We start from the raw sequence: 40,854 nt of genomic DNA on the forward strand, positions 1-40,854 counted from the left end.
CGCAGTTACATAAAATTACACAAAGGCTTTCTAGTTTACAATCACAGGGATAGAAATATTTGATACAAACGACTCTGTTGCTTTTACAGCTATGACCTAGCTTGGTCGTTCATAGAAACGGTTAATCGCTGCTGATTGATGCTTGTGAGCGCATTACCAAAAACTTTTACCGAAAGCATACAGCAATCAATACTGTGCTTCTTGTCACCAGAATAAGGGACATAAAGACTGTTGTGCAATCAAATATTCTTTGATGAGGGTGTCAAATCTTTCGTTTTTACTATGATGACTACAGTGCTTAAGTAGGTTGGTGGGGAAAAACTAAACCATATAAAGGTCTATAAACTAGCAAATAACCTTAATTCAAACGCTTCTCATAAACTTTACAAAACTCAATATAGTTAAGTTTAATAACGCTGACTTCATTAATTATCCGATTGCAGAGGTGCTTATTTGCGATGCTTACTATAATCAACACCTATTTGCAATGGAAAATCTTTTGATAAAAATGTTAATTCTTTTGCTTTTATCGTGATTGTGACATTTCCAACTTAGTCATTTTGAAAACTGCGTAGGCGTAGCCCGCCATAGGCATCGCTGCAAATACACATTATCAAATGTACAATAGAAAATTTTTTGATTTAGTTGTCAATTCTTTCGCTTTTAGATTTCCCCTACCCTACACGACTTTCTCCAAGCGAAATAACCTTAAAAGTCATGTTTTGAAAGGGTTTTGGGCGTTTTTTGTGAGTAATTCCTAGTTTTGGAGCCTCACCCCGAAGCTGTCAACAGTCCAGAAAAAAGCTTGATTATTCACTCTTCAACTCGCCGTTACAAACTATCCGAGTTAAAGCATGAGCTTAACTACAACAGTTTGGCGAACCTTTATATTGCCACTAACAACTTATTGATGCAATTCTTTGTAACGAGAAATACATAATTATTTAACTGTTATCTTTCTTTTGAGAGATGGCTAGATACTAAATAGGTGAGCTATTGATAAAAATGATGATTTATGATGTATGATATTATCCTAAAATACGTACACTATCAATGCATTTGTTTTATGTATAACTAAAAACTACAAACAATACGCAAAAAACCGCGATCTCTCTAATACAAATGTATTCCTGAGGACGGATGACTAAAGATATCGATTTGTAGTTAAATCCCTGAGAGAGTAGGTTAAGATAATTTAAGAAAATAAGTTGATCAATAAAATTTGTTCATTTAAGCCAAGCCCAGCAGTGCAAATCTCTTTATGTTGAAAATTAAACGACTCGACACCAATAGTTCGTCAAAACGCATGATTGGTGAACGATAAAGTTAATTTGGCTCTGGTGCAGGACTAGTTTAAATGTAAAATATTTATTTTTTCTACTTATATACATTAGGAGTTTTGAATTCTTATGTAATAAAGTTTATTGGCTAATCTTGATTTGATTCGTCTATATTTTGCGTTGCTATAAAAATCTGCTTGGGACAGGAATAAATTTTAAATATTTAGTTTTTTTTAACCGAAGATTGGTTTAATAATTCGCTTTTTATTGGTATAATAAGTTTTGTTAACAGGATTAGTAATATTTTTTAATTTACTAACTAATCTTATTCTTGAACAACCTAACGGTGCGCCAAAGATTTTAGTAAATTATGACTATTAACTCATTAATGGCTATGGTACTGATTGATTACCAGGAGGAAGTAGGAATATGAATTCTGGCGATTCTACATTAGCTAGAGCAAATAATCAATGGGTGCTACAACCAGAAGTAGAGATGAAGTTTGCTCACTTTTTAATAAATCACGCTGTAGATGCTGCCTTCTGTTTAGGAGAAAACGCACAGTTTCTCTACGTCAACGATGCCGCTTGTCGGATGACTGAGTATTCTCGTGAAGAATTACTTTCCATGAGGCTGCATGATATAGATGTGGATTTTGCTCTACACAATTGGTCAGATATTAGCTCACAAAATTCCCTTACCTTTAAATCTCGTTACCGAACAAAAAGAGGTCGGATATTCCTGGTAGAAATATCTATTAGCCATGTCAAACAACAAGATATGGAATTTGGCTGTGCTTTTGCTCGTGAGATAAGTGATGAAATAGTAGAACTGAGCGTGCAAAAGTGGACTGATGAATTAAGGGATGCCAAAGACAATTTGCAACAGGAATTTTCTCAACTCAAGGCAAAAGAAGTAGAACTAGAAACATCTCTGTCTTTGCTTCGTTCTACTCTCGAATCTACTGCCATTGGTATTGTTGCAGTTAACTTTGAGGGAGATATTCTGAGCTTGAATCAGAAATTTGTGGATATGTGGCAGATCCCGGAGTCCCTAATATTATCTAAGAAATGCCCTCGATGCAAAGCCTTTTTTGAAAACCAACTTAAAGATCCCCAAGCCTTTAGTCGGCTGATTTGGGAAGTGTCTAGCCAATCTGATTTCGAGAGCTACGACATTCTGGAGTTGAATGATGGAAGAGTTTTTGCACACTACTCTAAGCCTCAGTGGCTCGATAACAAAATTATTGGTAGAGTCTGGAGTATTTGGGATATTAGTGAATCGAAACAGACTGAAGAAGCATTACGGTTGAATGCAGCTAGATTTCGGACTTTAGCAGAAACAACAGATGTTAGCACTTTTCTGATTCAAGGCACGCGACTTTGCTACATAAATCCGGCAGTAGAGCAACTCACTGGCTACACAAAAGAGGAACTGCTAACCGGCTTTGATATTCGCAGACTGATTAAAAGCAAAAAAGGCAGGCAGATACGTAAGCAGGGTGAAGCAACTAACTTTGAATATCAGGAGATGAGTATTCTGACAAAAAACGGTACGGAGCGCTGGCTAGCTTGCGCGGTTGCAATGCTAGATGGAGGGCTGGATTTTGGTGGAAAACCAGTAGAAATGGTTGCAGGCATCGATATTACCGATTACAAATATGCAGAATTAAGTCTTAACCAAGCTTTAGAACAAGCCAAACAACTTAGCGAACTGAGAGCGCGTTTTCTTTCTATGGTTTGCCATCAATTCCGTACACCACTAAATATTGTTTCATTTTCTAATAGCTTACTAAAGGAAGAAGTAGACAAACGTACACAAAAGAAAATACAACCATTACTAGATCACATTCAAAAAGCTACCGAACAACTCAGCCAGATGATGGATGATATTTTGTTCTTCTCTAAAGCAGAAGCAGCAAAAATAAACTGTGAACCCAAACCACTTGAGTTAGTTGAGTTTTGTAAAGATTTAGTTGCCCAAATGCAGATGAGTGTTAGCCAAATTCCGATTAATTTTGTCAGTCAAGATAACTCTTTAACAGCTTGCATAGATAAAAAACTGTTAGAGCCGATTTTGAAGAATTTACTCGACAATGCAATAAAGTATTCTACCTCGAACATTGCAATCGATTTGAAACTTTCTTGCAAAAATGAGAAAGTAATTTTTCAGGTCAAAGATAGGGGGATCGGTATTTCAGTAGCAGATCAACAACGAATATTTGAGCCATTTTACCGTGGGACTAATATTGATCATATACCTGGTACTGGATTAGGGTTATCAATTCTTAAAACCCTTGTAGATTTACATCACGGTCAAGTCTTTGTCGAAAGTCAAGTGGATGTGGGTACTACGTTTACTGTGATGTTGCCATTAATCAAATCAGAGTTTAGCAGTTCCGAGTTGTGAATGTTGAAATTAAGATAATTCTTAATTAACAGCTTAACAATCATAACTCTCGGAACGAAATAATTAATCTCACGCCTATTTACATACTCACTAAAGAGTATAGTAAGCAGCTTCTGTTAACAGTTATGGTAATACAAAGCTATGCAAGAATCACCAAAGAAAATTCTCGTTATTGAAGATGATAACGTTACCCGCAATCTTTATTTAATGGGTCTTGAGGCTAAAGGTTTTGATACGATAGGTGCTGACAACGGCCTTGCTGGTATCCAACAAGCACAAGAGCATATACCCGACTTAGTAATTTGCGATATCACAATGCCTGATATGGATGGTTATAGCGTTTTAAATACGCTACGCCAAGATCCTGTTACAGCAATTATTCCTTTCATTTTTCTGACTGGTAGTAGTACCAAAGCAGATGTTCGCAAAGCTATGGAATTGGGAGCAGACGACTATCTTACCAAACCCTCTACACTAGACGAATTACTAAGAGCGATCGCTATTCGCCTGCAAAAACAAGCCACTCTCCAATACTGGTGGGCTATGAAATTAGAAAAAGCTCCACAATCAATATTTGCAGATAATACCACAGCGATCGCTGAAGGTGTCGGCAATAGCGAAGCGGTAGCGACATTAGGAGCGTCAGCCTCTGGTAGAGAAGCCCCTGATACAGAAGTCATGATCCCTCCCAAGTCAATTTTTCCCTACATTCCTCAATTAAAAGAAGTTTTTGACTTTATCGAAGCTAATTATCATCTAGGAATTACTTTGTGTGATGTGGCTGTTGCTGTTGGTTACTCACCTGCTTATTTAACTAACAGAGTAGCAAAGCAAACAGGCGAGACTGTAAACTGTTGGATTGTCAAACGCCGGATGGCGGGAGCACGTTTTCTACTTCAAAATAACGATCAGACAGTCGAGAAGATAGCGAAAGCATTGGGCTATCAGGATGTGTCTCATTTCTCCCGCCAGTTTCGCCAGCATCACGGTTTACCTCCCCAAGCTTGGCGCAAAGAGCATCAACTCGTATCCCAAAAACAGGTAAAACTTTGGCAAAACTGCTGAAACTTCAAATTCAAATAAATAGTTGCGTAAACTCATATATTAAATCTACCCTGCCCTTACGTAACATGGCTGGGTCTAATCTTTCAGTAGTGTTACAAGTCATCAACACAACTAAGCGTTGCTGCATCTGAATACCAGACTCATCAATTACACTCTGATATAAAGTGCCATCTAGCAAACTCAGAATGTGTTCGGTTTTGTTATTGTACTGCGCTACCTCAGAAGCACGATTTTGCGCTAGATTATCAGCTTCGTTAATAACAATACATATACGCTCTATGTAAGTCGGTGGCACAAAGTTAGCGATCGCATCATGATCTAAAATAAAAATTACATATCCCAAAGGTACAAGAATTTCTTTTGCTACTGCTTGTGTCCAGACTGTTTTACCAGTACCTGGTTGCCCATGTACAACGACTGCTAACTGGTTTTGATTCAGAATCGCTTGTTGTACAGAATCAGTAAAGTTTTGGATATCTGCTGGAAATGTGCGAATGTTAAATTGACTGTGAACCTTGCCTACACGACTTTGATATCCACTCAGCATCACTGCTAAGTCGTAAGTTGCTTTGTTAATTAATGGCGCAAGATTTTTCGCCATTAAACTATATTGTCGTCGCCCGCGATCGTAGGGATCAATTTGTAACCAAACGTCATACTTCGACCAGTAAGCATAAACAGTATTGATAACGTCTAAGCGTTCCCAGCTAACAAATTTATCAACAGGAAAATAAAAATCTCTTTCTGAGTAATATTGGGTAATAATGTCAGGATTACCTAACACTCCTAAAACTCGTAATACAGTAATTTCTTGTAGTCGATTAAGAACATAATCAATGGGAATGCTACTACGACTAACGAATTGAACGATAGGCGTTTCCGTACTCAAAACATCTTTATATCGATGATCTGGTGATTGAGGATCTGGCGTGATGTAATTCCAAAACTTTTCGACTTCGTAGCGAGTATTTTCAGATACAACATTTAATAAGTTAGCCCACCAAGCATAATTATTTCGTCCCAAAACATCAGCAACATTACTCACTAAATTCAAACTTTTTTGAGTTAATTCGCGGGAGTCACTATACAACAGTTGCCACAAAAACTCCCAGTCTAATTCTCGGTTAAACGGTCGCCAACCACTAGCAAGCAAGCTTTGTCGGGTATTATTTGTCGGAGTGCCTTCATTACTTCTAAAATAGTCAAAATCCATATTTATTAGTTATGTAGCGTTAATCGAGTTATTTAAGGTTAAGTATGAGATTTTGAAAAATTTTTCTCGTAATATTAACTAATTGAGTACAAATGGTAATTTTATTTTTACCGCCCTGTACTGGCTAGGAAACCTTTTTAATCTAACTCATTCTTTATGTAATATACTATAATACATAACGACTACTTGTGTCAACTTTTTTGACAAAGCAATTAGTTCTTAATGTACTTGCGCCATTTATCCATCTTTAGATGAGGACTAATGCCATCACCCTAGAATTGCATGAGATAAGGCACATAAGCGCATTTTGACTGATGCCATTTCTCTCATTGCTGGCTGGGCTACCCACACAAGTAGGAAAACCTCATCCAGGCTTGAATTTGTTAGGATGCGTTAGGGCTAATGTCCATAATGCACCGAAAATATAGGATGGTGCGTTACTTACGGCATAAGACACCCTACAAAACTGCTGGCGTGCTGGATTCCGATTAACCGTAGTATCAACCTATGTGAAGACGCAAAATTTCGCGTCTTTTCTAGTTAATCAAGTTGAATATTTGCCATTAATTTCTATATAGCCCTCAGAAAGATCGCAACCCCATACAGTTGCAGAGGCGTCACCAATATTGAGGCTAACATGAATTTTTACGTTATTTTGGGACATTATTTGCCGCAACTGTTCCAGATTTTCATCAGTTAAGCTATTAGGATAAACTTTCACGTTATCAAAACTAATAACAACTCGTTCTGGATTTATTTGCTGTTCATTTTCACATTTGCCTATAGCCATAGCAACTCGTCCCCAATTCGGATCTGCTCCATAAACGGCGGTTTTGACTAATGGTGAATTCACAATTGCTTTAGCTACTGTTTTGGCTTGTGCATAATTAATCGCTGAATCTACAGTTACCTCAATAATTTTGGTAGCGCCTTCTGCATCTCTGGCAATTTTCAGCACCAATTCTTGTGCAACTTCTTGCAATGCACTGGCAAAATCTGCTTCTGAAACTTCACCGGCTATTCCATTAGCTAAAATCACAGCAGAGTCACTAGTAGAAGTGTCAGTGTCTACACTCAAGCAGTTAAAGGTTTTATCTATAGTAGAGCGAAAAATAGAACGAAGGCTATTTGCAGAAATTGCCGCGTCAGTAAAAAAGAAAGTTAAGAGGGTAGCCATATTAGGCTCAATCATACCAACACCTTTGGCAATTCCTACCAGCTTGGCATTGCCTATTTGCCGTGTTGCTAATTTTGGTACTGTATCGGTGGTCATAATACCACGGGCTGCGGCATCAAAATCAGCATTAGTCAGTTTTTTGCCCAATCCTAATAAACCTGCCCGGATTTTTTCAATTGGGTAACGTCTGCCAATTACACCTGTAGAAGCTATCACAATATTATGTGTAGCAATTCCAGTTTCAGTTGCAACTAATTGCAGAACCTCTTGGGCATCAGCGATGCCAACAGAACCATTAGCGACATTTGCATTCTTAGATATAACAACAATTCCTTGTGCTTGTGAATCTTTTAAATTATTACGGCTAATAGTCACGCTTGGCCCAGCAAAAAGACTTTGAGTAAAGACTCCATCAGCAACACAAGGAACTGATGATTTAATAAATACAAAATCATCAGTTAAATCTCGTATTCCTAAATTAGTAATAAATGCACTAAACCCTTGAGGTGTGGAAGATATATCTAATGACATTTTTCTGAATTTAATAATTTGGATTAATTATCTCATACTATCTACTAGAATTTTTATGACACATAAATGGTTTTATAGACGTATAGACGTATAGATGTATGCTTTTAGCTATATATTGTAAAAATTTTAATAGAAGCTAAAAACCTATAAATCAGTTAATGTCACAGTAAATGTTGTCCATCCATTATTGCTTTCTAGTTGAATGTTTCCTTGCAGTTGTTCGACTAATTTCTGTACTATAGCTAAACCTAATCCCGATCCACCTTGATTCCAGATGTCTGCATTGGGAGTGCGATAAAATTTTTCAAAGATTCGTGGTAACTCTGTTACAGAAATTTCTACTGAATTACTGATAGTAATAATAGTTTTTGCAGGCACTTCCAAGGAATTGTGACGTACACTTAGGACAATTTCACCACCCGCAGGGGTATATTTACAAGCATTATTAACCAATTCTACTAAAATTCGTTCCAAGCTAATGCCATCTGAGAACAATGGTGGGAGATTTGAAGGGAGATTTATCTGTAGAGTTTGCTGATGTTCTTGAACACGGATTTTAAATGGCTCAATAACCCAAGGTAATAACTGTTGTAAGATCAAGGAATCAGGTGTCATCACCGTATAGGATGAGCTTTCTAGCCTTTGTAAGTCTAGTAGATCGTTAATTAATCCTAGCTCGCGATCGCACTCACCTTCCATTAGTTCTAGATAGTGTTGGGCTTCTTCAGTAACAGGAGATAATTGGATCATTTGAATCATTAACTTTATATTACTCAGAGGCGATCGCAGTTCATGGGAAACTAAATTCAAAAACTCATTTTTGAGTCGATTTATCTCTTCCCATTGCACCAGAAGTTGCTCTTGCTCAATTTGTTTTTTACGCGCTTCAATTGCTCGTTTGCGCTCAGTAACATCTCGAAAAACTAATACTGCACCTGTAATATTATCTCGATCATCTTTTATTGGTGCAGCACTGTCATCAATCGGTATTTGTCTACCGTCTTTAGTAATCAGAATAGTTTCTGCTGGGATACTGATGATAGTACCATTTTGAAGGACTTTTCCAATCGGACTTTCAATATAGTCATGAGTTTCTGCATTAGCAATATTAAATATCTCTGATGAATTTCTACCACAAGCTTCTTCCTGTTTCCATCCGGTTAGATTTTCAGCAACCGGATTCATAAAAGTTACCAATTCTTGCATGTCGCTAGCAATTACACCATCACTGATACTTTTTAAAAGTGCATCTAGCCATTTTTTATTTACCTTTAATTGCTTTTCCAAACCATGTTTAGTCAGAGTAATTTCAATATTTATTTGTAGTTCTCTCTCTTTAAAAGGTTTGATTAGGTAAGCAAAAGGCTCAGTTATTTTAGCTCGGCTTAATGTGTTTTCATCTGCATAAGCAGTCAAATAAATTACTGGAATATCCAAACGTTTATAGATTTCTTCGGCAGCTTCTATTCCGTCCATCGATCCTTTTAGTTTAATATCCATTAGTACTAAATCAGGGGATATTTCCACTGCTTTATTAATAGCTTCTTCTCCTGAAGAAGCTATAGCAGGAACCGTGTAACCGAATTTTATCAGTCGATGTTGCAAATCTTTAGCAACAATAGCTTCATCTTCTACAACTAAAATTTTTGCTTTTGTCATTAGTCATTTTATATTGTAAATTTCACTTGGCACTCTACCCCGTTAGCACCTTGGATATCGATATTACCTGCAATTTGATTGGCTAAAGCATCTACTAACTGCCAGCCTAAAGATGCCATATTTTTAAAATTGAAATTTGATGGTAAACCAATTCCATCATCACTAACGATAAGTGTAATCTCATGCTCAGTATTTTCGCTCATTCCAATATAAATCGTACCATTTCTACCTGCTGGAAATGCATATTTTAAAGAATTAGATACAAGTTCATGGATAATCAAACTACAAGGAATTGCTGTATCTAAGCCGAGAAATACTTGCTCATCGATATTTACTCTCAGAGCGATCGCATCTCCATTGACTTCATAAGCACTAAATAAACTTGCTACTAAATCTTGAATATATTCACCAAAATTAATTTTTGCCAAGTCTTGAGACTGATATAATTTTTCGTGAACTAAAGCCATTGATGCAATTCGCTGTTGGCTTTGTTTAAATATTACTAAATCGTCTGGATGTTTGATATAAGCAGATTGCAAGCTTAACAGACTAGAAATAACCTGTAAATTATTTTTGACCCGATGGTAAATTTCTTTTAATAACACCTCTTTTTCTAAGAGTGAAGCTTGAATTTGCTCCTCCCACTGCTGGCGATCGCGCAGTGCGGCTTGCCGTTCGCTAATATCTTCGACCACAGAAATAAAATACTTTGGCTCCCCACTAGGTTCGCGCATTAAAGATACAGTGAGATTAACCCAAACAATGGAGCTATCTTTGCGGAAATAGCGCTTTTCTATGGCATAAGTTTGAATATTATCTGCTAAAATCTGATCAACATATTTCAGGTCGGCATCAAGATCATCTGGATGAGTAATATCTTGGAAAGTTAGCAACTGTAGTTCTTCAGATGTATAACCGAGAATATTGCAAAGCTTCTGATTAACTAACAACCACCTTCCATCTATTGCTACATGGGCGATGCCAACAGCAGCTTGATGGAATGTAGCACGAAATCGCTGTTCGCTTTCTCGTAATGCTTGTTCTATTCGCTGGCGCTCAGTAATTTCTGCCTGTAGTGATTGGTTGATTATTGTTAACTCTGTTGTCCGTTCCTCAACCTTGATTTCTAGTTCCTCCAACAGGTTACTTAGTGTCTCCTCTGCTTGTTTACGCTCAGTAATATCTTTTTGTGTACCTGTCATCCGCACTACGTTACCATCTTTATCCCAGAGTGCTTGACCTCGATCTAAAATCCATTTGTAAGTACCGTTTTTACATAAAACTCGATACTCGGTAGCGTAAAAGGGCGTTTTCTGAGCAAAATGGTCTTGAACTGCTTGTGTTACCAAGTCAAGATCGTCTGGATGCACTCGTGTCACCCTTTCATCTAAATGGTTAGAAATTTCCTCGTTTTCGTAACCGAGCATTTCCTTCCAACGAGGTGAAAAGAAAACTTCGTTGGTTTTAACATTCCAGTCCCAAATTCCATCATTATTGCCGCGCAAAGCTAATTGCCAACGTTGTTCGCTTTCCTTTAATACCTCCTCAGTCCGTATGCGTTCAGTAATTTCCCTTGCTAGTTGGTAGTTTGTAGCCTCTAGTTGGACAGGACTCGGTAGAGCCAATGCCTGGGGTATTAATGGCAGAAGTTCTATGGCTGTCAATACTGAGATAAAAGCGGTGATAGCTTTAATTAACCCTGATAGCCAATAGGTAGGATACCAAAGTGTCCACACATCCATTAAATGGGTTGTGCCACAAGCAACGATAAATATGCCAAACATCAAGAACATCCAGCCGAAAGGCACATCTCGCCGTTTACGGACAAAATAAACCAACATTACTGGAATTGAATAATAAGCAAGTCCAGTTAACACATCTGAAACGAGATGCAACCATACCAATCCTGGTTTCCAGAGGTAGCAATGTCCGTGGGGAATAAACTGGCTAGTAGAAAAAAAATTATTTAAAAATTCCATCATAAAAACTTATACACTGCACAAGTCTTCACCAAAGCCCAAAGTGCACCAAAGTGCGAAACGAAAAAAGAGGTTTTGAGGCTAAGACCCCTGTAGACGCGCAGAGGCTTAGAAAGTAGTTTTTGATACTCTAAAGAAAAAAATGTTCAGCGTTTGTCAGAGGTTTAGTGTACTAGCGTTGGGCTAGTACAGAATAGGAGTTACGGCTTCTACATCCTCTATCTGTCATCCTTTCTGAGTTTTTTAAGCTGAGGATGTAAGGTTTATTAAAATAAAAGTACCGCGATCGCTTTAGTTTTTGTTACCGTAAATTCTCTGAAATGAATTCTTTATATATATAGATGCCTTCACGAAATCACAGTAATATTTCGCTTGTATAAAATAACTGGTACTGAATTTTTAAGTATATTATCGGTTGAATATAACTAAAATTAATATTTTAGTACTACGTAAAAATTATAAAAGTTCGATTCCCTCTGATTTACCCGATACGGTGATACTTGCTTTTGACTTAGTGGCATGCTGACGAATTGCTTCTCTTGAGAGCCACTACCACCAATCACCAAATAAACCTCAGGAATTTTGGCAACGATGTTCAAATATGCATCTAAGTAAGTTGGAGTCCAAAAACCAGCCATTTAGAGATAAATACGCCGGGTTACTGAAGATATGGGCGCTTATCTAAGGATACTTTTAGTTATTGGCACAAATTTACGCTAACACTTTTTATTTGCCCAAAGTTTAATAATGGTCACTCACGACAGCAAAATTTCAGATATTGCAGTTCGCATGAGCTATTTTGAAGATAGTTGATGGTTCTTTTATCAAAGAAGTTTCGTAATATACAAAATGGGTAATAACTAAACGCTAGTCCATCCTGTATATATCTTTGGGAATACTATTTTAGTTAAATGTTCGTACAGCTAGTAGCGAAGCAGAGGGAAAATAATTTCTTTCAGTCGTTAAGTTAAATGAGATGGCAAACTAACTGACAATAGAAATATTCCTTAAGTTTAATGTAAGACACACCTGGAGTATGAAGTTATAAGTTATCAGGTGAAATAAGATTGTAGAACATTGTTAATCTAGTCTCAACTGTTGTCAGTTAGTTTATTTCTACAAAAAAATTAATGTAAATAAAATTATTATATTGATTACGGTCAAAATCCTGTTTAACTTAGCGATCGCTTGTAGTTCTTAAGTAAACCGATGTGAATAATTAAAAGGTTTTTAGTTTACTTTGTGTGGGATGCAAGCTATAGGTTATGTCTTCTATATGTGGCTTTAGCCCTTAGTTAAAGCATCTAAAAAAGTAACTAAAAAATCGTTGTATTTATTATGATTGGTACGGAATGTTATGGTTAAAGATTTGGTTTTTTGTATACAAGAAGCAGCTTTACACATTATCTCCAAAAAATCTCAAACACATAAAGATTATTCTGAATGTTTTGTGAACCCTCCCTGTGGATGTACCAATCCAGGGCAAAATCTCCAGTGTGAAGATTGTACTTATCTTGAAACCTGCTTATCTAATTGCAAACTCCAAAAAGCTTCATTAACTTCGTGTTCATAAATTAAACTTTAATTCCAAATTAATTCCTACGATAGAATGGACTTTAATCTTATGGTAGAAGCACAGCAAAAAAACAGCAGCTATCTTGAATAAGAATAACAAAATAATTCACAATAAGTAATTAAAAATTATGATGCAAATGAATATAATTTTATGAAAAATAAATATTATTCCTTGCTTGGCGTTGTGAATAAACGATTTGGTTACTGAGTTCACAATCCTATCATAAATTAGTAATTACTGATTATGAATTCGTTTGAATATTACGAATAGTGAAGTTGTTGTGTGGGGGAGCTTAAAATGCTTTCAACTTTCCAAAAGAAACTAGGTTAAAGACTCCTCAATCTGTATTGTGAAAAATTCCTTAATTTAGCAGTGGATTGAGTAGACAATATCGGTTTTGAAAATCAATCAACCACAGAAATCTAGAACATAAAAGGAACCATAACTATGAAAGCGTTTGATTTATCTAAAGCTGTTTTGGCTACTGTCTTTGCTATCAGTTTCACTTCTTTGTCCTTACCTCCTTCTGTTTCTGCCCAAAGCGGAGGCTCTGGTAGCGGAGGCTCTGGTAGCTCCTCCAGTGCTGGCAGTAGCTCAGGCAGCACTGGTACAACTGGTACAAGTGGTAGTGGTACAGGCAGTACTGGTACAAGTGGCACAGGCGGTAGTGGTATAGGTGGTACAGGCAGTACTGGTACAAGTGGCACAGGCAGCACTGGTACAAGCGGTACAGGCGGTAGCGGTACAGGCGGTAGTGGTATAGGTGGCACAGGCAGCACTGGTACAAGCGGTACAGGCGGTAGTGGTATAGGTGGCACAGGCAGCACTGGTACAAGCGGTACAGGCGGCAGTGGTATAGGTGGCACAGGCAGCACTGGTACAAGTGGTACAGGCGGTAGTGGTATAGGCGGCACAGGCAGCACTGGTACAAGCGGTACAGACGGTAGTGGTATAGGCGGCACAGGCAGTACTGGTACAAGTGGTACAGGCGGTAGTGGTATGGGCGGCACAGGCAGTACTGGTACAAGTGGTACAGGCGGTAGTGGTATGGGCGGCACAGGCAGTGGCACCACAGGCAGTGGAGCTACAGGCAGTGGTACAACAGGCACTGACACCACAGGCAGTGGAGCTACAGGCAGTGGCACTACAGGCAGTGGAGCTACAGGTAGTGGCACTACAGGCACTGACACTACAGGCACTGACACTACAGGCAGTGGTACAACAGGCACTGACACTACAGGTACTAATAGGAATGCAGGCGTCGCAGCTTCTGAAAGAACTAACGATCGCGGTTTCGATTGGGGTTGGCTAGGTTTACTTGGTCTAGTCGGTTTAGTAGGTCTAGCTCGTAATCGTGAAAAAGTGCGGGCTTACAACGATCCTAATGAAGTAACAGGTACTCGTTCTAGATAGTATTCACCAACACTGTAATAGCTACAGAACTGTTGTTTGTTTCAACTTCAGGCTATTACAGTGCTTAAACCAGATGTATGTGTAGGGGCGCAATATCAATAATATTGTGCCCCTATAATGAGATACCACTCGCTCAAGTAGAGCTATTGTTTTGCCCAATGAAGATTACATTTGCTAAAACTTGTATTTTTGTTAACTCACGCACAAGGCGTTGAGCTTGATGTTTATAAAGTGGTATTGGCAAAACCCCAGGCAAATTATTCATCCATTGCCTAGCACTAGCCGAACTACATCCTGTAATCAAAACTATTTCTTGGGCGCCATACATAATAGCATTTGTAGTCAGAGCTTTTTCAATCTGCACGCTCCATTGGCGAGGCAGCATTTCACCCCATTCAATTCGCTGCAAACTACTGCTTGTGGCTAAAACAATCAAGCGATCGCCAGCGTAAAGCTTAACATCATACCAGGGCATTAAGGAGTAATTGTCTCGCTGATATTTCTGGTAAAGAATCGGCACAACACCATACCCATAAGCTATTTCAGATAAAAGCAGCCCATTGAGAGTATCGCCATCTTCAATTTTGTATTCCGTCACCATGACTATTTGCTCGCTCAAATGAAACAAGCTCAGAACATTTTCTCCAAAGGCAGCACAAGCAAAGACTTCTGCCGATAAAGCCGCGCCACACAGAACTTGAGCATAGGGAAATAGAGGAGCAATATTATCGCTAAAATGACGATCTTGAGAACGGATAATCAAGCTAGTGGCGGGGTTTATTGCATGAGCCATCAAACCAATTTCCAGATTTTCCATATTATCGTCCCCAACTAAAACGATGCTTTTAGCACGAGAGAGATTCACCTTAGTTAGTGCTTCGGTAGCATTGTCAACAATAAGGGGCATATCTGGTAAAGTGTTTTGGTCGAGAGTGGTACTATGAATTCCTACTAAGGGCTGGTTGAGTTCTTGCAAAAGAGCAGCCACTCTCTGTCCCAAGCGATTTAAGCCAATAATCACCACATGGTTGTTTTGTGGTATGGGAGGGCGAGAATTAAAAAAATGGAATCTTGAAGTGACAAGAGCATCAGTCAGCAGTGCGTATAATACTCCTACGAAAGCTTGACCTATTAACGTTAGTCCCAAGCTAAACAACCGCAACCACCAAGGCATCTGTTCTGAAGGTTCTGATTGCGATGAAAACTCAACACCGCCAAATAAATCTCCGTATCCTCCCAAGAGCAAAACTCCTGTCGCATAAAAAGCTTCTTGCAAAGTAATATGAGGATAATACAAGCGGTAAAGAACTATTCCAGCCAACCACAGGATGAGTACAGTAATCGCATAGATTGTCGCAATTCGTCGGATTTGATTTTGGCTTTGGTAATGAGATTGCCAAAATTGCGCTATTTTATCCTTGAGATTTTTCGCTGTGATGCCTTGGATAAACTGTTGCCACTGCCACCTTTGGTTATGAGATTTCCGATGTTGCTCAGATAAAGCCAAATCGTATGCAATATCAATGTAAACCAGCGTGTCTCCTACCTGCACTTCCGCCTCTGGGTTCCAGCCAAACAATTCTTTGAGTGGATTAGATGAAGCAGGTATGTGACTCAAAATGCGGCGAGTTGTCAGATTCAGTCTATGTACTGGTTTACCATTACACCAGCTATCCTTCGCTTGTACCTGGTGCTTTATCACTTGCAATAGTTGCCCTTCTAAGGTAAAATAACCAATAGCTTCAGAGCCGAGGGCTGTTAAAGCGAAAGCATAAGCTGAGAGATGGGTAGGCTCAAAGGCAACAAAATTGCCAAGATTTTCCCACAAGAGTTTGTTAAAATTTTGTTTGTCAGAACGGACAATCAAGCGAACGTGTGGATTGAGTCGCCGTGCTGCAAAGGCGGCTTCTATGTTTATCCGCTCATTTCTGGTAACTAAAAGTATTGACCGACACTGCCTTATATCTGCTTGCTCTAAAACACTTGGCTGGCGGCAGTCTCCTATAATTAACTTTTCTAGTAAGCTAGGTACTTCTGGGACTTCCCAATGTTCGGACTGTACATCATCAATGGCGCTAACTTTAACATCGTATTCCTTTAGGACTGCAACACAATGTTGTCCTAAACTTTGGAGTCCGCATACTAAGAAAAGGTCTTGGGGCTTTTTTTGATTGCTGCTAGGAGGGGAATGCACTTTCTGTTGATAGCAGCATTCAATACTGCTAACAGTATGTGTTTGCTAGGATTATACAGCAGTTTTGATTTTTCACGACAGTAAACTAGCAGAATTTACATCTAAAAATAACGTCGCTTGGGATTGTTGACGGAGAATAGAAGCAGGACAGTCTGTACTTATAGCTCCTTGCAACATTTGTTTTACCACATTCGCTTTACGTGTTTCTGGAGCCAGACAGATAATTTTTTTAGCTGAACAAATTGTTGGGATCGTGACAGTAAAAGCATATTGGGGAACAGTTTCTAGATTTGGAAACTGACCTGTGCTTACTTGTTGCTGACGGTTCACTGTATCTAGTTTCGCAAGTTTTACGCTGTAAGGATCTTGGAAATTTGCTACCGCCGGATCATTAAAAGCCAAATGTCCATTTTCGCCAACACCAAGACAGCATAAATCAATTGGTTGTGCAAGGAGTAGTTTTGTGTAGCGATCGCACTCTGCCACTGGTTGCAATGTATCCCCCTCTATATAGTGAAATACTTTAGGAACAACCCGCTTCTCTACACGTTCTCGCATATAGCGCCGGAAACTTGCAGAATGGTCAGCAGTAATTCCCAAATATTCATCTAGATGGAACAGAATAATCCGTGACCAATCTACGCCACCCAATGTAATCAAGGCATCAAGAAATTTAAGTTGGGAGTTACCTGTTGCTAACAATACAGCAGCTGTCTCCTGAAGATTAAGAACTTGCTGTAAATGCTTTTGCGCGATTTCGGCAACATCTTGAGCCATTTCGACTTCAGAGTTGTAAATCTGCACTAGTAAATCATCAACGCGAAAAAAGTTTGGATCGGCTAGCATTTGCTTACATTGAAGGTTATCAATTATACGGTAGTTTGTTGAGAGGCCCTACCTATCTGCCTTGACATGGCTTATCCACTATAAGATTTTAGGATTTAGCAGATTAATTTATAGCTTTTTGCGCTGTATAAAAGCAAAAAAACAATGTAAACTATTTAAATTAAGTTAACAATTATTTACATTTTACCCAAAAATTATGCTGGCTGCAATTCTCTTTGACCTAGACGGCACTATTGTCAACACTGACCCGATACACTACCGTGCTTGGCGGGAAATGCTGTTAAATTACAGCATAGAAATTGATGAAACATTTTACAAATCTCGAATTAGTGGGCGGCTAAATCCAGAAATTGTTAAGGATATTCTGCCACAATTATCAACAGCAGAAGGGCAAAAATTTGCAGATGAAAAAGAGGCGCTTTTTCGCAAACTCGCCCCTGATCTAAAACCATTGAGTGGATTTTCTGAACTACTAGCATGGACAGAGACACATCAGTTAAAGCGGGCATTAGTAACTAATGCCCCTAGATTAAATGCAGAATTTATGCTAGAAGTTTTGGGAATAAAAGAAGCTTTTGACTCAATTGTTTTAGCTGATGATTGTATTGCAGGTAAACCTGACCCTGCCCCCTACCAAGTCGCCCTGGGTAACTTGGGGATTACAGCAGAGGAAGCGATTGCTTTAGAAGACTCTCCCTCTGGTATTCGTTCGGCGGTGAGCGCAGATATCCGTACTATTGGCATCGCCTCCACCCACGATCCCCAATTTTTACAGGAAGTTGGCGCATTTATGGCAATTCCCGATTTTACTGATTTGCAGTTGTGGACATTGCTCAACTCACTCATTGAACCAGATTTGAGTGCGATCGCTTCTAACTCATAAGCGCAAAATCTGAGAACATCAAGAGTAGAAACGCGATGTTGACTCGTTTCTACTTATTTTTCTGCAAGAATCGCGTAAATTTCCCGTTTAACTTGCTCTAGAAGCTCACGCACCCGATTTATCCGCTCCATATTGCCACTACGAGCAACCTGCACCACAACCGCAGCTAATTCTGTTGCAGCATTCCGCAACTCAATAAACTCTTGGGGCTTACCTTTGACGAAACTTTTGACGGTATCCCAAGGAGAATCTGAAGTCTCTTGTTGAGAACGTTCTGCCAATAATTGTCTACCCTCATCGGTAATCGTGTAAATCCGCTTGCCACCTTCTTGTGCGCTCTTGAGATAACCCCCCTCCTCCAGCAATTGGAGTGTTGGATATACAGAGCCAGGACTGAGGCGACGGAAACCACCATAACGAGTCTCCATTTCTTTAATCAGGTCGTAACCATGACTAGGATGCTCGGATAACAATTCCAGCAGGATGAACTTGATATCACCCCGACGAGTCCGATGTTCATCTCCCCAACCACGACCAAACATTTCATTCCCAAAGTGTTTCTCATGTCTACCATGATGCTTGCCATGCCCAAACCATGACCTGACAAACAATAAATCGTCTTCGTTAACTCCTGCCCATGCAGGTGTATCAAAACGTGACCGAAAGTGTCTAAACATAAATAAATCTCAAATCAACTTTCTCTAATATACGATATATCGGAATATATCGCGATATATCGGAATTGAATTTTGATGAAGATTTTTGAAGTAAACAACTATACCAACATCACTAGCAATGCCTGTGGCGAGCTACGCCAACGCAAAGCTGATGAAAACCTCGGACAGTCTTCGCTCACAGACTTCCAGAAAATAAATTATCCAATTTACTCAAATAATATTTTTCTTTCTCTCCCTGCTCCCTGCCCCCTGCCCCCTGCCTAACACCGTGATAGGATATTTTTTTAATTAGAAGTCCCTTAAGCTGTGCGTAAACGTTCAATATCCCTGATCGGCGGCGCACCGAACATGCGGGAATATTCGCGGCTAAATTGTGATTGGCTCTCGTAACCCACCTGATAGGCAGCATTTGCCGCATCGAAGTTTTCGGCAAGCATCAGGCGACGTGCTTCTAATAGTCTTAATTGCTTTTGATATTGAAGCGGACTCATTGATGTGACTAACTTGAAATGGTGATGGAAAGATGAAGGAGACATACTTGCTTGCCCAGCTAGCTCCTCAACTCGCATTGGCTTTGTAAAATCAGCCTTAATGAGTTTTATTACCTCGGCGATGCGCTGCATATTACTGCCAGATGTCGCAATCTGGCGAACAGCTTCGCCCTGTTCACCTATTAAAAGGCGATAATAGATTTCGCGGATAATCAGTGGTGCAAGAATCGGAATATGCTGTGGCGTATCCAAAAGTTGTGTCAGTCTCATAGCGCAATCGAGCAATGGTGCATCGGTGTTGCTGACGAATAAGCCCCTAACAGAGTTTTCTTTTCTACTCGTGCCTGGCGTGGTTTGGGCAATAATATCACAGAGTTGAACTGGGTCTAAATTCAGCTTGAATCCTAAATATGGCTTGTCTGGTGTGGCCTCTGTAACAAATGCACTTAGCGGCAAATGAACCGAGACAACAAGATATTGAGCTGCTCCATAACAATAAGTTTCCTCACCCAACAATGCTTCTTTTTTGCCCTGAACAACTAGGGCGAAAACAGGTTCATAAACACTGCATATTGACGTGGAAGCGGAAGATTCCCGCATAAACTCTAGCTGATTTATATCTGTTTTATGGATACCGTTTCCCTTACTGTGAGTGTAACGAGTTAGTAATGCCGCCAGTTCTTTACACTCATTAACGGCCGCGCCGTGCTTTAGTATTTCAACCGTCATGCTGGCTTCCTGATTGATTTAACTATTTTTATTTGCTCATTATAAAGAATACTTATCTATTTACAAAACATGATTTCGGAGTATTAGGCAATAATGTGCGAGTTTTGTGTATTTAAAACTCAGCTTTTCAACCATATTATGAGCATATCAAAGGAAATAGCGAAAGAATAAGGCAATGACAAAAATTGCATTGGTAACTGGATCGAGCAGAGGGCTTGGCAAAAATACGGCTTTGGCTCTTGCCAAAAAAGGGGTTGGTGTCATCGTGACGTATCATAGCAACGATGAAGAAGCCAAAAGCGTTGTATCTTCTATCGAAGAGATTGGCGCTCAAGCTGTTGCACTGCAACTGGACACTTCAAACACTAAAACCTTTGACGGTTTCGTGGAGCAAGTCAAGCAGTCACTCCAAGACAAATGGCAAACAGAACATTTTGATTTCCTCGTCAATAATGCAGGTATTGGTGTTTATGCGTCTTTTGCAGATACGACCGAAGACGATTTTGATCGCTTGATGAATATTCATGTGAAGGGTGTTTTCTTCCTGACACAGAAACTTCTCCCTTTGATAAATGATGGGGGACGTATCATCAATATTTCGTCTGGTCTTGCTCGTTTTGCCCTGCCAGGTTATGCAGCTTATGCAACCATGAAAGGGGCTATAGAGGTTTTGACCCGATACATGGCTAAAGAATTGGGGCAAAGACATATTACTGTGAATGTAATAGCCCCCGGCGCAATTGAAACGGATTTCGCCGCCGGTGTGGTGCGTGACAATCCTGAGATTAATAAATTCATTGCTTCGCAAACAGCTTTGGGGCGCGTCGGTCTTCCTGATGATATTGGAGGTGCGATCGCTTCTTTGCTTTCCGAAGAGAACAGATGGGTTAATGCACAGAGAATTGAAGTCTCTGGTGGCGTATTTATTTAATAGGACTTACGCACACTCTACGAATTCTTGGCGTTCTTGGCGTCTTGGCAGTTCGATAAATTAAGCTTTTCGGCAATTTTTGCGTAAGTCCTGTTTAATTCAAACCAACCTAAATAAAAAGGAAAATAACCATGTTAAACGTAGAAAACAAAGTTATTGTCATTACTGGAGCCAGTAGCGGTATCGGTGAAGCCACCGCTAAGTTACTCGCCAAAAACGGTGCAAATGTCGTTTTAGGGGCACGACGCACAGAAAAGCTAGAAAAAATTGTTGAAGATATCCACAATGAAGGCGGCACAGCAGAGTTCAAAGCCGTAGATGTCGCCAATCGTGAGGAGATGAAAGCATTCATTCACTTCGCTAAAGACAAATTTGGTCGTGTCGATGTCATCTTTAACAATGCAGGCGTGATGCCCTTATCGCCGATGAATGCCCTGAAAGTTGAGGAGTGGGACAACATGATTAACGTGAACATCCACGGCGTGTTGAATGGTATAGCTGCTGGTCTACCCATTATGGAAGCACAAGGCGGTGGTCAGTTTATCAATACCGCGTCCATCGGCGCACATGTGGTCGTGCCTACTGGCGCGGTGTACTGCGCGACAAAATATGCTGTCTGGGCTATATCCGAAGGATTGCGTCAGGAATCAAAGAATATCCGCGTGACAACAATATCCCCCGGTGTGGTTGAGACTGAACTCGGCTCTGATATCACAGAGGAGTCGGCAAAAGGTGCTTTGAAAGAATTCCGCAAAATCGCACTGACCCCAGATGCGATCGCTAGAGCCGTTTTGTATGCTGTGTCCCAACCGGATGATGTCGATGTCAATGAAATAATTGTCCGCCCAACAGCCAGCGCATTTTAACGCTGGAGAATATCAATCATAAATAGACAGATCGCACATTGAAGCAGAAATGGGTACTGTCAATTAGGCATTGAAAAGAGGCAGAGGGGCACGGTGCTGCTCTTGCTGAGGGGAAAACTCTTCTCCTTTGTTTCCTGCCCTTTTCTTTTGGTAATAGCGATCGCTGCAATTATCCCACTCCAGAGTAGCAGTTAGAAAAATACTTGTATTATTAATTGCATTTTATTGACTCTCACACCTTAAGTTTTTAATAAATATAAAGTGTCTATAGGAATCGGATTTAATTTTTGAATCACTTCTAGAGGTAAAGGATTGGGAACTGGGAAGAAGGAATAAGGGTGTGCTGAGTTTTGTTCAAAAATCAAATATGAGTTTTATATATTAACAATATATTTACTTAGTATAAGGCTTTAGCATTTTCCAATCTAGATTTCAAGCATTTTTAAAAAATTTCTCCTAAAAATCAATTATCCAGTAAAAATACGTATGCATATTTAAGGCTTCTGACTATATGAATAGTAGAATTAGCCCATACAGGAGAAGACAGTGACACTCTTAAATCAAGCTCAAGTAGAGCAGCTAAAGGAAGTAACTACACACTTGCGACAAGTAAGACAACAAAAATCTATATGCATAGAAGAAATAGCTGCAAGAACACTTATTAGAGCAGGTGTTTTGCAAGCTTTAGAAGAAGAACGATTTGAAGAATTACCTGAACCTATTTTTGTTCAAGGATTCATCCGTCGCTATGGAGATGCTTTAGGACTGGATGGAAATGCTTTATCACATACTCTTATAAGCAATGTAGTCTGCCAAGACTCCAAGAAGAATCAGAATAATTCAGGCAACAAATCAAATACGTATATACCTCTTGTTGTTACCTATATTCTCTTATTAGTAGCTGCATCTGTTGGTCTTTTACATACACTTAATCCATCAGAAATTACATCAGAATCCCTGACTCCAAAAGTCAATAGTCAACAGTCAATGGTCAGTAATCAGTGAATGGGGAGTGGGGAGTGGGGAACAGGGAGCAGGGGGAGATGAGGGAGATGAGGAAGCAGAGGGGAAAAGGGGACAAGGGGACAAGGTGACAAAAGTTTAGAACTTCCAACAAGTCTTTTCCCTTGTCCCCAATTCTCAAGAGTCCCCAATTCCTCTTTCCCATGCCCAATGCCCAATGCTTATTTTCAAGATATTTGCGGTTTACGCAGATGCCAAGTAGTGGATTGCTCATAAGCGTAAGCTACTTGAAACAGTAGGTCTTCTCGCAGGACATTGCCAATTAGCTGTAATCCTATAGGTAGCCCCTGATCGTCAAAACCACATGGCAAACTTAAACTAGGTAAACCAGCAAGATTCACAGGAATAGTCATCAAGTCATTTAAATACATGCTCAAGGGGTCGGTAGTTTTTTCCCCTGCTTTGAATGCTGTAGTGGGAGATGTGGGACAAACTAACACATCAACTAAGCCAAAAGCCTTTTCAAAATCTCGCTTAATCAGGGTGCGGACTTTTTGCGCTTTCAGGTAGTAAGCATCATAATAACCAGCCGAAAGTGCGTAAGTGCCAATCATAATTCGGCGTTTAACTTCTGTACCAAAACCTGTGGCACGGGTACGAGTGTACATCGATAGCAAATTATCTGCATCAGGGGCGCGATAACCATATTTAACACCATCGTAACGAGCTAGGTTTGCTGACGCTTCTGATGGGGCAATGATGTAGTAGGTGGGTAAGCCATAGCGAAAGGTGGGACAGGAAATTATATGAATTTCTGCTCCCAAACTTTGTAGTTGATCTACTGCTTTGGTAACAGCTTGTTCCACTACAGAGTCTAAACCTTCACCAAAAGTTTCTTTGATGATCCCAATTCTTAGCTGACCTCTAGGTTTAAAGTCTGGTTTTAAGCTGGCGGCGTAGTTGGGAATGGCTACTTTGAGGCTGGTAGAGTCTTTGGGATCATAACCTGCGATCGCACTTAATAATATTGCCGCATCTTCTACTGTGTTTCCAAATGGCCCAATTTGATCCAAAGACGAAGCGTAAGCCACCAAACCATAACGAGAAACCAAACCATAAGTGGGTTTCATCCCCACCACACCGCAAAAAGATGCAGGTTGCCGAATCGAACCGCCAGTATCAGAACCGAGAGCAACCACACATTCTTGAGCCGCCACCGCCGCCGCAGAACCCCCCGAAGAACCACCAGGAACTCGTGACAAATCCCAAGGATTAGCCGTGACTTGGTAGGCAGAGTTTTCTGTGGAACTACCCATTGCAAACTCATCCAAGTTGGTTTTGCCTACCATTACCGCGCCAACATCTGCCAGTTTTTGCGTCGCTGTTGATTCATAAGGCGGCACAAAATTTTCCAAAATCCGGGAGGCACAGGTAGTAGCAATTCCCTTGGTACACATATTGTCTTTAATCCCAACAGGAATGCCTGCTAGCAGCCCAATTTCTTCTCCCGCAGCAATTTTCGCATCCACAGCACCTGCCTGCTCTAATGCCCGTTCTGCGGTAACACATAAAAAGCTGTGTAATTTCGGCTCTAACGCTTGAATGCGCTCTAAAGCTTCTTGGGTAATTTCAACGGCACAACGTTCTTTCTTAACCAGCTGTTGGTGCAACTCGCGGATGGATGCCATGATTGCTCTCTTTGTGACTCAAGTCATTGATTTTAGTACATATTGGTCGATATTGGGTATTGGGCATTGGTCATTAATCAATAATTCTTCTCCCCCTGCCTCCCCTGCTCCCCCTGCTCCCTCATCCCCACTTCCCACTCACTTTACTTCCAGTACACTCTTCCCTAAAGATTGGCAAATAACATCATTTTGCGGTGTATGGATACGGCTACACAGAACGTCTCGGTAGTGTCGCTCTAAAGGATTCTTTTTTAACAGACCAGGATTACCAGTCAGTTCTAAGGCAATCTCTACAGCACGAATCGAGTTAGTTGTGGTGAGATATTTAACAGCTTGTGTCTGTAATCCTACGTTAGGCTCATACTCGCCCCGCTCAATATCTTGAGCCAAGCTATAAATCAATCTATTGTTAGCAAACAGCAGTGCTTCTATCTCACCCACAGCAGTTTGGAAGCGTGGCAGAGTTGCCAGTGGCTCTTTGAGATTAGAAGGCGATCGCTCCCAAAGATATTTTACCAGCCAGTCTCGCGCACTACTAGCAACACCTAGATATAAAGCACTTATTGTCAAACTGCCCCAAGTGGAAATTAGAGGATCAAAGGATGGCGCGGTTGATATGGGGTTAATATTCAAAGCATACTCTCTGGGGATTAATACATTCTCCAAAATGAGATCGTGGCTGCCTGTAGCTCTCATCCCCAAGTGATCCCAGGTTTCGATAATTTGCAAACCAGGCAGACCGCGCGGAACCAAAAAATTTCCAACTCGTGGTTCATCCTCAGTTGTCCGTGCCCAAACAACAAAGTAACTGAGGATAGGACTACCCGTAGTGTATTGCTTGTGGCCTGTTAAACGCCAACCCTCTGTTGTTGGCTCGGCAATTGTAGCAGGCAATCCACCTCTAGCTGGCGTTCCTAACTCAGGTTCAACACGGGCAGCATTGAGCAAGGCAATACCTTCAATTGATTCACGGCACAGCCGTTTATATACTTCTGGATGCCAGCGACGGCTACGGGCTGCATGGGCATGTTGGAGATAGTGCATTGTTAGTACTAGCGCCGTGGAAGCATCGCCACGCGCTATCCCTTCAATCACTCGGCAGATAGTTGCTAACCCCAAATCTTGACCACCTAATTCGCGGGGAATGGTGAGGCTAAGTAATCCTGCTTCATGCAAAGCTGTAAAATTCTCGAAAGGAAAGGAACCCTCTTTGTCATGTGCCCCTGCACGGGTGGCAAAGTCTTTCGCTAGAGCCTCTACCTGGTCAAATATATTATTTGGGAGAGTTTCTAAGCTTTTGGCTACAAAGGTGTCTGGCACTGCTTGCTCCAACTGTGACATAAATATTCCTTTAAAACTCACTTTACTACTGAATCCCATACTGCGAAAAACTGATGTTCCTGCAAACTTGAGATGCTTTCATCGGAGTTAAGCGATCGCAACTACTTGTAGCCTAAACCCTACTTTCTTTTCTGCTTCAGCATCTGACCTCAAACTCAGGTCTTTTGGTGATTTTTGGAATACTACTTAAAGTCGCTCGAATTTAAGTAATTAGTAATTATTACACAAACAGCTTTCTTAGAGCAAGCCAAGCATCCGAATTTACGTTTGATTTTGACTTGGCTTGATTGGATCTATGCGTTGTTGATGTTTTGACAATTGTTCAAACATTTGTATTAAGGCTAACTGCATTTCTGGCGTAAATTCCAATGTGCCAGAACGTAGATGTAAATCTAACTGAGGGAAAGGGATTTCAATTTGTCTTTGCTGTAAAGATTCGTAGATATTGTAGTATAAATCACTTTTGAGCAAGAATTGTTTATTAGGTTCCGCAGTCCATACTAATAACTCAAAATTTAAGCTGTTGTTGCCAAACTCTTTAAACAAAACTACAGGAGAAGGAGCTTGTAATACATTAGGATGCTTAGAGGCTGCTTCTAACAGAGCAGCTTGCACAACTTTGGGCTCTGAACTATAAGCAACGCCAAGGGGAAGATGAAGGCGAGAAATCGGGTTGCGGTGGCTCCAGTTGATTACTTCTTTTTCCAAGAAACGAGAGTTGGGTACAATGATTGAAACGTGGTCAAGAGTACGAATCTCGGTACTTCTTCCACCTATTCGCTCGACAGTACCTGTATATTCCCCAACTTCCACAAAATCTCCCACCTGAATCGGACGCTCAAATACTAGTACTAAACCACTGCCAAAATTCTTAGCAATATCCTGTAAACCAAAGCCAATTCCAACGCTTAAAGCACTTGCTAAGATTGTCAAAGAGCTAATGTCAAGTCCCCAAATTTGTAGCAATACCAGTGTGCCAATAAAAATTAGACCATATTTGAAAAGTATTACTATTGCTTCTTGAGCGCCACGATTTATTCCAGTAAAAGATAGAACGCGAGAGCGTAAAAAATTGGTCAAAGTTCCAGCAAAGATCACTAAGCCGAACAACAAACCAATCAAAATTATTAATTCAGTAAGAGAGTAAGGATTCTTGCCTAATGTCAGAATAGGTGAGGTGAAACTGGTGATCAGGATATTTGAAATTTGGTAGCTCCATTGACGAGTGAAAGGAAAGAGATTAGTGATATAAAGAATGGCGCTTATCCAAAGTGCGATACGCATACTCGCCAACACTAATTTGAAAAATAATTCTAATAATTTTAGTGGTTCTGAATTCGGTATCTCATTGTTAAGAGTAGTTAAGCGTTGTGAAGCTGCTCGGAAAAAGCGATGCTTAATCCATCCTAATAGCCAAGTGAATCCGGCAGTGATAAGTAAAATTACTACTGCTAGAAAAGTTGTTTGTTGGAGATAGGTTTTAGTTCGCTCTAAGCGAGCTTCTTGTAACGCTTCTTCAATTTGCCGCCCCCAGATGCTTGCCTGCTCATCAACTGTGCTACCCGGAACAGTATCTTGTTCTGTAACTGTTAATAGATAGCGATTATTTAGCAAAATAGTAGGTAGCTGGTTACGTTTTTCAATTTTGACTTGAATAGATTCAGAAGATTTAATCGCATCTTTTAGTTGTGAGTTGATTAAATTTGTCCGTTCTTGAGCGCTATACCGGCCAGAATCGCTGATTTTAAAAAGCTGTTGCCCATCCAAAATCACCGGAGCTTTATTTAATGCTTGAGCAACTACAGGAGTGAACCAGATAAACAAAACAAAAGTTAGTACTGCAATGAAAATATTGAAATATTTTGATGGCAGTCGCAAACGGTGATAATAACGCATTAGGATTTTAACAAGATAATTTTAGTCTAGCTAATTAATATTAGCTAGATTTTGTCACAATCAATTTTTTACCATAAAATAAAACCAATATAGCAGCAATCTACTTTGAGTTTTTAAATTACTCGCTTGCTGTGCCTTGGTGTTCGCGTTAGCGTTTTTGAAAGATAAGCCTCTCTGCAAAGAGAAGCTTCTCGCATAAAAGTGTAGCGCAAGTGCGATAAATAGAGAGTGGGGAATGGAGAAGAAGCTTTCTCAGAGGATACTTATTTTTTACAAAAATCAAATACGGCTTTTATAAAAATAACTTGATTTAGAGTTATATAACTGTTAACTTGCGGTAAGCCAAGGAAGGATTTATGTATTATTGCAGTGCCACAAAGAAGCGATGCTCTTGATTCATTTGTAATTGTTGCGATCGCTTTGTTCTAGAGGCAAGCCATCCAAATTCCGGTTCCTTAACGATGCCTGCGCCTACGCTATTCTCCGGCAGCAAGGGATTAGAGAGAAAATATCAAAGGTATAATTCTTATGCATCTTCCGAGAGAAGCCATTTAGCTGAAATATTTGTCATAATTCCCAGTAATTGCGGTTACATAGTTTTATTCATGTAATTTTAACACCCTAATTGAATATGACAACTTGATATTAAAGGAGAGTTTTTTATGTCAGTCCAAAACTTAGAAGATTTTTTTCACACACAATTAGTTAAACACGGTGTGAACTACAACTTGGCTGCACAAGCAGCTAAAATATTGGCTTCTGGCAAACCTGATGAGCTATTAACAGCAGAAGAGAAGTATTTGGCTACAGAAGTTTGTCAGCAGTGGTTCAAACAGCGTCAACGTCTAGAGCGACTCAATTCTATTTTATAGAAGTGACTAGGAAGATTTAGTAAAAATTGTGACTTTAGTTATATACCTTAAGGAGAAATTAGCCTTGAATATTTATCTCTAAAGAAGAATGAATAGAGTAGATTTGCAGAGTTAATTTAGAGCAGTAAAACAACAATGATTGAGCTTCCGCTCAATTTTGCAAAGTCCTTTGAGCATAGCTGCGCTTACCGCCTCCTTTAGAGAAGGCGATCGCAATTAATATAATGATGCCAGTTAATTAAGTGGACAAAACAGGTAAAGAACACGTCTTTGACAAAACTTGCAATTAGGCATTACACAATCAGCACCCTCTGATTATACAACGTTATTTAGTTTCAACATTCTTGCAACTTTGTTTAAATGCGATCGCTCCTATCATTTCAGATATTTCTAAAGGTTATAAATTACCCTATTCTCAGCTAACCATTGCTTCCGCTCAAGATAATCTGGTATAATATATGCCACCCTATGCCAAAATGCGGTGCTGTAATGCGGTTTAATGATTAAGCCCGAATACTTAAGATTTAAGATATAAATAAAAAAGTCCGTGCTACATATATTGCAAAGCACAGGGTAATTTTCCTAAGCAGAGTATTAAGTTTGCAGTAGTAGTTTTCAACCATAAAGTTGCCGTTGCGACAAAGTTATGGGTAAAATCACACAGCGACATTAAATTTGTGAATGTATAAAAATGGACGTAACTGGATTCGAACCAGTGACCTCTACGATGTCAACGTAGCGCTCTAACCAACTGAGCTATACGTCCTTAACCACACAATTATCAACAGTAACACATACTTTCTTGATTAAGCAAGATAAAGGTGTAAATCCATCTTATAAGCGAAGTCCCATTCGAGTAGGGTGTATGATCGATAAGGCTATTCGGTTCTGGTAGGGAGCAGCTACCAGAGGTAACGGGGAAAGTTCGGTGCAAATCCGGCGCTGTCCCGCAACTGTAAACCCATTTGAGATGTAATCTAACATCCCAAATAGAGTAAGTCAGGATGCCCGCCGAAATAGATTTATCAGTTCCACATATCTGCGAGTTACAGATGACTACTACTGTAAATATTTCTCCGACTAGTCCCTTGGGTGTTGCTGATCATACTTTATTTGTTTGCAAAACTTGTGCTAGCGTTTGGCAAGATGGAAAACGCTTAGGTGAAAGTGGCGGTGAAAAACTTCTATCTCAACTTCAGCAACTTGCACAAGATTGGGACTTACGAGATCAATTCCCAATTCAGGAAGTTGAATGCATGAGTGCTTGTAATCGTTCTTGTGTAGTTGCCTTTGCTGCTAAAGGCAAATTAACATATTTATTTGGTGATTTAGCTGTTGATGGTAGTGCATCTGCGGTACTAGAATGTGCTAGTCAATACTATACCAAAGCAAATGGTTTACTACCTTGGTCAGAGCGTCCAGAAGCGCTGAAAAAGGGCATTTTGGCAAAAATTCCACCTTTATCTTAATGATGCGTGTTTTGATTCTGGGTGGTACAGGAGATGCCGCAGAAGTAGCTGCCAAAGTCTCGACTATCCAAGGGTTAGAGGCAATCACGTCTTTAGCTGGGCGCACCCGGGAACCATCAGTACCGTTAGGCGATTTACGGATTGGAGGTTTCGGTGGTGTGCCTGGATTGGCTAGCTATTTGCGAGTCATGCAAATCGACTTATTAATTGATGCAACTCATCCTTTTGCTACTCAGATTTCTTTTAATGCGGCGGATGCTGCAACTGAAGTCGGAGTACCCCGTCTGATGTTAATACGCCCACCTTGGGAAAAAGCAAGTGGCGATCGCTGGATTGAAGTTAATAGTGTTGAAGCCGCCGCAGCATCTCTAGCAAACCAGGCACAGCGAGTATTTTTAACAGTTGGCAGGCAAGAACTCGCCGCCTTTGCTCACTGCGAGAAAATTTGGTTTCTGATGCGGATGATTGATCCTCCTACCAATGATGCTTTAGTGCCACCGGGAGTAATATTGTGCGATCGCGGGCCCTTTACCCTCAATAATGAAAGACAAATCCTGATTCATAACAAGATTGATACCATAGTAAGTAAAAATAGCGGTGGCGATGCAACAAAGCCCAAGATTATTGCAGCGCGAGAACTGGGCGTGAAGATTATTATGATAAATCGTCCAGCCATACCGCCAGGGGAGCAAGTTACTCATGTTGATGGTGTTTTGGCATGGCTATTTGACAAGTTGCACGACTAGTGTAATGAAGAAAAAGCCACCGATCAGAATCAAAGCCACTTCTTTCTATCCAGCATCTCAAATTTAAAAAAGAAATCCTAGTATTGCGTGTAGCGTCTCGCAGAGAAGGAGCGTCAGCGGCTTGCCGCAGGCTACCGCAAAGGCACAGAGAACACAGAGAGAAAGAGAGAAAATTCTAAAACTTGGTTTACTCAGCAAAATTGGGTTGGTCGAGTGTTTAGCAGTGCTAAGATTTCCCTTTAGGAATTGACCCTTCAATTCCTTCAACATACCAATCCATCGCCAGTTGTCTTTGATCATCCAAAACCTTACCTTTTGGCACTCGCACCACCCCTTTTTGATCTTTTACCGGGCCATCAAAAGGATGTGCAGTACCCTGAATAAACTCATCGCGCTTCACATTCACCAGTTGTTGCACATCCCCTGGAATTTCCTGATTCATTGGGGAAATATCCACCATTCCTTGACCAATTCCATCCCAAACCTCTTGAGATTTCCAAGTATTACTCATTACAGCCAAGGCTTTATCTGTATAGAATTTGCCCCATTTGTTAATAGCTGATGTTAGGTGGGCATTTTGACCAAACTTACTCATATCAGTGTTGTAGCCAAAAGCATAAATGCCTTTCTCCTGTGCCAATTGGACAACAGCACCAGAATCGGTATGCTGCGCCAGTACATCCGCACCTAAATTAACCAAAGCTTGAGCCGCTTCTCTTTCTTTATCTGGATCGTACCAACTTTGTACCCAAAGTACCTTAACTCTTGCTTGGGGATTTGTTAGCCTTACTCCTTGAGTGAATGCACTGATTCCCCGAATTACTTCTGGAATTGGGTATGCGCCAATAAAACCTACTATATTTGATTTTGTCATCTTGCCAGCAATCATGCCGGTTAAGTAACGCGGTTCTTCAACGCGTCCCAAATAAGTGCCAACATTGGCAGCACGTTTGTATCCTCTACAGTGTTCAAAGACAACATCACTAAAGTCTTTGGCAACTTTGATTGTTGGGTTCATGTACCCAAAGGAAGTTGTAAAAATCAACTTATTACCATCTAATGCGAGTTGCCGAATCACTTTTTGGGCATCAGCACCTTCGTTGACATTTTCCACAAAGGTAGTTTTTACCTTATCTTGAAGATTGGCTTCCATGTCTCTGCGACCTAAATCATGGGCATAAGTCCAGCCGAAATCACCCACAGGGCCGGCATAAACAAATCCCACCTTCAGAGGTTCATTTACCGCCACAGGTGATGCTGAAGGAGATACCTCACCCTGCAATTTGGAATTTTTGCCTTGAATGCAACTAGTTAAGGTAAAGCTAGATCCTGCTAAAGTGACATACATTAGAAAATTCCGACGATCCATATTTTATTAATAGGTTTACCTGTTAAAAAGATTTTTATGATTGCTGGTAATGGCAGACACGGTTTAGGTTAGCTATTTACTTAATTTTAACTGTATCTGCGGCTGGCGCAAGTTCATAAACGCGTGCAAATTACCTGTGCTGGGTAACTGAAACCAATCACCGATCACGTAAGAGAATACAAAGGCAGAGCTTCAGAAAGAGTTTTGCCACTAATAAAATTGTGAATTTCTATCTCTTAAAATTAGGCAGTAACATTTTAAACGCCGTTTTCTCTTGAAGATGCCTATTCGTTACATACATTAATTACATAGCGTAAGAAGCGTACTGCTTCAACAGCCCGGCTCACTTTGCTGCGATAAGAGGAACCATGCCGAATTTCACGGAGGTTAATTGCCTCTTGAATAAGTTGATGCCACTTTGGTGGAAGATGCACCAATGCATATCGACCAGCCTCAGTTTTGGAGAGGATTTCATGCTCTCTCAACGCGTAAAACAGACGCAGAATGCCAAGCACAGCCCACTGAATACCAGTATCTGTTAATAAATATGCTACTTTACTTGGCGATCGCGTCCAACTCACCCAATAGCTGTTGAGATTTTCCTTCATTTTTCTTTGCAGCAGATTCCAATCGACTGTAAATGCAAGGTTTTCTGGTGGAAGTCCAATCAGACAAATGCCTCGATGTTTCAACACCCACCAAGTGACTTGGTTTATGTCATGATATCCAGCAGAGTGCAGAGTGCTGTCATGATAGTAGGGATAAGGAGCAATTTCTTGTTGCTCACACCCTAAATCTTCCCTTAGCAAATAACTTCCTTCTAGTTTCCACTGTGGGTAGCTCAGTTCTAGTTTTTTATGGACTGCTTTTAGTATTTTTACCTCGGATGTTGTAGCCCGTCGTATGAGAATAGTAATAAAATCAATGTCACTCAAGTATGGGTTAAAGGCATTAAGCGCAATAGATCCATGAATATAGCAGCCTTCTATCAGACCCGGAAGTTCGATTTCTAATGACAACAAATAATCATTTAATACTGGACGAATACATTCTGGGATACGAGTATCCATATTCCACCTCGTAGCTTTTTATTATTCCAACTGAATATAGTCAAGGGCAAAGGAGCAGGGGAATGAAGAGACAAATTTAGTATTTTTTACGACCGTTATAGCTCTAAATACACTTATTTCTTTGTCTTTTCCTGCTTCCCCACTTACAAAATCGCATTGCTCCCAAGCAAAGTTATACCAATTCTCAATTCGCTTTTTCGCCCATTCGCAATTAAAAATTTTAGATGCAGCAAGACTTTCGTGATTTACATCTGTTGCTTCATTTTGGAGAATTGGTATTATTTAATTCCCTCAAAAGCTCAAAAAAGACTTGTGTTCTGCACGAAAGTATTTGTGTACACCGTAGCTTTTAAAACTAGAGAGACTTTAAAAAATTTTCTCCCTTCCCCTACGCGAACGTAGGGAAGGGGGTTAGGTCAATTGTTAGCTTTTCTACATAACATGAAAAGTCAAGTATTAACCAGGTACAGATTGTGGATGATTTTTATTACGTGGCATATAGTGATCTGAAGTTAAATCGAACAACAATAAAAAGATAGAGGGATAACAATGTTTAGTTATTCTAGCCCCGCGATCGCCACATATCTTAATATTGCATCTCCAATAGCAGCTTGTGTAAACGGTAGCAAAGTTGCGGTCATTAATACTGAGGGTATATGGGAAGTAGAAGCTGATGGCAGGAAAAAACTAATTCCAAACTCTTATCAGGATGCTCGTGACTGTGCAGCTATTGACGGTAAGACTTATGTTCTCGCTGTTCCAACAGGATTAGTCAAAATAAAAACTGATGGAACTACCCAAAAAATAGTTAACAGTCCTGTATCATCAAGAACAAGAGTTAAGTTTTTAGATGGCTTGGTTATTCACCAGTCTGTAAATACTCTATCGATATATGATACCGGCCTCAACTTTAAAGCTAAACGTAGCTTTGAAGTAACAGAGGTAATGGATTTTGAGTACAAAAATAAGTATCTCTACGTTAGTGGTTTTCAGCAACAAAAGCGGTCAGGCATTCCAGTACAAATTGCTTTTCTTTACCGAATGGGTTTTAATGGCACAAGTATATTTGGTTTGCCAAATTTGCAAGGAAGTAACCAAGGTAAGCTTTGGGGTTACAGTCCTGCCAGTCTTGTTGACAACATGGCAGATACCCGACTCAACAGATTACACATCTCTGGGAATAAACTCTACGTACTTGGTTCCGTCTATGGGGGTAATTCAATCTTTAGATGGAATGGTAAAAACCTCTTAACAGAAACTTTGATTACTACAGATAAATATACTAATGCTGCCCAAACTCGTGATGAGACAAAAGTTTACACAGGAGTTGTTGATTTAACCTCATTCTCTGTTGAACGCGGGCAACTAAGTATTACAAGACTTCCTTCAACAGGAGGATTGGGAGACGGTAATAGCAATTTCCCTAAAACTATTTACTCAAATGGCAGTGATATTTTTGTTGGTTCTAGTGCTGCTTACGCAATTCCCAATAGAGATAGCCAAACATTTTTAGGTAAACTGATTCCACCTTATCGTGGCGATGCAAGTTTTTTAGTTTTTCCGACTAATCTCAAAAGTCGCAAAGCTTGGATAACGCCTGGTAATGGTGAAATCTTACTATTTAATAGTAAGTTTGCAATCATCAAAACAGGTAAAGTTAATAATTTGTCTATAAATTCAGGAACCGCCCAAAGCCTACCAACAAATACTTATTTTATTAAGTTTTGACACGATCGCAATGAGAACATCGCCAGAAATCGCTATAAAGGGATACACCATTTTTGGTAAGGGACTTCCAAATAAAAAAATACTCAAAAAACTGGCGAAAAAACTCTCTCCTCTGTGTTCTCTGTATCTCTGTGGTAGCCTGCGGCAAGCCGCTTTGCGTCTACGTTTATTTGGATAATTTATTTCTTGGAAGTCCCTCACAGGACGGGATAACTCCCTACTCCTCTTTAATTTTGCGTAAGCGATGTATGGTGTCAAGCTTGATCGTTAGCAGCGTAGGTTAACTGTGAAATTATTTCCAATTGGTAATATTTGGAACACTCATAATTTCTTACTTCTTGATTCGACTTTAGACAAATAAGAAGTGATTCACTTGGATTTTCTGTAAACCACTTCTTATTCGTCCAAACCAAAAAAATTAGTTAGTAATGGCAAAATATTTAAAGCCAGCTTTTTGATAAAACTGCGATCGCAGCTTGATAAAGTTTGATTAGCTAACAAGAAAAAGTGAGTTGGAAGCCGTCCCTCGTAATTTATGTAAATATACATAAAAAATCAATATAAAAAATTTATTTTTTTACCTAAAAACTTTGACAGTATAATAAGTTTTGATAATTTTTAATTTATATTGATTATTTTCAACCTGGCTTTGGGCAAAAAACCTTGTAAGCATCTAAATACTCAGGGGATTTGCACAGTGAAAGTTAGGGTGACATGAACAATAGAGCAAACCAAAGCCATGAAAAATATCATGTAATACAATATTTCTGTATAATCAACCGAATGTTGATTTTCGTTGCAGAGATGTTTCTATCACGCAGCCTTTATGCTGGAAAGGTAATTCTGCGGTTGTTGCAAAATTTACAGCGTATCAGACTTTCGTGGCTAAGGTTTAGACACTCACCTGTGAAAACGCAAGCTGTTCCTCTACCTGAGAATGAAGCAGAAAGGCTCAAAGTATTAGCGGCCTACAATATTTTGGATACCTTACCTGAAGAAGCATTTGATGATTTAACTGCTCTTGCTGCTTACATTTGTAAGACTCCAATAGCTTTAATTAGCTTAGTTGATGCCGATCGCCAATGGTTTAAATCTAAGATTGGACTAAAAGCTAAGGAAACACCCAGAGAGTGGGCTTTTTGCTCCCATGCCATTCTTCAACCAAATGATATATTAGTGGTTCCCAACGCCATCAAGGACGATCGCTTTACTAACAATCCTCTAGTCAAAGGTAGTCCCAAAATTCGTTTTTATGCTGGTGTCCCTCTGATTACGCCCGATGGTCTTCCAATTGGAACGTTGTGTGTTATGGATACCATTCCTCATCACCCAAGTTACCAGCAGTTAGATGCACTGCGCCGCCTAAGTCGTCAGGCGATCGCTCAGATGGAACTTATTCAGGAAGTTCGCAACCGCAAACAAGCAGAAATCGAAGGAAGACAGTTATCCTTAACCGATGAACTAACAGGTTTGCATAACCGACGCGGCTTTTTCCTGATGGCTGAACCACAGTTAAAAATTGCTCACCGGACGAGAGTGTTGTGCTGGGTTATCTTCATTGATTTAGATGGGCTAAAACAGATTAACGATACCCTTGGCCACGACATAGGAGATGCCTTGATTGTTGATGCTGCTCAATTACTCAAGCAAAGTTTTCGGAACTCAGATATTGTCGCCCGCTTGGGTGGAGATGAGTTTGTTGTTTTCATCTCCAGCTACTTTAAGGACGCTGACAGTATCCAAGAGTGTTTGCAAACAAATATCGCCAACTTTAATCAACAGCAAAACCGTAACTATGAACTTTCGATGAGTATCGGGATAGAGCGTTACTCAGCAGAAAGCAATATGTCACTAGAACAACTAATCGCCAAGTCTGACGAATTAATGTACGCTCATAAGCGTCTCAAGCAGCAATCTATTGGCTGAAGGGAACTCCTCTCTGGGGATTCAGTAGATAAGAGGAGTGCTGATGAAAATCGATATTGGTTATAAAACAGCAGGTGTTAGCTGAAATTGCCTCCAAAGTGCTAATTTACAACTTGGCTGCCATGACTGCGAGGATCATCTTGATTAGCCGTTGGTGCTACTGGGGCTGAAAATTTGGAAACTTTGCCGCTAGCTTGAGCATAAGGAAGAGACGAACCATTAACCAAAGCTTCTAAGTTGCTAGCCATAATCGTCCGGGGTTGATCGCCGATCGCTTCAGCTATGGTTTCCCCTTGCTGACTCAAAAATACAAAATGAGGAATCCCATCTACCCGATATTTCAACATCTCTGGTAGCCACTTGGTATTATCCACATTTAGCATCACAAAATTCATCTTGTCAGCATACTCTGTTTCCAGTTGAGTGATATCTGGTGCCATTTTTTGGCAGACAGTACACCAATCAGCATAAAACTCTACTAGAGATGGTTTGCCATTGCTGATTGCTACTTCTAGCGGTGTGGACGTATCACTTAACTTGGCTAGAGTTGCCGAGGTTGTTTCAGTTCGCAATCCTAAGACGAGGGCAACGCTAAGAGCGATCGCTACCATTACAATTAAAAAGTTTCTCAAACGCTTCCCAAAGTTAGATTCAGGCTTATCGGGAGAATTAACAGGTGAATCAGTACTCATAACAAAATTATTAAAACTTATTAAGCAATTTCTTCTTCAGTTTAGCTGACTCCAGCCGCTCTTAAATACGTAATTTAATCTTAAAAATGGGTATTACAAATAAGTACTTAAGATGAAATAGATTGTAAAGAATGATTTTAAGCTTCAAAAATACCAGTGCTGTGTGTGCCATATTTTTATTAGTCAGCGTTGGCAGCTTTCACACCTCAGCCATAGCCACTGTCAATAAACAGTCTCAATTGATAGTAAAGCAGAGTAAAACCCAGCCACACCCAGTTTTTAAATCTATTTTGCCCAAATTAAAGCAGAAGACTCAGATTCGTATTTTATTGCCGAAGTTTATTCCTGAGTCAGATGGAGAAAATCCAATTTACGCGATTATAGAAGCTGCTACGCAAAAAAAGTACGAAATTTTACTGGGTTTCAGTCCCAATTGTACGGGTGGAACTGCCTGTCGTTTGGGCGTTGTTTATGCTGAAGCTGTAACTCGCAAAACACCCCGCCTTAGTGGTAAACCTGTATCCTTAGCTAAAGGCATCACTGGGTATTTTGTGGATTCTACTTGTGGTGCTAATTGCTCAGATGCTACTTTGACTTGGAGACAGCAGAGGGTGCAATATGTTGTTGGTTTGAAAGCAGGCGATGGCTGCGCCAACGTCTGCGACGAACGCACTTCTTTGATAAAAATGGCTAATTCTGCGATTAACTAATTCTGTAGGTTTCAGTCAAGAGATTTTCTAGGAACAAATAGAGGTTGATATTTAAGGAAATCATTATGGTAATATCAACCTCTGCTGTTCGTGGATCATTCTAATAGTCTAGCGATGTATCACCAATATCTAACCAAATTTAGTAAATAAATATACTTAATATTTACACAACGCACAAAAAATATTTCAACTTTTGTTTGCTCTATTCTCTTGTATTACATGAATAATCGATGGCACTAAAGAAACAACTATAATTAATCCAATAATCGGCAATAAATACTTATCTACCTGTTCAGGTGGCAGAGATTTTCCTAAGAAAAACCCTAATATAGTGATGCCGAATGTCCAAACAAAGCCACCGATTAAGTTGTAAGACATAAATGTGCGATAATGCATCGCACCAATCCCAGCCACAATCGGCGCGAAAGTCCGTACAATGGGTAAAAAACGTGCTAAAACAATCGTTTTTTTACCGTGCTGTTCATAAAAGTTTTGAGTTTTAACAAGATGTTTTTTATGAAACAACCATGAATCTTCCTTTTGAAATAGTCTTCTGCCAAATTTATGCCCAGTAAAATAACCAACATTGTCACCTAAGACTGCACAAACAAAAGCACCAAAAATTAAAACCCAAATGTTCAGTAAATTCTGAGATGCCACAAATCCAGCAGTGAACAATAAACTATCCCCAGGTAGAAAAAAACCAATTAACAAGCCAGATTCAGCAAAGACAATCGCCCACACTCCAAAATAGCCAATTGATTTAATCAGTTGTGGTAAATCCAGATGCATAGAATTTTTTAGCTTTCAACAATAGATCCACAACATCTTAACGTTTAGCAATTTTCCTGAATAAAAAGTAATATTAAATTTACGTAAAGTTATTGTGTAATATTTGGAAATATAGTGACAGATGGTACATTTTGGGTTAATTAGGCAAGATGCAAAGATATTTGAAAGTAGTAAGACTATTTTGGAGTGCTGCGATCGCAGCTGAGTTAGAGTATCGGATTAACTTTTTCATAGCTACCCTCAGCAGCTTGGGAAATCTTGCGGGTAGCCTCTTTGGATTATTCTTGTTTTACCGGAAAGGTTATACTTTTAGTGGCTGGTCATGGGACGCAGCCTTAGTAGTTCTAGGAATTTTTACCTTACTACAAGGATTTTCTGCTACTTTTCTGGCGTCGAACTTGAATCGCATTGTCCGCCATGTTCAAGAAGGCACTTTAGACTTTATATTATTAAAACCTATCCGCAGTCAGTTTTGGCTTTCCACCCATACCCTGTCACCTTGGGGACTGCCAGATATAATTTTTGGTAGTATTATTATTGGCTACGCAGGTAAACACCTCGGTGTAGGGATAGACGACTATCTACTTGGTATGCTGCCGTTATTGTTCAGCTTTTTGATTCTGTACAGCCTGTGGTTTATGCTCGGAGCAATGAGTATCTGGTTCGTTAAAATATACAATGTTACCGAAGTATTACGTGGTTTGTTAGAAGCTGGACGATATCCCATCGCAGCATATCCTAGTGCTTACCGCTTTTTCTTCACCTTTGTAATGCCAGTAGCATTTTTAACTACTGTACCAGCCCAAGCCCTACTGGGTCGGAGTGACATTAGCTGGTTAATAGGTGCAGGAATATTAGCAGCAGCGTTGTTTTTCGCTTCCACTTGGTTTTGGCGATTTGCGTTGCGGTTTTATACCAGTGCTTCGAGTTAGAGAGCTACACAAACGCCTTTCAACTAAATGTAGAGCGACAAATAATTTGTCGCTCTGCATCTTGTCGGTTAACAAATTAAATGTCGTCTTAGCAAATTATTGTCGCTAAAATATTTAAGGCTATAATCCTCACTGCACAATTATTATAGCCTTTTTGACTTCCATTAAACTTTGAAAATTATTTAACAAATTGAATGTCGTTATCTAACAATGCTTCGGACAAAATTAGGCAGCAATAACCCCGTAAGAACGTAGGTTTTGATAGTTAGGATGGGATTTAATTAAAGTTGGCGAGAGTCTTAACTTTGAAATAAAGGTGTCGAGCAAATGGTCATTGAGTGCGCGTCGCTTGACACTGGCCATTGAAAAGACAAAGGGTTGTTGGCTCAACTGCTGTCGATGAGTATCGAGCTTGGCAATATTGAGGGCAGTAAAACTAGCATTGAAATGAAAGTCAAGTTTTTTGACGTCACGGGCTTGACAATCACTGAGTCCGGTGAATTGTTTAGCATCGCGGAAAATAAATTCGATTTGAAAGCGTAGTTTGTAGAAACGATAAATCTCGTCTGCCGATTGGTTGATATCTGTCGAGAATAAGACAGCATAACTCGGTTTATTAGGCTTACGATGGTCAAGTACATAAGCTAGTGGTTTGTCTCATAAGTTCTGCTGGGTTAGAATTGAAACAGAGAGTTGAGCGATCGCAGATCAGAAGAGTATGCCAAAAAAGCACATAGTAAA

30 protein-coding genes, 1 tRNA gene and 1 riboswitch are annotated in these 40,854 nt (G+C 39.9%); of the genes, 15 read left to right on the forward strand and 16 right to left on the reverse strand.

The genetic code is table 11. From position 1 onward, the window contains the following. Positions 1-1,709: 1,709 nt before the first annotated feature. Both RMZ43_RS17750 and RMZ43_RS17755 read left to right on the forward strand, forming a co-directional pair. Positions 1,710-3,689 carry a scytonemin biosynthesis sensor histidine kinase gene (locus RMZ43_RS17750; protein ID WP_322654431.1) on the forward strand — a complete coding sequence of 660 codons (1,980 nt, stop codon included), beginning with the start codon at positions 1,710-1,712 and terminating at the stop codon, positions 3,687-3,689. A gap of 141 nt (positions 3,690-3,830) precedes the next feature. After that, a complete protein-coding gene (locus tag RMZ43_RS17755) occupies positions 3,831-4,754 on the forward strand; it encodes a response regulator transcription factor (protein WP_322647352.1) in 924 nt (307 codons plus the stop codon). A 10-nt stretch (positions 4,755-4,764) separates the two neighbouring features. Here RMZ43_RS17755 and RMZ43_RS17760 read toward each other — a convergent pair whose 3' ends face one another. The 4 genes from RMZ43_RS17760 to RMZ43_RS17775 form a co-directional block, all read right to left on the reverse strand. Continuing rightward, on the reverse strand, positions 4,765-5,967 hold the full coding sequence (locus RMZ43_RS17760) for an AAA family ATPase (RefSeq protein ID WP_322647353.1): 1,203 nt from the start codon (positions 5,965-5,967) through the stop codon (positions 4,765-4,767). A gap of 544 nt (positions 5,968-6,511) precedes the next feature. Next, complete coding sequence (argJ, locus tag RMZ43_RS17765; RefSeq protein ID WP_322647354.1) at positions 6,512-7,675, reverse strand: bifunctional glutamate N-acetyltransferase/amino-acid acetyltransferase ArgJ; 1,164 nt, start codon at positions 7,673-7,675, stop codon at positions 6,512-6,514. 144 nt (positions 7,676-7,819) lie between these two features. Then, positions 7,820-9,334 carry a hybrid sensor histidine kinase/response regulator gene (locus tag RMZ43_RS17770; protein WP_322647355.1) on the reverse strand — a complete coding sequence of 505 codons (1,515 nt, stop codon included), beginning with the start codon at positions 9,332-9,334 and terminating at the stop codon, positions 7,820-7,822. A gap of 8 nt (positions 9,335-9,342) precedes the next feature. After that, positions 9,343-11,316 carry a sensor histidine kinase gene (locus RMZ43_RS17775; RefSeq protein WP_416212453.1) on the reverse strand — a complete coding sequence of 658 codons (1,974 nt, stop codon included), beginning with the start codon at positions 11,314-11,316 and terminating at the stop codon, positions 9,343-9,345. Positions 11,317-13,336: 2,020 nt separating this feature from the next. Here RMZ43_RS17775 and RMZ43_RS17780 point away from each other — a divergent pair. Further along, complete coding sequence (locus RMZ43_RS17780) at positions 13,337-14,302, forward strand: WGxxGxxG family protein (RefSeq protein ID WP_322654430.1); 966 nt, start codon at positions 13,337-13,339, stop codon at positions 14,300-14,302. A 133-nt stretch (positions 14,303-14,435) separates the two neighbouring features. Here RMZ43_RS17780 and RMZ43_RS17785 read toward each other — a convergent pair whose 3' ends face one another. Both RMZ43_RS17785 and RMZ43_RS17790 read right to left on the reverse strand, forming a co-directional pair. Next, positions 14,436-16,496, reverse strand: coding sequence for a potassium channel family protein (locus RMZ43_RS17785; protein ID WP_322654429.1), 2,061 nt, complete (start codon positions 16,494-16,496; stop codon positions 14,436-14,438). Between the two features lie 72 nt (positions 16,497-16,568). Continuing rightward, complete coding sequence (locus tag RMZ43_RS17790) at positions 16,569-17,342, reverse strand: glucosamine-6-phosphate deaminase (protein ID WP_322654428.1); 774 nt, start codon at positions 17,340-17,342, stop codon at positions 16,569-16,571. Positions 17,343-17,538: 196 nt separating this feature from the next. Between RMZ43_RS17790 and RMZ43_RS17795 the strand changes: the two genes are divergently transcribed. After that, positions 17,539-18,225, forward strand: a complete 687-nt coding sequence (locus RMZ43_RS17795; RefSeq protein WP_322654427.1) for an HAD family hydrolase — start codon at positions 17,539-17,541, stop codon at positions 18,223-18,225. Between the two features lie 53 nt (positions 18,226-18,278). Here RMZ43_RS17795 and RMZ43_RS17800 read toward each other — a convergent pair whose 3' ends face one another. Beyond that, on the reverse strand, positions 18,279-18,902 hold the full coding sequence (locus tag RMZ43_RS17800) for a PadR family transcriptional regulator (protein WP_322654426.1): 624 nt from the start codon (positions 18,900-18,902) through the stop codon (positions 18,279-18,281). A gap of 75 nt (positions 18,903-18,977) precedes the next feature. On the opposite strand from RMZ43_RS17800, the gene RMZ43_RS17805 reads away from it, so the two are divergent. Next, positions 18,978-19,166: a hypothetical protein gene (locus tag RMZ43_RS17805; RefSeq protein ID WP_428850748.1), complete on the forward strand. Its 189-nt coding sequence runs from the start codon at positions 18,978-18,980 to the stop codon at positions 19,164-19,166. A gap of 35 nt (positions 19,167-19,201) precedes the next feature. Here the strand turns inward: RMZ43_RS17805 and RMZ43_RS17810 are convergent, their stop codons facing one another. Beyond that, entirely contained in the window at positions 19,202-20,122 is a 921-nt protein-coding gene (locus RMZ43_RS17810; protein WP_322654425.1) for an AraC family transcriptional regulator, read from the reverse strand. 175 nt (positions 20,123-20,297) lie between these two features. Here RMZ43_RS17810 and RMZ43_RS17815 point away from each other — a divergent pair, with 175 nt between their 5' ends. The 3 genes from RMZ43_RS17815 (at position 20,298) to RMZ43_RS17825 (ending at position 22,924) form a co-directional block, all read left to right on the forward strand. Beyond that, a complete protein-coding gene (locus RMZ43_RS17815) occupies positions 20,298-21,053 on the forward strand; it encodes an SDR family NAD(P)-dependent oxidoreductase (RefSeq protein WP_322654424.1) in 756 nt (251 codons plus the stop codon). A gap of 131 nt (positions 21,054-21,184) precedes the next feature. Then, complete coding sequence (locus RMZ43_RS17820) at positions 21,185-21,919, forward strand: SDR family oxidoreductase (protein ID WP_322647364.1); 735 nt, start codon at positions 21,185-21,187, stop codon at positions 21,917-21,919. Positions 21,920-22,465: 546 nt separating this feature from the next. Continuing rightward, positions 22,466-22,924, forward strand: a complete 459-nt coding sequence (locus RMZ43_RS17825) for a helix-turn-helix domain-containing protein (RefSeq protein ID WP_322647365.1) — start codon at positions 22,466-22,468, stop codon at positions 22,922-22,924. A gap of 185 nt (positions 22,925-23,109) precedes the next feature. On the opposite strand, the gene gatA is transcribed toward RMZ43_RS17825, so the two are convergent. From gatA to RMZ43_RS17840, 3 genes are all read right to left on the reverse strand, one after another. After that, positions 23,110-24,570 (reverse strand): Asp-tRNA(Asn)/Glu-tRNA(Gln) amidotransferase subunit GatA, encoded by a 1,461-nt coding sequence (gene gatA / locus RMZ43_RS17830; RefSeq protein ID WP_322647366.1) that lies wholly within the window; start codon positions 24,568-24,570, stop codon positions 23,110-23,112. A 138-nt stretch (positions 24,571-24,708) separates the two neighbouring features. Beyond that, positions 24,709-25,911: an acyl-CoA dehydrogenase family protein gene (locus RMZ43_RS17835; RefSeq protein ID WP_322654423.1), complete on the reverse strand. Its 1,203-nt coding sequence runs from the start codon at positions 25,909-25,911 to the stop codon at positions 24,709-24,711. 261 nt (positions 25,912-26,172) lie between these two features. Beyond that, positions 26,173-27,807: a mechanosensitive ion channel family protein gene (locus tag RMZ43_RS17840; RefSeq protein ID WP_322654422.1), complete on the reverse strand. Its 1,635-nt coding sequence runs from the start codon at positions 27,805-27,807 to the stop codon at positions 26,173-26,175. Positions 27,808-28,469: 662 nt separating this feature from the next. On the opposite strand from RMZ43_RS17840, the gene RMZ43_RS17845 reads away from it, so the two are divergent. After that, positions 28,470-28,679, forward strand: coding sequence for a hypothetical protein (locus RMZ43_RS17845; RefSeq protein WP_322647370.1), 210 nt, complete (start codon positions 28,470-28,472; stop codon positions 28,677-28,679). A 692-nt stretch (positions 28,680-29,371) separates the two neighbouring features. Here RMZ43_RS17845 and RMZ43_RS17850 read toward each other — a convergent pair. Then, a tRNA-Val gene (locus RMZ43_RS17850) sits at positions 29,372-29,445 on the reverse strand. A gap of 100 nt (positions 29,446-29,545) precedes the next feature. Further along, positions 29,546-29,709, forward strand: a riboswitch (cobalamin riboswitch). A 22-nt stretch (positions 29,710-29,731) separates the two neighbouring features. On the opposite strand from RMZ43_RS17850, the gene RMZ43_RS17855 reads away from it, so the two are divergent. Together RMZ43_RS17855 and RMZ43_RS17860 are read left to right on the forward strand one after the other, a co-directional pair. Further along, positions 29,732-30,148 carry a DUF1636 family protein gene (locus tag RMZ43_RS17855; protein ID WP_322647393.1) on the forward strand — a complete coding sequence of 139 codons (417 nt, stop codon included), beginning with the start codon at positions 29,732-29,734 and terminating at the stop codon, positions 30,146-30,148. 2 nt (positions 30,149-30,150) lie between these two features. Beyond that, on the forward strand, positions 30,151-30,894 hold the full coding sequence (locus tag RMZ43_RS17860; RefSeq protein WP_322647394.1) for a cobalt-precorrin-6A reductase: 744 nt from the start codon (positions 30,151-30,153) through the stop codon (positions 30,892-30,894). A 226-nt stretch (positions 30,895-31,120) separates the two neighbouring features. Here RMZ43_RS17860 and RMZ43_RS17865 read toward each other — a convergent pair whose 3' ends face one another. Together RMZ43_RS17865 and RMZ43_RS17870 are read right to left on the reverse strand one after the other, a co-directional pair. Next, entirely contained in the window at positions 31,121-32,263 is a 1,143-nt protein-coding gene (locus RMZ43_RS17865; protein WP_322654421.1) for a BMP family ABC transporter substrate-binding protein, read from the reverse strand. 284 nt (positions 32,264-32,547) lie between these two features. Next, entirely contained in the window at positions 32,548-33,333 is a 786-nt protein-coding gene (locus RMZ43_RS17870) for an aminoglycoside adenylyltransferase domain-containing protein (protein WP_322654420.1), read from the reverse strand. Between the two features lie 549 nt (positions 33,334-33,882). On the opposite strand from RMZ43_RS17870, the gene RMZ43_RS17875 reads away from it, so the two are divergent. Then, positions 33,883-35,061 (forward strand): hypothetical protein, encoded by a 1,179-nt coding sequence (locus tag RMZ43_RS17875; RefSeq protein ID WP_322654419.1) that lies wholly within the window; start codon positions 33,883-33,885, stop codon positions 35,059-35,061. A gap of 714 nt (positions 35,062-35,775) precedes the next feature. Next, positions 35,776-36,987 carry a sensor domain-containing diguanylate cyclase gene (locus tag RMZ43_RS17880; RefSeq protein ID WP_322654418.1) on the forward strand — a complete coding sequence of 404 codons (1,212 nt, stop codon included), beginning with the start codon at positions 35,776-35,778 and terminating at the stop codon, positions 36,985-36,987. 101 nt (positions 36,988-37,088) lie between these two features. Here the strand turns inward: RMZ43_RS17880 and RMZ43_RS17885 are convergent, their stop codons facing one another. Continuing rightward, positions 37,089-37,679 (reverse strand): thioredoxin family protein, encoded by a 591-nt coding sequence (locus RMZ43_RS17885; protein ID WP_322647375.1) that lies wholly within the window; start codon positions 37,677-37,679, stop codon positions 37,089-37,091. A gap of 131 nt (positions 37,680-37,810) precedes the next feature. On the opposite strand from RMZ43_RS17885, the gene RMZ43_RS17890 reads away from it, so the two are divergent. Further along, complete coding sequence (locus RMZ43_RS17890; protein ID WP_322647376.1) at positions 37,811-38,389, forward strand: hypothetical protein; 579 nt, start codon at positions 37,811-37,813, stop codon at positions 38,387-38,389. Positions 38,390-38,575: 186 nt separating this feature from the next. On the opposite strand, the gene RMZ43_RS17895 is transcribed toward RMZ43_RS17890, so the two are convergent. Continuing rightward, entirely contained in the window at positions 38,576-39,181 is a 606-nt protein-coding gene (locus tag RMZ43_RS17895) for a DedA family protein (RefSeq protein WP_322647377.1), read from the reverse strand. A 149-nt stretch (positions 39,182-39,330) separates the two neighbouring features. Between RMZ43_RS17895 and RMZ43_RS17900 the strand changes: the two genes are divergently transcribed. Next, entirely contained in the window at positions 39,331-40,113 is a 783-nt protein-coding gene (locus RMZ43_RS17900) for an ABC transporter permease (protein ID WP_322647378.1), read from the forward strand. The last annotated feature ends 741 nt before the right edge of the window (positions 40,114-40,854 follow it).

The organism is Nostoc sp. CmiVER01, assembly GCF_034531135.2.
Lineage (GTDB): Bacteria > Cyanobacteriota > Cyanobacteriia > Cyanobacteriales > Nostocaceae > Nostoc.

Bases quoted from the DNA above. Each gene is read 5' to 3' on its own strand.
- RMZ43_RS17845 (WP_322647370.1), top strand. From the start codon at position 28,470: ATGTCAGTCCAAAACTTAGAAGATTTTTTTCACACACAATTAGTTAAA.
- RMZ43_RS17875 (WP_322654419.1), top strand. From the start codon at position 33,883: ATGTTTAGTTATTCTAGCCCCGCGATCGCCACATATCTTAATATTGCA.
- argJ (WP_322647354.1), bottom strand. From the start codon at position 7,675: ATGTCATTAGATATATCTTCCACACCTCAAGGGTTTAGTGCATTTATT.
- RMZ43_RS17865 (WP_322654421.1), bottom strand. From the start codon at position 32,263: ATGGATCGTCGGAATTTTCTAATGTATGTCACTTTAGCAGGATCTAGC.
- RMZ43_RS17810 (WP_322654425.1), bottom strand. From the start codon at position 20,122: ATGACGGTTGAAATACTAAAGCACGGCGCGGCCGTTAATGAGTGTAAA.
- RMZ43_RS17755 (WP_322647352.1), top strand. From the start codon at position 3,831: ATGCAAGAATCACCAAAGAAAATTCTCGTTATTGAAGATGATAACGTT.
- RMZ43_RS17760 (WP_322647353.1), bottom strand. From the start codon at position 5,967: ATGGATTTTGACTATTTTAGAAGTAATGAAGGCACTCCGACAAATAAT.
- RMZ43_RS17855 (WP_322647393.1), top strand. From the start codon at position 29,732: ATGACTACTACTGTAAATATTTCTCCGACTAGTCCCTTGGGTGTTGCT.
- RMZ43_RS17890 (WP_322647376.1), top strand. From the start codon at position 37,811: ATGATTTTAAGCTTCAAAAATACCAGTGCTGTGTGTGCCATATTTTTA.
- RMZ43_RS17815 (WP_322654424.1), top strand. From the start codon at position 20,298: ATGACAAAAATTGCATTGGTAACTGGATCGAGCAGAGGGCTTGGCAAA.
- RMZ43_RS17750 (WP_322654431.1), top strand. From the start codon at position 1,710: ATGAATTCTGGCGATTCTACATTAGCTAGAGCAAATAATCAATGGGTG.
- RMZ43_RS17795 (WP_322654427.1), top strand. From the start codon at position 17,539: ATGCTGGCTGCAATTCTCTTTGACCTAGACGGCACTATTGTCAACACT.
- RMZ43_RS17805 (WP_428850748.1), top strand. From the start codon at position 18,978: ATGAAGATTTTTGAAGTAAACAACTATACCAACATCACTAGCAATGCC.
- RMZ43_RS17860 (WP_322647394.1), top strand. From the start codon at position 30,151: ATGCGTGTTTTGATTCTGGGTGGTACAGGAGATGCCGCAGAAGTAGCT.
- RMZ43_RS17835 (WP_322654423.1), bottom strand. From the start codon at position 25,911: ATGTCACAGTTGGAGCAAGCAGTGCCAGACACCTTTGTAGCCAAAAGC.
- gatA (WP_322647366.1), bottom strand. From the start codon at position 24,570: ATGGCATCCATCCGCGAGTTGCACCAACAGCTGGTTAAGAAAGAACGT.
- RMZ43_RS17800 (WP_322654426.1), bottom strand. From the start codon at position 18,902: ATGTTTAGACACTTTCGGTCACGTTTTGATACACCTGCATGGGCAGGA.
- RMZ43_RS17900 (WP_322647378.1), top strand. From the start codon at position 39,331: ATGCAAAGATATTTGAAAGTAGTAAGACTATTTTGGAGTGCTGCGATC.
- RMZ43_RS17895 (WP_322647377.1), bottom strand. From the start codon at position 39,181: ATGCATCTGGATTTACCACAACTGATTAAATCAATTGGCTATTTTGGA.
- RMZ43_RS17770 (WP_322647355.1), bottom strand. From the start codon at position 9,334: ATGACAAAAGCAAAAATTTTAGTTGTAGAAGATGAAGCTATTGTTGCT.
- RMZ43_RS17880 (WP_322654418.1), top strand. From the start codon at position 35,776: ATGAACAATAGAGCAAACCAAAGCCATGAAAAATATCATGTAATACAA.
- RMZ43_RS17780 (WP_322654430.1), top strand. From the start codon at position 13,337: ATGAAAGCGTTTGATTTATCTAAAGCTGTTTTGGCTACTGTCTTTGCT.
- RMZ43_RS17790 (WP_322654428.1), bottom strand. From the start codon at position 17,342: ATGCTAGCCGATCCAAACTTTTTTCGCGTTGATGATTTACTAGTGCAG.
- RMZ43_RS17840 (WP_322654422.1), bottom strand. From the start codon at position 27,807: ATGCGTTATTATCACCGTTTGCGACTGCCATCAAAATATTTCAATATT.
- RMZ43_RS17870 (WP_322654420.1), bottom strand. From the start codon at position 33,333: ATGGATACTCGTATCCCAGAATGTATTCGTCCAGTATTAAATGATTAT.
- RMZ43_RS17885 (WP_322647375.1), bottom strand. From the start codon at position 37,679: ATGAGTACTGATTCACCTGTTAATTCTCCCGATAAGCCTGAATCTAAC.
- RMZ43_RS17775 (WP_416212453.1), bottom strand. From the start codon at position 11,316: ATGATGGAATTTTTAAATAATTTTTTTTCTACTAGCCAGTTTATTCCC.
- RMZ43_RS17820 (WP_322647364.1), top strand. From the start codon at position 21,185: ATGTTAAACGTAGAAAACAAAGTTATTGTCATTACTGGAGCCAGTAGC.